This is a genomic window from Sphingorhabdus sp. (assembly GCF_044239005.1).
Lineage (GTDB): Bacteria > Pseudomonadota > Alphaproteobacteria > Sphingomonadales > Sphingomonadaceae > Sphingorhabdus_B.
Genome location: NZ_JBIICH010000003.1, coordinates 1 through 41,998, shown reverse-complemented (window position 1 = coordinate 41,998; position 41,998 = coordinate 1). Strand labels below are relative to the sequence as shown.

The 41,998-nt window shown below is 56.4% G+C and carries 43 protein-coding genes, 1 tRNA gene and 1 pseudogene; 25 read left to right on the top strand and 20 right to left on the bottom strand.

The features are described 5' to 3' along the window. Positions 1-68 precede the first annotated feature (68 nt). Both recR and def read left to right on the top strand, forming a co-directional pair. Positions 69-665: a recombination mediator RecR gene (recR, locus tag ACILQA_RS00625; protein ID WP_395627937.1), complete on the top strand. Its 597-nt coding sequence runs from the start codon at positions 69-71 to the stop codon at positions 663-665. Positions 666-696: 31 nt separating this feature from the next. After that, the gene (gene def / locus ACILQA_RS00620; protein WP_395627939.1) at positions 697-1,254 is read left to right on the top strand and encodes a peptide deformylase; all 558 of its coding nucleotides are present in this window, start codon (positions 697-699) and stop codon (positions 1,252-1,254) included. 40 nt (positions 1,255-1,294) lie between these two features. Here def and ACILQA_RS00615 read toward each other — a convergent pair whose 3' ends face one another. Next, the gene (locus ACILQA_RS00615; RefSeq protein ID WP_395627936.1) at positions 1,295-2,464 is read right to left on the bottom strand and encodes a penicillin-binding protein activator; all 1,170 of its coding nucleotides are present in this window, start codon (positions 2,462-2,464) and stop codon (positions 1,295-1,297) included. Positions 2,465-2,497: 33 nt separating this feature from the next. Between ACILQA_RS00615 and rsmI the strand changes: the two genes are divergently transcribed. From rsmI to ACILQA_RS00595, 4 genes are read left to right on the top strand one after another with little or no spacing between them, the layout of a single operon-like run. Then, positions 2,498-3,328 (top strand): 16S rRNA (cytidine(1402)-2'-O)-methyltransferase, encoded by an 831-nt coding sequence (gene rsmI, locus ACILQA_RS00610; RefSeq protein WP_395627935.1) that lies wholly within the window; start codon positions 2,498-2,500, stop codon positions 3,326-3,328. Then, positions 3,325-3,675, top strand: coding sequence for a YraN family protein (locus ACILQA_RS00605; protein ID WP_183941646.1), 351 nt, complete (start codon positions 3,325-3,327; stop codon positions 3,673-3,675). The genes rsmI and ACILQA_RS00605 overlap by 4 nt, the downstream gene beginning before the upstream one ends. 10 nt (positions 3,676-3,685) lie before the next feature. Then, complete coding sequence (gene gshB, locus ACILQA_RS00600) at positions 3,686-4,648, top strand: glutathione synthase (RefSeq protein WP_395627934.1); 963 nt, start codon at positions 3,686-3,688, stop codon at positions 4,646-4,648. Further along, positions 4,648-5,298, top strand: a complete 651-nt coding sequence (locus ACILQA_RS00595) for a DedA family protein (protein WP_395627933.1) — start codon at positions 4,648-4,650, stop codon at positions 5,296-5,298. The genes gshB and ACILQA_RS00595 overlap by 1 nt, the downstream gene beginning before the upstream one ends. On the opposite strand, the gene ACILQA_RS00590 is transcribed toward ACILQA_RS00595, so the two are convergent. The 4 genes from ACILQA_RS00590 to rph all read right to left on the bottom strand — a co-directional run bounded on the left by ACILQA_RS00590 (position 5,255) and on the right by rph (position 8,727). Beyond that, positions 5,255-6,139 carry a tyrosine recombinase XerC gene (locus ACILQA_RS00590; protein WP_395627932.1) on the bottom strand — a complete coding sequence of 295 codons (885 nt, stop codon included), beginning with the start codon at positions 6,137-6,139 and terminating at the stop codon, positions 5,255-5,257. The two genes, ACILQA_RS00595 and ACILQA_RS00590, sit on opposite strands and share 44 nt — an antisense overlap. A 15-nt stretch (positions 6,140-6,154) precedes the next feature. After that, entirely contained in the window at positions 6,155-7,315 is a 1,161-nt protein-coding gene (hemW, locus tag ACILQA_RS00585) for a radical SAM family heme chaperone HemW (RefSeq protein ID WP_395627931.1), read from the bottom strand. Beyond that, complete coding sequence (gene rdgB, locus ACILQA_RS00580) at positions 7,312-7,938, bottom strand: RdgB/HAM1 family non-canonical purine NTP pyrophosphatase (protein ID WP_395627930.1); 627 nt, start codon at positions 7,936-7,938, stop codon at positions 7,312-7,314. Before rdgB ends, hemW begins: the two co-directional genes overlap by 4 nt. 75 nt (positions 7,939-8,013) lie before the next feature. Further along, entirely contained in the window at positions 8,014-8,727 is a 714-nt protein-coding gene (gene rph / locus ACILQA_RS00575; protein WP_324479447.1) for a ribonuclease PH, read from the bottom strand. Positions 8,728-8,808: 81 nt separating this feature from the next. Here rph and hrcA point away from each other — a divergent pair, with 81 nt between their 5' ends. The 3 genes from hrcA to ACILQA_RS00560 all read left to right on the top strand — a co-directional run bounded on the left by hrcA (position 8,809) and on the right by ACILQA_RS00560 (position 11,981). Next, complete coding sequence (gene hrcA, locus ACILQA_RS00570; protein WP_395627929.1) at positions 8,809-9,852, top strand: heat-inducible transcriptional repressor HrcA; 1,044 nt, start codon at positions 8,809-8,811, stop codon at positions 9,850-9,852. An 88-nt stretch (positions 9,853-9,940) separates the two neighbouring features. Next, positions 9,941-10,513, top strand: a complete 573-nt coding sequence (gene grpE, locus ACILQA_RS00565; RefSeq protein ID WP_395627928.1) for a nucleotide exchange factor GrpE — start codon at positions 9,941-9,943, stop codon at positions 10,511-10,513. A gap of 70 nt (positions 10,514-10,583) precedes the next feature. Next, positions 10,584-11,981, top strand: coding sequence for an MATE family efflux transporter (locus tag ACILQA_RS00560; RefSeq protein ID WP_395627927.1), 1,398 nt, complete (start codon positions 10,584-10,586; stop codon positions 11,979-11,981). 63 nt (positions 11,982-12,044) lie between these two features. Here ACILQA_RS00560 and ACILQA_RS00555 read toward each other — a convergent pair whose 3' ends face one another. Further along, positions 12,045-12,518: a copper chaperone PCu(A)C gene (locus tag ACILQA_RS00555; RefSeq protein ID WP_395627926.1), complete on the bottom strand. Its 474-nt coding sequence runs from the start codon at positions 12,516-12,518 to the stop codon at positions 12,045-12,047. 211 nt (positions 12,519-12,729) lie between these two features. On the opposite strand from ACILQA_RS00555, the gene dnaK reads away from it, so the two are divergent. Together dnaK and dnaJ are read left to right on the top strand one after the other, a co-directional pair. Continuing rightward, positions 12,730-14,634 (top strand): molecular chaperone DnaK, encoded by a 1,905-nt coding sequence (gene dnaK, locus ACILQA_RS00550; RefSeq protein WP_395627925.1) that lies wholly within the window; start codon positions 12,730-12,732, stop codon positions 14,632-14,634. A 67-nt stretch (positions 14,635-14,701) separates the two neighbouring features. Then, positions 14,702-15,826, top strand: a complete 1,125-nt coding sequence (gene dnaJ / locus ACILQA_RS00545; protein WP_395627924.1) for a molecular chaperone DnaJ — start codon at positions 14,702-14,704, stop codon at positions 15,824-15,826. Positions 15,827-15,849: 23 nt separating this feature from the next. On the opposite strand, the gene ACILQA_RS00540 is transcribed toward dnaJ, so the two are convergent. After that, entirely contained in the window at positions 15,850-18,189 is a 2,340-nt protein-coding gene (locus ACILQA_RS00540; RefSeq protein WP_395627923.1) for a patatin-like protein, read from the bottom strand. Between the two features lie 93 nt (positions 18,190-18,282). Here ACILQA_RS00540 and radA point away from each other — a divergent pair, with 93 nt between their 5' ends. The 4 genes from radA (at position 18,283) to ACILQA_RS00520 (ending at position 22,507) form a co-directional block, all read left to right on the top strand. Then, positions 18,283-19,647: a DNA repair protein RadA gene (radA, locus tag ACILQA_RS00535; RefSeq protein WP_395627922.1), complete on the top strand. Its 1,365-nt coding sequence runs from the start codon at positions 18,283-18,285 to the stop codon at positions 19,645-19,647. A gap of 117 nt (positions 19,648-19,764) precedes the next feature. Next, positions 19,765-20,289: a CvpA family protein gene (locus ACILQA_RS00530; protein ID WP_395627921.1), complete on the top strand. Its 525-nt coding sequence runs from the start codon at positions 19,765-19,767 to the stop codon at positions 20,287-20,289. After that, complete coding sequence (locus ACILQA_RS00525) at positions 20,286-20,720, top strand: iron-sulfur cluster assembly scaffold protein (protein WP_395627920.1); 435 nt, start codon at positions 20,286-20,288, stop codon at positions 20,718-20,720. Before ACILQA_RS00530 ends, ACILQA_RS00525 begins: the two co-directional genes overlap by 4 nt. Continuing rightward, positions 20,720-22,507: a monovalent cation:proton antiporter-2 (CPA2) family protein gene (locus tag ACILQA_RS00520; protein WP_395627919.1), complete on the top strand. Its 1,788-nt coding sequence runs from the start codon at positions 20,720-20,722 to the stop codon at positions 22,505-22,507. The genes ACILQA_RS00525 and ACILQA_RS00520 overlap by 1 nt, the downstream gene beginning before the upstream one ends. Here ACILQA_RS00520 and aroB read toward each other — a convergent pair. Together aroB and ACILQA_RS00510 are read right to left on the bottom strand one after the other, a co-directional pair. After that, positions 22,498-23,604: a 3-dehydroquinate synthase gene (gene aroB / locus ACILQA_RS00515; RefSeq protein WP_395627918.1), complete on the bottom strand. Its 1,107-nt coding sequence runs from the start codon at positions 23,602-23,604 to the stop codon at positions 22,498-22,500. The two genes, ACILQA_RS00520 and aroB, sit on opposite strands and share 10 nt — an antisense overlap. Next, a complete protein-coding gene (locus ACILQA_RS00510; protein WP_395627938.1) occupies positions 23,601-24,080 on the bottom strand; it encodes a shikimate kinase in 480 nt (159 codons plus the stop codon). The genes aroB and ACILQA_RS00510 overlap by 4 nt, the downstream gene beginning before the upstream one ends. 337 nt (positions 24,081-24,417) lie before the next feature. Here ACILQA_RS00510 and ACILQA_RS00505 point away from each other — a divergent pair, with 337 nt between their 5' ends. From ACILQA_RS00505 to ACILQA_RS00490, 4 genes are all read left to right on the top strand, one after another. Then, positions 24,418-26,220 (top strand): hypothetical protein, encoded by a 1,803-nt coding sequence (locus tag ACILQA_RS00505; protein ID WP_395627917.1) that lies wholly within the window; start codon positions 24,418-24,420, stop codon positions 26,218-26,220. 31 nt (positions 26,221-26,251) lie between these two features. Further along, positions 26,252-27,178, top strand: coding sequence for a tyrosine-type recombinase/integrase (locus ACILQA_RS00500; protein ID WP_395627916.1), 927 nt, complete (start codon positions 26,252-26,254; stop codon positions 27,176-27,178). After that, the gene (locus tag ACILQA_RS00495; protein ID WP_395627915.1) at positions 27,175-28,119 is read left to right on the top strand and encodes an acetyl-CoA carboxylase carboxyltransferase subunit alpha; all 945 of its coding nucleotides are present in this window, start codon (positions 27,175-27,177) and stop codon (positions 28,117-28,119) included. Before ACILQA_RS00500 ends, ACILQA_RS00495 begins: the two co-directional genes overlap by 4 nt. Positions 28,120-28,219: 100 nt before the next feature. Next, entirely contained in the window at positions 28,220-29,713 is a 1,494-nt protein-coding gene (locus ACILQA_RS00490) for a M48 family metalloprotease (RefSeq protein ID WP_395627914.1), read from the top strand. 76 nt (positions 29,714-29,789) lie between these two features. Here ACILQA_RS00490 and ACILQA_RS00485 read toward each other — a convergent pair whose 3' ends face one another. Both ACILQA_RS00485 and ACILQA_RS00480 read right to left on the bottom strand, forming a co-directional pair. Next, positions 29,790-29,957 carry a Flp family type IVb pilin gene (locus ACILQA_RS00485; protein WP_324479464.1) on the bottom strand — a complete coding sequence of 56 codons (168 nt, stop codon included), beginning with the start codon at positions 29,955-29,957 and terminating at the stop codon, positions 29,790-29,792. 110 nt (positions 29,958-30,067) lie between these two features. Then, positions 30,068-30,238: a Flp family type IVb pilin gene (locus ACILQA_RS00480; RefSeq protein WP_324482280.1), complete on the bottom strand. Its 171-nt coding sequence runs from the start codon at positions 30,236-30,238 to the stop codon at positions 30,068-30,070. A gap of 86 nt (positions 30,239-30,324) precedes the next feature. Here ACILQA_RS00480 and ACILQA_RS00475 point away from each other — a divergent pair, with 86 nt between their 5' ends. Continuing rightward, positions 30,325-30,732, top strand: coding sequence for a (deoxy)nucleoside triphosphate pyrophosphohydrolase (locus ACILQA_RS00475; protein ID WP_395627913.1), 408 nt, complete (start codon positions 30,325-30,327; stop codon positions 30,730-30,732). Positions 30,733-30,745: 13 nt separating this feature from the next. Here ACILQA_RS00475 and ACILQA_RS00470 read toward each other — a convergent pair whose 3' ends face one another. Then, on the bottom strand, positions 30,746-31,606 hold the full coding sequence (locus ACILQA_RS00470; protein WP_395627912.1) for a methyltransferase domain-containing protein: 861 nt from the start codon (positions 31,604-31,606) through the stop codon (positions 30,746-30,748). Between the two features lie 41 nt (positions 31,607-31,647). Here ACILQA_RS00470 and ACILQA_RS00465 point away from each other — a divergent pair, with 41 nt between their 5' ends. From ACILQA_RS00465 to ACILQA_RS00445, 5 genes are all read left to right on the top strand, one after another. After that, positions 31,648-32,394, top strand: a complete 747-nt coding sequence (locus tag ACILQA_RS00465) for a ComF family protein (RefSeq protein ID WP_395627911.1) — start codon at positions 31,648-31,650, stop codon at positions 32,392-32,394. A 48-nt stretch (positions 32,395-32,442) separates the two neighbouring features. Beyond that, complete coding sequence (gene grxC, locus ACILQA_RS00460) at positions 32,443-32,712, top strand: glutaredoxin 3 (protein WP_395627910.1); 270 nt, start codon at positions 32,443-32,445, stop codon at positions 32,710-32,712. Beyond that, positions 32,712-33,200, top strand: a complete 489-nt coding sequence (locus ACILQA_RS00455; RefSeq protein WP_395627909.1) for a DUF1178 family protein — start codon at positions 32,712-32,714, stop codon at positions 33,198-33,200. Before grxC ends, ACILQA_RS00455 begins: the two co-directional genes overlap by 1 nt. Positions 33,201-33,235: 35 nt before the next feature. Continuing rightward, positions 33,236-33,312 (top strand) — tRNA-Arg (locus ACILQA_RS00450). A gap of 174 nt (positions 33,313-33,486) precedes the next feature. Then, entirely contained in the window at positions 33,487-33,675 is a 189-nt protein-coding gene (locus tag ACILQA_RS00445) for a hypothetical protein (RefSeq protein ID WP_395627908.1), read from the top strand. 147 nt (positions 33,676-33,822) lie between these two features. Here ACILQA_RS00445 and ACILQA_RS00440 read toward each other — a convergent pair. The 8 genes and pseudogenes from ACILQA_RS00440 to ACILQA_RS00405 all read right to left on the bottom strand — a co-directional run. Next, positions 33,823-34,929, bottom strand: a pseudogene (locus tag ACILQA_RS00440) (recombinase family protein); the annotation flags it as partial. 308 nt (positions 34,930-35,237) lie between these two features. Then, positions 35,238-36,044, bottom strand: a complete 807-nt coding sequence (locus ACILQA_RS00435) for a hypothetical protein (RefSeq protein WP_395627907.1) — start codon at positions 36,042-36,044, stop codon at positions 35,238-35,240. Next, positions 36,041-37,123, bottom strand: a complete 1,083-nt coding sequence (locus tag ACILQA_RS00430) for a tyrosine-type recombinase/integrase (protein ID WP_395627906.1) — start codon at positions 37,121-37,123, stop codon at positions 36,041-36,043. The genes ACILQA_RS00435 and ACILQA_RS00430 overlap by 4 nt, the downstream gene beginning before the upstream one ends. After that, positions 37,120-38,694, bottom strand: a complete 1,575-nt coding sequence (locus ACILQA_RS00425) for a tyrosine-type recombinase/integrase (protein WP_395627905.1) — start codon at positions 38,692-38,694, stop codon at positions 37,120-37,122. Before ACILQA_RS00425 ends, ACILQA_RS00430 begins: the two co-directional genes overlap by 4 nt. Positions 38,695-38,883: 189 nt before the next feature. Beyond that, entirely contained in the window at positions 38,884-39,222 is a 339-nt protein-coding gene (locus tag ACILQA_RS00420; protein WP_395627904.1) for a helix-turn-helix domain-containing protein, read from the bottom strand. A 287-nt stretch (positions 39,223-39,509) separates the two neighbouring features. Then, positions 39,510-40,541 carry an adenosine deaminase gene (locus tag ACILQA_RS00415; RefSeq protein WP_395627903.1) on the bottom strand — a complete coding sequence of 344 codons (1,032 nt, stop codon included), beginning with the start codon at positions 40,539-40,541 and terminating at the stop codon, positions 39,510-39,512. 80 nt (positions 40,542-40,621) lie between these two features. After that, positions 40,622-41,188, bottom strand: coding sequence for a phosphoribosyltransferase (locus ACILQA_RS00410; RefSeq protein ID WP_395627902.1), 567 nt, complete (start codon positions 41,186-41,188; stop codon positions 40,622-40,624). Further along, the coding region (locus ACILQA_RS00405) for a carbohydrate kinase family protein (RefSeq protein ID WP_395627901.1) at positions 41,185-41,998 on the bottom strand (814 nt) is incomplete at its 5' end. The genes ACILQA_RS00405 and ACILQA_RS00410, both read right to left, overlap by 4 nt.

The following is a 41,998-nucleotide window of genomic DNA, read 5'->3' as shown; positions in this document are numbered from 1 at the left end:
GGTGTTCCCATGAAGGCAAGACGCATCGTCACTTTTCCTTTGTTCGAAAGCCCCCTAAGACCCGCAGCATGGCATCGCAAGAAATAGACGCATTGGCACAGGCATTGTCGAAATTGCCCGGACTTGGCCCCCGCTCGGCACGGCGGGTTGTGCTGCACCTCATGAAAAAGCGTGAAAGCGTTTTGATGCCACTTTTGCGTGCGTTGGAGCAGGTCGAACAACGGCTGGTCGTCTGCAGCACGTGCGGAAATATCGATACCGGTAACCCCTGCGGCATTTGCGTCGATCCGCGCCGCGACATCCGTTCCATCTGTGTTGTTGAGGACGTATCCGATCTGTGGGCGCTGGATCGCTCGCGGTTGTTTCCGGGAAAATATCATGTGCTGGGTGGCCGGTTATCCGCACTGGATGGCGTCCGGCCGGAGGATTTGAACATCGAGGGCTTGGTTGTCCGCGTTGCCGCGGGCGGTGTCGATGAAGTCGTCTTGGCCATGAATGCCACGCTGGAGGGGCAGACGACCGCGCATTATCTCGCGGAACGGCTTGAACAATTTCCGATACGCTTGACCCAATTGGCGCATGGCGTGCCCGTTGGTGGTGAGCTGGATTATCTGGACGATGGCACTTTGGCGCAAGCATTGCGCGCCAGACGTCCAGTCGGTTGATTTATCGTACGACCGTCCCTATTTGCGACCCATGGCCATATTACCTATTCTTGAAGTGCCCGATCCGCGGCTGAAAACCATTTCGACGCCTGTCGAGACATTTGATGCGGATTTGAAAACGCTCGTCGATGACATGACCGAAACGATGTATGCCGCGCCCGGTATTGGGCTGGCCGCTATTCAGGTCGGGGTGCCCAAGCGCCTGTTGGTTATCGATTTGCAGGAAGAGGAAGGCGAGGGTGATGAACCCGTTCGTAATCCGCGCGTGTTTGTGAATCCGGAAATATTGGACCCGTCGAACGAACACAGCCTGTATAATGAAGGTTGCCTGTCCGTCCCTGACCAATATGCAGAGGTCGAACGCCCCGCGCAAATCCGTGCACGTTGGCAGGGCCTTGATGGCAAGTTTCATGAAGAGACAATGACCGGCCTAATGGCGACCTGTCTTCAGCACGAGATGGACCATCTCGAGGGCATCTTGTTCATTGATCACCTGTCGCGGCTAAAGCGTCAGATGGTGCTCAAGAAAATCGAGAAAGCCCGCAAAATGGGCGGCGGCCATGTCCATAATGAGCATTGCCGCCACTAAATTGCGTTCGCCGGACAAGTTCCCGGCTTGATCCGCCGCGTTACTTTGCGAATTGAGTCGGTGCTGGGCTGATTGTCACGAACTTGCCCGACTGAATTTCCTGCACCTCAAGCATACGCTCGGTGAGGCCATTGGGCATGAAGCGGAATGCGCCATCAACGCCGATGAAGCCTTGCGGATCGGTAAGTTGCACAACGGGGAATTTCGTCCCCGGACGCCAGTCACGCGCCACCCGCGCGATCAAAAGCACTGAATCATAGCCAAGGCTGGAAAGCCGCAGTGGCGCCTTGCCGAACCGTGCCCGATATTTGGCAGCATATTGGGTATAGAGCGTGTCGGAGACGCTCGCAAACCAACCGCCATACATGGCCGGGTTGCCCGCCAAAGACCCATCGATATTCCACAAATCGGTGCCGAGAATTTTTGCATTGCGCATCCCGTTCCGCCGAAGTGCGGGCACCAATACGACGCCTGCACGGCCACTGTCGGCAATCAGGACAGCATCAATTTGCCCTAGCTGCGCCAACCGGCGCGCCGCTGCATCGGCAGACGCTGTTGTTCCATTAGATTCTTCGATGGCAACAAGCGTTCCGCCCGCGCTGCGCACTGCAGACGTCAGATTCGATTGCGCACGCTGGCCATATACATTTGTCGAAACAACGCCTGCAAAGCGGTTATAGCCTTGCGAACGGGCGTAGCGGACAACGCGATCAATGGATTGATTGGGCAAATGTCCAAGCAAGAATACATTTTGCCCGGCAACACCGACATCGTTGGAAAAGCTGATGATGGGCACAGCTGCGGTGCGCGCGACTGCGGCGGCCTCAACAACATCGTCGCCACGCAACGGGCCCAATATGACCTTGTTTCCATCGGCAATCGCGCGCTTTGCCGCTGCTGCAACGCCGGTGCCGGTGTCGTAGGTGATCATGCGGATGTTGGTCGCTTTGGTGTCGGCCAGTGCAAGCGCGGTCGCGTTGGCGATGGATTGGCCAACGTCGCCGTCTGGACCAGTCACTGGCAACAGCAACGCCACGCGGTGCATGCCGTCCAACGGGTCCTCGGACACCACAGGGGCTGGCCCTTTGCTCCCACGCGGGGCGGTGGCGCAGGCCGCGAGCAAAACGACCGAAGCCAAAACCAGCAGCTTTTTGATCTGTCCTGCTAAAGCTTGCGGCGTTGCGCCGCTTGCTGCATTGGATGCGCTCATGAATTTTCCCTTGGGTAGAAGCATATAAATCAGATGATGTTCGAATCGGGCTTATATGTCGTTGCGACACCAATCGGCAACCTTGCAGATATGTCACAACGGGCGATTGATCTGCTGGAAGCCGCAGAAATTGTGGCTGTAGAAGACAGCCGGGTAACCGGTAAATTGTTGCATCATCTTGGCCTGAAGAAAAAGATGCGGCGATATAACGACCATAGTGGCGAGGCAGAGCGCGAGTCACTGGTCGCCGCTGCGCGCGGCGCGGTTGTTGCGCTGGTATCGGATGCAGGCACGCCGCTGATTTCAGACCCCGGTTACAAACTCGTGCGCAGCGCACGCGAGGCAGGCGTGCCGGTGTTCACAATCCCCGGTGCAAGCGCGGTTACGGCGGCGCTATCGATTTGCGGCTTGCCGACAGACCGCTTTTTGTTCGCCGGTTTCCTTCCCAATAAAGCCAAGGCACGTGTCGAAACGTTGACGGAGCTGGGTCAGGTAAAGGCCACGTTGGTTTTTTACGAGGCCGGGCCGCGTCTTGCCGCGTCGCTTTCCGCCATCGCGGAGACCTATGGCGACCGTGAAGTCGCCGTCGCGCGGGAACTGACCAAGAAATTTGAAGAGGTTGTAACGGGCACCGCATCTGAACTTGCCGCGCGTTATGCTGCGCAGGAACCAAAGGGTGAAATCGTCCTGATCATCGGTCCGCCGGCGGATGACGTTGCCTATGACACCGGCGATGTGGACGCGGCATTGCGCGAAGCACTGGATACGATGTCCGCCGCTAAGGCCGCTGGCGTCATTGCCAAGCGTTTCGGGCTGGAGCGCAGCGACGTCTATACGCGCGCTACGCAACTGAAGTCGAAGTGAACCGGTTGGCCGCAGAAAAATTGGGGCGGCGCGGCGAAAATATTGCTGCCTGGTTTTTGCGGTTAAAAGGGTGGCGGGTCGTTGCCATGCGGGTGAAAACGCCGCGCGGCGAAGTCGACTTGATCGCACGGCGCGGCAAAACCATTGCTTTCGTTGAGGTAAAAGCGCGCGCAAATGTGCGTGATCTCGCCACCGCGATTGACGCTTACAGATTACGCCGCGTTGCAGCTGCGGCCGAAATTCTGCTCCCGAAATATGGAAAAGAATGCGAAAATATGCAGATAGACGTGATTATGGTTGCGCCATGGCGTTGGCCGAACCATCTGCCAAACGTCTGGCACGGATAAGGACAAGCAAATGGCAATACAAATGGCGGTCCAGATGGACCCGATGGACGGCATCAATATTCATGGCGACTCCAGCTTTGCGCTGATGCTGGCTGGCCAATCGCGCGGCTATGATATTTGGCATTATGATGTGATGTCATTGACGCTCGACGCCAACGACCGGCTCACCGCGCTCGCACATCCCGTGCATGACCTCCAACGCGTGGAGGGCGCACATTATCGGTTCGGCGCGCCACAGCGCATCGATCTGGGCTCTGACATCGACGTCGTGCTGATGCGGCAGGACCCGCCATTTCATGTGGGCTATATCACCGCGACCCATTTGCTCGAACGCATCGAGCATGAGACGTTGGTGGTCAACAACCCTGCCAGTGTGCGCAATGCGCCGGAAAAAGTCATGGTACTCGACTATCGCAAGTTCATGCCACCCACGCTGATTACGCGCTCACTTGATGAAGTGCGCGCGTTTCAAAAGGAACATGGCGCGATTGTCGTAAAGCCGCTGCATGGCAATGGCGGCAAGGCCATTTTCCGGATTGAAGCCGATGGCAGCAATGTCGGCGCGCTGTTTGAGGTGTTCAATTCGACATGGCCCGAACCGCATATGGTGCAGCCATTCCTGCCCGACGTTGCGAAGGGCGACAAGCGGATCGTTCTGATCGACGGCGAAGTCACAGGGGCCATCAACCGCCGTCCGGGTGAAGGCGAATTCCGGTCGAACCTTGCCGTGGGCGGCAGTGCCGAAGCAACGTTGTTGACCCCGGAGGAGCAAGAAATTTGCGCGGCGATGGGGCCGCGTTTGAAGGAACTTGGGCTGATATTCGTCGGCATTGATGTCATTGGCGGAAAATGGCTGACGGAAATCAACGTAACCTCGCCAACGGGTATCGTCGCGATTGACCGGTTCAATGGCACAGATACCGCCGCGAAGATACTTGATGCCATTGAACGCAGGCTTGCCGGCAGGGGTTAATGGAAGACTGGATTATCAGGCTCGTCGAATGGGGGCATTATTGGGGCGTCGCCCTGCTGATGCTGCTGGAGACGGTTTTCCCGCCCGTCCCGTCGGAGGTTATTATGACCGTGGCGGGTGTGTCGGCGGCGCGGGGCAATATGAGCCTTTGGGGCACGATCGCGGCCGGAACCGCAGGCGCGATGCTTGGCAACTGGCTGTGGTATTGGCTGGCCATAAAGTTTGGCGAAGCGCGGATGCATGTGTTTATCGACCGCTATAGCCGTTGGCTCACGCTTGACTGGGCAGAGATTGAACGCGGGCATGGGCTGTTTCGCAAGCATGGGCCAATCATCGTGCTTGTGGCGCGCATGTTGCCGACGCTGCGTTCATTGATTTCGATTCCCGCTGGTCTGTTCGGGATGTCGCTGCGCCGTTTTCTGGTTTTCTCCACGATTGGAACGGCGGGGTGGAGCGCGGCTCTCGCCTGCGCGGGCTATTTCTTGGGCTCACAATTTGACGATATCGAAAAGTGGCTTGGGCCTTTGTCGACCGTCATCATCATCGGCATATTGGGGTCTTATGTGTGGCGTCTGGCGCGCTGGAAGCCCAGCCCTAAGCCCGTGCCTAAGCCCGTGGATGCGCGTTCTGATATTCATCCAGAAGCATAGCCGTATCGACGGCGGTATAAATTTGCGTTGATGATAGGCTGCTGTGGCCCAGTAGTTCCTGAAGACTGCGCAAATCTGCACCCCCGGCGAGCAAATGCGTTGCAAAGCTGTGGCGCAAGGCATGCGGCGTGGTGCGTTCCGATAGGCCAAGCCGCATGCGCGCACCTTGCACCGCGCGGCGCACAAGTGCGGGCGCCAATGGCCCACCGCGCGCGCCACGAAACAACGGCTGGTCTGCAGCCATCGGATAAGGGCACAGCGCAATATATTCCTGAATAGCGGTGCGGACTTGATCGAGCAGCGGCACAATGCGCGTCTTGTTTCGCTTGCCGGTGACGCGCAGTGTCGTGCCAAGCGGCAAGATATCGCCGAGCAGCCCCGTCGCTTCGCTAACCCGCAGTCCGCTGCCGTACAGCAGAAGAAGCAAGGCCCAGTCACGTGCGCCAACCCAGCCATCGTTCGCGCTTTCTGCGACGTCATCCGCGAGTGCGAGAACATCGTCGGGGTTTACGGGGCGCGGCAGGCTGCGTTGCACGCGCGGGCCCTTCATTGGCGGCAGGGTTGCGTTTTCGCCCAGTGCAAAGCGCAAAAAATGACGGGCGGCGGACAATTCACGCGCGGTGGACCGGTTGGTCAGTCCATCGCCACGCCGGTCCGCCAAAAAGGCGCGCATGTCAGCGGCGGAAATTTTCATCAGCGTTGCGCGGTCGACTGCCGCCCCCCAGTGCAATTGCAGAAAACCGGTAAGCCGGTCTGCCGTGGCGTGATAGGCGCGGACACTATGCGGCGACATCCGGCGATTGTCGGTCAGGAACGTCAGATATTCGGCGAGCAGTGACATTATGCCGACATGCTATCAGGCGGCCGCATCCGCCTCAACCGCTACTATTTGCGGAAGGATCGCATCCAGCAACGGCATGCCTTGCGGCGTTACGGTAACGCGGTCGTCGGTGCGGGTGATGAGACCAAGGCGCGCGATTTTGTCGACAGCCGTGAAATCCAGCATCTTGTCTGGCGCAATACCCGTGCGCGATGACAGGCGGTCAAGGCTGATGCCTTCGCTCAACCGCAGTCCCATGAGCAAGCTTTCGGTTGCACGGCTTGCGGGGTCGAGATGATCTTCGGCGCTGATGCCATGCGCGTTGCGGTCGACTGCATACAAAAAATTCTCTGGTTTTTTATGACGTTGTGTCGCATAGTTCAGACGTCGTCCATGTGCGCCGGGGCCAATGCCGATGTAATCATCATAGCGCCAGTAACTCAAATTATGCCGGCTTTCATGACCCACGCGCGCATGGTTGCTAATCTCATAGGCTGCCATGCCCGCCGCGCGCGTCATGTCCTGCGTCATGTCATAGAGCGTCGCCGCATCGTCATCGTCGGCGGGGGTGAAGTGCCCCGTGCGCACGAGCGTTTCGAAACGTGTGCCTGCCTCAATCGTCAACTGATATAGCGACATATGATCGGTGCCGAAGGACAATGCGCGCCGAAGCTCCGCGTCCCATTGTTTGGCTGTTTGTTCGGGCCGCGCATAAATCAGGTCAATATTGACGCGGCCGAAATGCTGCTGCGCAACCGTGAGCGCATCAAGGCTCTCCGCAACCGAATGCGCACGCCCCAAAAAGGCCAAGGCGGCGTCATCGAGCGATTGCAGGCCAAGCGACACGCGGTTGACGCCAGCTTTGGCCAAATCGGCAAAGCGCGATGCCTCAACCGAGGACGGGTTTGCCTCAAGTGTAATCTCGATATTGTCCGCAAAGCCCCAATGTTGCGCAGCGGCGTCAATCAACGCGGCGACTGTTGAAGGCGGCATGAGCGATGGCGTGCCACCGCCGAAGAAAATGGAACTGAGCTTGCGGTCAGGTGTCAACGCTGCTTCGTAGGCCATATCCGCGAGTAAGGCTTTGCACCACGCGTCTTGGTCTACGCTTTCGCGCACATGGCTGTTGAAATCACAATAAGGGCATTTGGAAACGCAAAAGGGCCAGTGGATATAAAGGGCGAGCGGCGTGCTCAAAAAACGGCCTCAACCAATTTGCGGAACGCATCTGCCCGATGGCTCATGGCATGTTTCTCCGCCGGGTCCAGTTCCGCAAAAGTTTCCGTGCGGTCGGTTGGCACGAACACCGGATCATAGCCAAAGCCCAATGTGCCGCGCGGAGGCCATGTCAGGCTGCCCTGTACGCGGCCTTCGAATATTTCTTCATGACCATCGGGCCATGCAAGCGCGAGGGTGCAGATAAAATATGCGCTTCGGTCGGTATCTGGACCAAGCTCGGCCAATTTGCCTTCGACTTTACCCATGGCCATATACCAGTCACGTCCTGGGCCCCCTTCGAACCGCTGCTTTTCCGCCCAGTCCGCTGTGTACACTCCGGGCGCGCCGCCAAGCGTCGCCACGCACAGGCCGCTGTCATCTGCCAAGGCAGGCAGGCCTGATCCTTGCGCAGAGGCATGTGCTTTCAGCAGCGCATTTTCGGCAAAGGTCGTCCCTGTCTCTTCGGGCTCAGGCAAGCCAAGCTCACCCGCCGAAACCGGTTCGATACCGAAGGGCGCCAGTAAGGCGCGGATTTCACGCACCTTGCCCGCATTGTGGCTGGCAATGACAAGCTTGCCGGGCTGCAATTTGCGATGGGTCATATATTCTTGCCTTGAACCATATTGTCATCCCCGCTTTCGCGGGAATGACATGGACTTTTAACTCGCCAAAAGCGGTTACTTTACAGCTTCAGCTTGCACCGCGAATATCCGGTCGGTGCCCATGCGTGCGAGACGGAGCAAGCGCAGCAGGCTTTCCTCATCATAGGTCGCACCTTCGGCGGTCGCTTGTACTTCGGCGATTTGTCCGCCTTCGATCAGGACAAAGTTCGCATCGGCGTCAGCGCTCGAATCTTCGATATAGTCGAGGTCAAGGACGGGCGTGCCGTTGACGATGCCGCAGCTGATGGCAGCGACGCGGCCGCTGATCGGATCTTCCTTAATCGCACCCGAAGCAAGCAGGCCATCGACCGCAAGCCGTAAGGCGACCCATGCGCCGGAAATAGCCGCAGTGCGTGTTCCGCCGTCGGCTTGCAACACATCACAATCGATCGTGATCTGATGCTCGCCCAGCTTTTTCATATCTACGACAGCGCGTAAAGAACGGCCAATAAGGCGTTGAATTTCTTGTGTTCTACCGGACTGCTTACCCTTCGCCGCTTCACGCTGGCTGCGGGTGTGCGTGGCGCGTGGAAGCATCGAATATTCCGCCGTCACCCAACCTTCACCCTTGCCACGCAACCATGGTGGAAGGCGATCTTCGACGCTTGCGGTGACAAGCACGCGGGTGTCGCCAAAGCAGATGAGGCAGCTGCCCTCTGCATGCTTGGTGAAATGGGTTTCAATCGAAATGGCGCGCATTTCGTCTGGCGCACGGCCTGATGGTCGCATGATAGACTCCTGATAATGGGTTGAAGGATGCAATAGCTTGCCCCGCTTGCTTTGCAAGCGCGCTGCGCTAAACCGGCAACCGTGAGCCAAATTCCAATCAATGAACTGAACGATCGCACGCGCGTCATCTTCCGGATGGTGGTCGAAAGCTATTTGGACAATGGCGCGCCCGTGGGGTCGCGAACGCTTTCCAAATTTGCGGGCCTGAATTTGTCGCCCGCCTCCATTCGCAATGTGATGCAGGATTTGGAAGAAGCAGGATTTCTTGCCTCGCCGCACACCAGCGCCGGCCGTGTGCCCACCGAAAGCGGGCTTCGTCTTTTTGTCGACGGCATGATGCAGTCGGCTGAACCATCCATGGAAGAACGCCGTGCGATTGAATCGCAAATCATGGGCGATGGACCAATTGAGGAAGCGTTGGCGGCGGCAACGTCGGTGTTGTCGGGGCTATCGGCCTGTGCCGGAATCGTGCTTGTCCCCAAACGCGATGCGGTGTTGAAGGCATTCAACTTTGCGCGCCTGTCGCCGACCCAAGTTTTGGCCATCATGGTAGGTTCGGACAACAGCGTCGAAAACCGGTTGGTGGCGATTGACCCGGCTGTTTCCGATTCGGCGTTGGTTGAGGCGTCCAACTATATCTCCGCCCGATTGTCGGGTTTGACCTTGTCAGAGGCGCTGGAGCATCTTGATCGCGAAATTCGGGCGGAGCAGGCGGAGCTTGATGCGGCAAGCCAGAAGCTCGTGCGCGATGGTCTGGCGATCTGGTCGCTCGATGCCAATGACCGGCCAGTGCTTATTGTGCGCGGTCAATCGAACCTGATTGATGACGCCGCAGCCGCCGACCTTGACCGGGTGCGCCAGTTGCTCGACGAATTGGAAAGCAAGGAAGAAATTGCGCGGTTGGTCGACAGTGCACGCGATGCGCAATCGACGCGAATCTTCATTGGTTCAGAGAATAATCTGTTCTCGCTGTCTGGCTCCTCGGTCATCGCTGCGCCTTATCGCGAAGCCGGTGGTAAGGTGGTCGGTGTCGTGGGCGTCATTGGCCCGACACGGCTCAATTATGCCCGCATCGTCCCGATGGTCGATTTCACGGCACAGGCGCTCAGCCGGCTAATAAAGTGACGCACGGCTTGATGAAACCGAATTGGTTTCTATATGCGCAAAGCAACAGGCGGCGTCGGTGCCGCAACAATCATGGGTTAATTAGGTTATGACGGACAAGAAAACAGAATCTGCAGATGCAGCAGAAAAGGAATTGGAAGGCGTGCCCGAGCATATGAAGGATGACGCCTCAGAAGCGACCGACTCGGTCGACGCCAAAATTGCCGCGCTCGAAGACGCGCTCGCCACGGCACAGCAAGAAGTCCTGTATGCGCAGGCCGAAACCCAAAATGTGCGCCGCCGCATGGAAAAGGAAGCGCAAGATGCGCGCGCGTATGCCGCAACTGGCTTTGCCCGCGACGTCCTGTCCGTGTCCGACAATTTGGCCCGTGCATTGGAAGCTATCCCCGCCGAAATGCGCGAGAGTGAATCAATGAAGCCGCTCGTCATTGGCCTTGAAGCCACTGGCCGCGAACTCGACAGCGTCTTTGCCAAAAACGGCATCACCCGCATCGCCGCAATGGGCATGCCACTTGACCCGAACCAGCATCAGGCGATGGTTGAAATCCCAAGCGCAGATGCTGAACCGGGCACCATCGTGGCCGAGATGCAGGCGGGTTATATGATCAAGGATCGCTTGCTGCGCCCTGCATTGGTTGGGGTGGCTAAAGCGGCGGAGTGACGCCTGTCCTATCATGACCATCACACCGGGGGTGGTCTAACCTAACGCGCTCCGCTATCCAGCGCGTCCTATGACCACAGCGGCATTCCCTTTGGACCGTCAGTCCCCTTGGCGCGATGAATTTCGCGCGACATTGTCGCTTGCCTGGCCGTTGATCTTAACCAACTTGTCGATGTCGTTGATTGGCGCAACCGATGTGGTGATGGTGGGGTGGCTGGGGCCAACCGAGTTGGCAGCGGCATCGCTGGGGTTCAACCTGTGTATGACGGCGGCCATTTTCTGCATGGGTCTCGTTACCGCGACAGCGCCGATGATGGCGAGCGAGCGCGGCGCAAAGGCCCATTCGGTGCGCGATATCCGCCGCACATTCCGGCAAGGATTGTGGGTCGCGGTTGCGATCATGATTCCGATCTGGTTGGTCCTGTGGCAGGCGGAGACGGTGTTGCTGACGCTTGGCCAGCAAGCCGAGCTTGCGTCTAAAGCCCAAAGCTATGTGCGGGCCTATATGTGGTCGATCCTGCCATTTTTGTGGTTGATTATCGCACGTAATTTCCTGTCGGCATTAGAGCAGCCAATGTGGTCGCTCGTGATGGGAATCATGGGCGTTTTTGCGAACGCGGCATTCAACTATGTCCTGATTTTTGGGAAGCTTGGCCTGCCGCCTTTGGGACTGGTCGGCGCGGGCATCGGCAGTATTCTTGCCAATATGTTCATGTTTTTGGGTATGGTTGCGGTGATCACCTATCATCCCAAATTCCGGCGATATCATCTTTTTGGACGTTGGTGGCGCAGCGATTGGCCGCGTTTTCGCGCGCTTTGGAAACTGGGCCTGCCGATTGGCGTGACGATGGGTTTGGAAGGTGGCGTGTTTGGCGTTGCCGTCATGCTCATGGGGTTAATCGACACTGCCTCGGTCGCAGCGCATGCCATTGCGCTTCAGGTTGCAAGCGTGACGTTCATGGTGCCGATGGGGCTTGCGCAGGCCGCGACAGTGCGTGTGGGCATTGGTTATGGCAGGCGCGATCCTTCGCTGATCCGGCGTGCGGGTTGGACCAGCTTCGTCATGGGAACCGGGTTCATGGCGTCTATGGCCGTGTTGATGTGGCTGTCGCCCGAATTACTGATTGCGCTATTCATTGATCGCGACGCCGCGGTCAATGCAGAGGTTGTGCGGCTCGCCGTCAGCTTCCTTGCCATCGCCGCTTTGTTCCAGATTGTTGATGGCGCGCAAGTCGTCGGCGCGGGCATGCTACGGGGATTACATGACACCAGCGTGCCCATGTTGTTCGCGGCCTTTGGCTATTGGGTGGTCGGCATTGGCGTTGGTGCGTGGTTGGCATTTTCGCAAGGGTGGAACGGCGTTGGCATCTGGGTCGGCTTGGCGAGCGGGCTGGGCATTGTTGCCATACTCATGCTCGTCCGCTGGTCGCTGCGCGCGCGGCTCGGACTGCTGCCTTCAGAAGCGTAACATGCCGTCATATTGCGGGCGCGCCTGTAACCTTGGCACCTAAACATTGGAAAAGGGTATGCCCTAGCCGTCGATTGCCTTTTTCTCGTCCGGGTCAGTGCCGTCGACTTCCTGCACGCGGGCTTTCACCAATATGCGGGCATTGTTGGAGAACAGAAATTCCGCTTCGATCACGCCAAGCCGGCGGGGGATAAGGTTGACGCCCCACATCATCACATGCTTGCCGCCCTTTTTGAAAGCGACGGTTTCGTCTGCGGGAATGCGGACGCGTTGCAGGGGCACCATCGACACGGCCCCCGTTTTCGGATCCACCGTCACATCGTGCATTTCAACGCGGATGGCGGACGGCGAACTGACGCGCAGCAAATAGACATCTTCGGGGCCGCCATAGACGTTGAAATGAAATGCCGACGGATTGCTGTCGACCGGCGATAGCGTGAGCACCGCCTCTTTAACCTTTAGCTGTGGTGTCGGGCCGCATGAGCCCAGCAATAGTGCACTTGCTGCGGCTGCAACTGTGAATATCCGTCGGTTCATATAATCCTCGTTTCGGCATTGGCTTTGCTGTTCAAAGCCGGGACTGTGACTACTTTTTCCCTATCTAGGGTTGCCGAAGTCTTGTGCCAAGAGATTTGGCACCTATATCGCCGCTACAAGGTTGCATTACGGGAAAACACCGGTGCCTGATAGGGCCGGACCGTAAGTGGCCAGTAAGCGTTCAATTTTAAAATTTCGGGGTAAAGTTTTTATGGCTAAAGTTATTGGTATCGACTTGGGCACGACAAACAGCTGCGTTGCGGTAATGGACGGCGGCAAGCCCAAGGTCATCGAAAATGCGGAAGGCGCACGTACGACGCCATCAATCGTGGCCTTTGCTAAGGACGGTGAGCGCCTGATTGGTCAACCGGCAAAGCGTCAGGCCGTCACCAATCCGGAAAGCACGATTTTCGCAGTGAAGCGCCTTATCGGCCGCCGCTTCGATGATCCAATTACCAAGAAGGACACAGAGCTTGTTCCTTACAATATCGTCAAGGGCAAGAATGGCGACGCTTGGGTAAAGGCTGGCGGCGAAGATTATTCGCCATCGCAGATTTCGGCGTTCATTCTTCAGAAAATGAAGGAAACGGCAGAGGCGTATCTTGGCGAAACCGTCACGCAAGCCGTTATCACGGTTCCTGCGTACTTCAACGACGCACAGCGTCAGGCGACGAAGGATGCGGGCCAGATTGCGGGTCTTGAAGTTCTGCGTATCATCAACGAGCCAACCGCCGCTGCGCTTGCGTACGGCATGGACAAGGATGAGAACAAAACCATCGCGGTCTATGACCTTGGCGGCGGTACGTTCGATATCTCGATCCTCGAAGTCGGCGACGGCGTTTTCGAAGTGAAATCGACCAATGGCGACACGTTCTTGGGCGGTGAAGACTTTGACAGCAAGATTGTGGAATTTTTGGCAGCAGACTTCCAAAAAGCCGAAGGCATTGACCTGACCAAGGACAAGCTCGCGCTTCAGCGTTTGAAGGAAGCGGCTGAAAAGGCGAAGATTGAACTGTCATCGACACAAACGACTGAAGTCAACTTGCCGTTCATCACCGCTGACCAAAATGGTCCAAAGCACCTCGTGAAGACAATCACCCGTGCCGACCTTGAAAAGCTGGTCGATGACCTCATCAAGCGCACGTTGGAGCCTTGCAAAAAGGCTTTGGCTGACGCTGGTCTGAAGGCTGATGCCATTGACGAAGTTGTCATGGTTGGCGGTATGACCCGCATGCCAAAGGTACGTGACGTTGTTAAGGCGTTCTTCGGCAAGGAACCGCACACGGGCGTAAACCCTGACGAAGTTGTTGCCATGGGCGCAGCCATTCAGGCAGGCGTGTTGCAGGGCGACGTTAAGGACGTGTTGTTGCTTGACGTAACGCCGCTGTCGCTTGGTATCGAAACATTGGGCGGTGTGTTCACCCGCATGATCGACCGGAACACGACGATCCCAACGAAGAAGAGCCAAGTTTACTCGACTGCGGAAGATAACCAGAATGCGGTTACCATCCGCGTGTTCCAGGGCGAGCGTGAAATGGCGGCGGATAATAAGCTGCTCGGCAATTTCGACCTTGTTGGAATTCCACCCGCACCGCGCGGCGTGCCACAGGTTGAAGTGACATTCGACATTGATGCCAACGGCCTCGTCAGCGTAACTGCAAAGGACAAGGGTACGGGCAAGGAACAGCAGATCAAGATCCAAGCCTCGGGCGGTTTGTCCGACGCCGACATTGATCAGATGGTTCGTGATGCCGAAGCCTTCGCTGAAGAAGACAAGAAACGTCGTGAAGCGGCAGAAGCCAAGAACAATGCCGAAAGCCTTGTGCACACGACCGAAAAGCAGTTGTCTGAGCATGGCGACAAGATTGACGCTGCGCTGAAGGGCGAAATCGAAGCGGCTGTTGCGGAAACCAAGACGGCCATCGAAGGTGGTGATGCAGAAGCGATGAAGGAAAAGGCAACGGCCTTGGCGCAAATCGCGATGAAGCTTGGTGAAGCCATCTACAAGGAAGAGCAAGCTGCGGCATCGCCCGGCGCTGCGACCGAAGAAGCCCCTGCCGACGACAATGTTGTCGATGCAGAATTCTCCGAAGTCGAAGACGACAAGAAAGACTGATGTTGAAAATTCCCGACCGTCGCCAGCAAAACACAGCGACGGTCGGGAAGCCGGGGGGTAGTCAGTCATGAATCTTGACATCGATTATTACGAATTGTTGGAAGTCGAGCGGACAGCGGACGAAAAGACGCTGAAGTCCGCCTATCGCCGGATCGCGATGGAATGCCATCCCGACCGCAATCCCGGCTGCGATAAATCCGAAGCCAGATTTAAAGCGGTCAGCCAGGCCTATGATGTCCTGAAAGATCCGCAAAAACGCGCGGCCTATGACCGTCTTGGCAAAGCTGCGTTTGAAAATGGCGGCATGGGCGGCGGCGGCCAAGGTGGCGCAGGCTTTGGTGACTTTTCCGACATATTCGAAAGCTTTTTCGGCGATGCCTTTGGCGGACGTCAGCGTGGCCCCGCACGCGGTGCAGACTTACGCTATGACCTCGAAATTTCCCTCGACGAAGCCTTCCACGGCAAGGATGCGGAGATCACCATCGACGTGGCGACAGCTTGCGGCACCTGTGAAGGGACAGGCGCAACGCCGGGTTCAGGCAAGCGCCGTTGCAACCTGTGTGCGGGTCACGGCAAGGTGCGCGCGCAGCAAGGTTTCTTCGTGGTCGAACGGACTTGCCCGACCTGTCATGGCCGGGGTGAGGTTATCGAAGATCCATGCCGTGTCTGTGCCGGCGAAGGCCGGAAGGACGAACGCAAGACCATATCCGTAAATATTCCGCCGGGCGTGGATGAAGGCACCCGCATTCGGGTTGCGGGCAAGGGCGAAGCTGGGCCTTATGGCGCGGCCGCCGGTGACCTCTACATCTTCATCCATTTGTCGCGGCACAAGGTGTTCGAGCGTGACGGCACGACATTGTTCTGCCGTGTGCCCGTAAGCTTTACCACAGCCGCGCTGGGCGGCGAAATCCGTATTCCGGGTCTGGATGGTGCTGAACATATCATCATCGTTCCAGAAGGCATCCAGTCGGGCAAACAGCTGCGCCAGCGCGGGGCAGGGATGCCTGTCCTGCAAGGACGTGGACGCGGCGATATGGTCATTCAAATCGATGTTGAAACGCCGTCCAAGCTGTCAGCGCGCCAGAAAGAGATCTTGCGCGAGTTCCGCGAAACCGAAACCGGTGAGGAATGCCCGCAGTCGACTGGCTTCTTTGATAAGCTCAAAGGGATTTGGGACGGCATCGCGCCTTGATTGCGATGTGGTGAAATGATCGGTCAGGTTTCGATCTGATCAATCTCGTTCCGCAATGATGCGATCAGGGGCTGGACATATTTCAGCCGATCCTGCTCCTCATCCAATATCGCATGGAAGGCGAGCCTTTTGTAAGCTCGCACCCTGCTTTCGGCGAAGTCATGACCGGCGGGAAGGGACGACACCAAAATGTCGATGAGCCGTTCCGCGCCGTGCAACCGTCCCCACAGATAATCATTCTCGCGATAGGACCGGCTGAAAAACGCGCCGAAATTGTTGAATTCTATGCCCTTCAACGTGGCTGCGGCGCCACCTTGGCGGATGGAGTTGCAGTCTTCGGGTGAAATGCGGTCCACTTTGACGGGGTCAAATTCGTCGAACCCTTCGTCCTGCAATAATGGCAAGGTCGCGATGTCGTACAGCGCATAACCCAGATAACCGAGAAGCATGGCCCGCCGCGCCTCCACCGGCAGGGCGAGGAGCGCGGCGCACAATATCGCATCCACACGCAGGTCGGTTTGGACGAGGTCGCGCTGTGCCGCCAAATGGTCCATGAGTCCGGCCGGGTTGGTGACGCCCGCCTTTGCCGCCATGGCGAAATCGACGCCGAGGAATTCCGCCGTTTCCAGATCCAGATACATCGCCAGACAGCGATAAATAGCATCACGGATCTGCGTGATGTCGCTTTCGGGTACATCGATGACATTTTCGACCTCTTCCGTCAGATGCCGCGCAAGGAAGCGGAGGCGGCGAATTCTGAACCGTAAATCATGCGTGCCAAAAAAGGCGATGGACTGTTTGGTCGCTTGCTTGCCGCTGTCATGTGGCATGCTGTCCAACCCCCGTGTCCTGATTTCGGTCCACAAAGCCGCTCTCAAGTCGCGGAAAAACCCGTTATTGGCATCGGGCAGGCTGCGCCGCGCGGTCGCCACAATATCGTCGACGACGCCCGCAAGCTTGAGATGGCCATAGGCCCGATAGCTGAAGCCAGCGGCCAGTATCGCCTTTTCCTGGGCAGATTGGCGCCATTTCTGCATACGGACGGCGGTCGGCTGGCTCAGGAACCAGGTCTTACCCAGCAACGCCTCGACGGTGGTTTCGACTTCGTCCCGTAGGCTGTCGATCACCTGTCGCATCCGTTCGATCCGTTCCGACCGGCCCGTGATTTTTTCCAAGCTATCGCGGATCGGTTGCTCCCGCGGGATGTTCGATGTCGCGCCAAATATTGTTGCGAAAAAGCCGGGCGGTTTGCGCGGGGTGTCGGCGCTGCCATCGGCATTCCGCCGACCGAAGCGGAAACTTGGCCGGCCGGGCTTTGGGTCAATATAGACAAAGCGGCGGTCGACTTCGCGGCGCGCGGGTCGGTTGCGCAGAGCAGCTATCGCCTGATTAAACGGCGCGTTGGCGAGGACGGAACCGTCAATTAGCATGGTGTCTTCCGCTGCATTGGCGGCAAATTGCTGCGGCAATATACGTTTCAGAAATGCGCTCCGCCCCAGCCATGGCACATTCTCACGCGCCAGCAATCGGTCAAGTTCCCGCACCGAAAAGGGCGGGAAGGCTCCGGGGAAGCTCGCGGTTGCGCGTGCCGCAAAGATGAGTTCGGCCATATCGGCAAGGCCCGTCCGCCCGCGTGTCGAAAAGTCGACGGTGATCCGATGCTCCGACTCCGTTACCTCGGGCGGGCTGTTGAGGCGCAAGACTTGATCATGCCCGTTAAAATCGGTGACCGTCACAAACAGGTCGAGCGGTTGGTTGATAGGCAAAAGCGGCGATCCGGCTTTGCTCGCCGCCATGGCCTTCAACGCATCCAACAACAGCTTGGAAAAGACATTGCCACCAAAGGGTGGCGCGAACCAGCGGGCACGAACGAAGCGCGATAGCTTGGTTGCCACCTCGTCCTGTGCTTCCTTCGCGACCGTCTGTTCAACCGCGCCACCGCGCCGCCGCAATATCATCCACGCAATCGGTGTTGCCCAAAATTTGGAGAAGCGCGACAGCGGGCGGGCATCGGGGTCCAGCAGGACGTCCACATCCGCCATTTCAAGCCACATGTCGGTCAGCGGCTCCAGCGACTGCCCTGTGACAATGGCTTGGGACAGAAATATCCCGTTAATGCCGCCTGCGCTTGAACCGGCGATAATATCGGTCAGCACGCGCAGCTTCGTCCCGCTGACCTGCGACATTTCGGCGAGTAAGTCGTGATAGACGGACTTGCTGCCCCGGGCGGCAGGCGCTGCATCATGGAATGCGCGGCTGGCGCGGACCATATGCCAAATCTCGCGCGTGACCCCATGCATGTAGATGGCAAGGCTTACCCCGCCATAACAAATGAGCGCCAGCCGAAGTTCTTTTTCACGCATGCCGATGGTGTGACACCGCCAAAGGGCGTGCGCAAGCACCGATGCGTGCTTTTTACGACTTGAGTTCTTGATATGTTCTGATAGTTTCCGCTTATGGCAAAGGCAAAGCGCAAATATGTATGTCAGGCATGCGGTTCGGAAGCGAACCGTTGGCAGGGGCAATGTGACGACTGCAGCGAATGGAATACGCTGGCGGAAGAAGCGAGCGCGACGGTCTTTGAGCTGAAGCATCATTTGCATTCGGGCGGACGTTCGGTGGAACTGTCGGGGCTGAACACCGACATCAAGCTACCCGATCGCGCCTCGACCGGCATCGCTGAGTTCGACCGTGCGTTGGGTGGCGGCCTTGTGCCGGGTTCAGCGACTTTGCTGGGCGGTGATCCGGGCATTGGTAAGTCTACGTTGCTGTTGCAGGCGGCGGCCAATCTGGCGCGGCGTGGGCTGAGCGTTGCGTATATTTCGGGCGAAGAGGCTGTCGACCAAGTGCGTTTGCGCGCACGGCGGCTTGGGCTCGGCGATGCGCCGGTGCAATTGGCGGCGGCAACCTCGGTCCGCGACATATTGACTACCATGGGGAAGGGCGCGCCGCCCGCCTTGCTGGTGATTGACTCGATCCAGACGATGCACAGCGATTTGATTGAAGGCGCCCCGGGCACCGTCAGCCAAGTGCGGGCGTCGGCGCAAGAGCTGATCCGTTTTGCCAAAGAGCGTGGCTCTGCATTGATGCTCGTCGGCCATGTCACCAAAGACGGAACGATTGCCGGACCACGCGTGCTTGAACATATGGTCGATACGGTGCTGGCGTTTGAAGGTGAGCGAAGCCATCAATATCGTATATTGCGCGCATCGAAGAACCGCTTTGGCGGTACCGATGAGATTGGCGTTTTCGCCATGGCGGAAGAGGGCCTGACCGAGGTTGGCAACCCAAGCGCGTTGTTCCTGACTGACCGCGCCGAACAAGTGACTGGCGCAACGGTGTTTCCGGCGTTGGAAGGGACGCGGCCAGTGCTCGTTGAAATTCAGGCGCTTACCGTGCGTCTATCCAGCGGTGCTACGCCCCGGCGCGCGGTGGTCGGATGGGACAGCGGACGGCTCGCGATGATATTGGCGGTGTTGGAGGCACGCTGTGGCCTTAGCTTTTCGACTGCTGAAGTATATCTGAACATCGCGGGTGGCTATCGCATTTCGGACCCGGCGGCGGACCTTGCGGTCGCGGCGGCGTTGGTATCTGCCCTTGCCGAGCGGCCCTTGCCGTCGGATGCTGTCCTGTTTGGGGAAGTCGCTTTGTCTGGCGAGATTCGCCCCGTCGCGCATGGCGCATTGCGTTTGAAGGAATCGGCCAAGCTTGGCTTTAGCCGGGCACTTGTTCCGCCGTCGGTGAAGGGACAGTCGGGAATTTCCACGCAAGAGTTCCGCACGCTGGCCAATCTCGTTGACCATATGCTGGGACGTCACTAAATCCGTTCTTAGGCCATGTCATATGCGACAGAAATCAAGCGCTTTGGCGGCTTGAATGGCGATATTAGCGCACTGCGGACGAGGTGCGACGGATTATAGATTGGGCAGCAGCTTCACATGACCGCATTTGATATCATTGTATTTTTCCTAATCGGCAGCGGCGCCGTTTTCGGCTTATTGCGCGGTTTTGTGCAAGAGACGCTGTCGATGATTGCATGGATATTGGTTATCGCTGCCGTGCGCGTGTTGCACGCCCCTGCCACGTCTGCACTGGCGGAAACCATTGGGTCGGAAACTAGCGCGGCCATTGCGGCATTTCTTGCGATTGTTATCGTCATCTATGCACTCGGTAGATGGATCGCAAAATCGCTTGGCGCGCGATCGCGCAAATCGCTTTTGGGGCCATTTGACCGTGTTTTGGGCTTTGGCTTTGGAATGTTGAAGGGGCTGATGATGGCGACCCTCATATTCCTGTTGCTCGTCATGGGTTACGGCATGTTCTTTGGCGCGGATGAGGCGCGGCCGGAATGGATGACACAATCACGCACCTATCCGCTGCTGAACGCCAGTGGGACAGCCATGTCTGATTTCGTTCGGGAGAACCGCGGGGCCGACGACGAAGCCGCGGGAACAAACGAGTGAGCGATTCCGCTCTCTACAATCGCGATATACTCCGCCTCGCGACCGCGTTGGTCGCAAATGACCGTCTTGACAACCCCGACGGGTCGGCAGAGGTCCGATCCCCTGTCTGCGGAAGCCGGATGCAGGCAGATGTCATGACCGACGCAAGCGGGCATATATGCGGGCTGGCCTTGCGCGCAAATGCCTGCGCCTTGGGTCAGGCCTCCGCCGCCATTTTACGGCAGAACGCCGATGGGTTGAGCCTATCGATGCTTAATGACCTGCGCGATGGCATTGCCCAAGCATTAAAGCGCGAGGGAGCGATGCCCGATATTTGGCCTGAACTCGATCTGCTTTCGGCGGCGAGTGATTATCCGTCACGGCATGCGGCCATCTTGCTGCCTTATGATGCGGTTCTGGCTGCGGCGCAGAACATCAAAGAGAAAAGCTGATGGAGGACGCGCCGCATAATCTTGTTGCGGACGTGATGCTCGGCGGGGTTGTGCTGCTGGGTGCAGCGTTGATTGCCGTGCTTATTTTCCGCCGCCTCGGCCTTGGCGCGGTGCTCGGATATCTGGTTGCCGGTATCGCCATCGGTCCGGACGGACTTGGCCTGATTGGCGCGCCAGAGACGATATTGGCCTATTCGGAAATCGGCATCATATTGCTGCTTTTCCTCGTCGGGTTGGAACTATCGCCCAGCCGATTGTGGCTGTTGCGCAGGGATATTTTGTTATTTGGTCCGCTGCAGGTGACCCTGTGCGGCCTTGGCATGTTTGCGATTATTCGCTTCGCCATGCCGACCTTCAGCTGGGAAGCGGCGTTGGTGCTTGGGCTGCCGCTTGCTTTATCATCCACCGCGCAGGTGCTGCCTTTGCTGCAATCGCGTGGCCGCATGAAAACCGACTATGGCGAAAAAAGCTTCTCCATCCTGTTGTTTCAGGACATTTCGATTGTCCCATTGCTGACGATTGTAGCGGCATTGTCGCGTGCGCCGGCAGATGAAGGCGCCATCACGGGCTGGCGGCTGGTTCTATATGCTATCCTCGCCATATTGGGCTTGGTGCTCGCCGGGCGCTATTTGCTGTCGCCATTGTTGCGGCTTGTCGGCAAGATTTCCGAACGCGAACTCTTCATCGTCACAGGGCTGTTCACCGTTTGCGTGAGCGCGGCTGTCATGCAGTCGATTGGCGTATCGCCTGCGTTGGGGGCGTTTGTTGCAGGCGTCATGCTCGCAGAATCGCCGTACCGGCATGAGCTTGAGGCAGATATTGATCCGTTTCGATCAATCCTGCTGGGTCTGTTTTTCCTTGCGGTCGGCATGTTGCTGGATGTCGACGTCATTATCGCCCAGCCGCTGTTCGTTGCGGGGCTTGCGCTGGCGTTGGTCGCCGTCAAAATTGCCATCATCTTTGCGCTTGGCCGGTTCTTTGGATTGAAGAGCAAACCGTCCATCATCATGGCCATGCTGTTGAGCCAGGGCGGCGAATTCGCATTTGTTTTGTTCACGGCGGCGCAGCAAGCGTTGTTGATTGAGCCGGAGGCTGCGAGCCTGTTTGGCGCGGTTGTCACGCTGTCGATGGCCTCGACGCCCTTCCTGATGATTATTGCTGGCAAGCTTGCGGCACATAAGCCCAAAGGTGCAGCCCAGCTTGATGACCCCGCGTTGGCCGCGCAAGCCAATGTCATCATCGTTGGCCATGGCCGGTTCGGGCAACAAGTGTCGCAGATTATGCGTGCCGCGTGCCGGTCGGTCACGCTCATCGATATTAACCCACGGACAATCGACACAAGCGGCGAATTTGGTGTCAAAGTCTTCTACGGCGATGGGACGCGCGTTGATTTGTTGCAGCGGGCAGGTGGCGAGGACGCGCAGGCTATATTCTTCTGCATCGACGACCGGCACATGACCGCAGAGTCATTGATGCCCGTTCGTGAGACATTCCCACGTACCAAGCTGTTTGTGCGCGCTTATGACCGGCAGCAGGCGCTGGCTTTGATGGAAGATGATGGCATCAGTATCATCCGCGAACTATTTGAATCGTCGATCCGCATGTCGGTCGATGGGCTTAAATTCTTCGGAACCGACCGCGAAGCCATTCATGAAATCATCGCCGAATTCCGCCGGCGCGACCGAAGCCGGCTAAAAGCGCAATTTACCAGTGGTGATTTGCACGCCGGTAAACAGCATAGCTTTGGCGGTGATGATTCGGATGATTTCCTGATCGCTCAGGATTGAGCTTCGTCGTCGAGAAACGCCGCGACGTCATCCAGTACAACGTCCTTCGACAGGAAGGTTTGCCCTATGCCTCGCGCGAGCAAGAAGGGCAAAGTGCCGCCGCTCATCTTTTTGTCATGCCGCATATAATCCACCAGCAACGCGCCATTCGCGGTAACGCCAGCATCTGAAAGCGTGGTGGGTAAGCCCGCGGCTTTCAACAGCTGCGACACGCGCCCGGCATCCTCTGCGGCGCATAGGCCAAGCCGGACGGAATAGCGAAACGCCAACGCCATGCCTGCTGCGACGGCTTCGCCATGGAACAGTCTATCGGAAAAGCCTGTGTCGGCTTCCAACGCATGGCCAAAGGTATGGCCCAGGTTCAACAACGCCCGCGTGCCCGTGCGTTCGGTCTCGTCAGCGGCGACGATGCGCGCTTTGGATTGCACCGATGTTATGATGGCCTGCGCGCGAATGGCGGGGTCACCGGCAAAGAAACTGTCCAGATTGTCTTCGCAATATAGGAAGAAATCGGGATCATCGATCAGACCATATTTGACCACTTCGGCAAAACCCGCCGCCAATTGGCGTGGTGGAAGGGTCGACAACAATTCAGGGTCGATAAGCACCAATGCAGGTTGATGAAATGCACCGACGAGGTTTTTGCCTGCCGCGCTGTTGATTGCGGTCTTGCCGCCGACGCTGCTGTCCACTTGCGCCAACAAGGTCGTCGGGATTTGCACGAACGAACAGCCGCGCTTCACGATATGCGTTGCAAAACCCGTGATGTCGCCGACAACGCCGCCGCCCAGCGCGATGACATGATCGCTACGTTCCACATGCTGTGCGAGCATCCAGTCAGTCAGCTTTTCCAGCTCGCCCCAGCTTTTGCCAGCCTCACCCGCGGGCAAAACATATACTGCGGTTTTCACGCCAGCGGCGGAGAGCGCGCCTTCAAGCGCTGGCCAGACAGCGCGGGCAACATTTTCGTCTGTGACCACCAACAACCGGTTATCGCGCGCATAGGGCAGCAGATATTCCGGCGCCTGTGCCATTAAGCCCGCAAGGACATGAATGTCATAAGGTGCGTTTGTCAGGTCGACGGAAATGACGGTCATTGGGCAAGGGCCTTCACGATATTTTCAACGGTCCGCATATGCGGCGATGTATCGCTGCGAATATGGATATTGGCCGTCGCATATAGCGGGTTTCGAATCTTGCCAAGTTCCGTCAGGACTTCAACAGGGTCCTTATCCTTTAGCAAAGGCCGGTGGCTGCGCCGACCAACGCGATCGGCCAGTACCTTTACGTCTGCGTCCAGCCAAATCGATATCGCGCGCTCCAATATCAATGCGCGGGTGTCCGCATTGACGAACGCGCCGCCGCCTGTAGCGATGATCTTTGGCGCACCCTCGACAAGCCGCGCAATAACCCGTCGCTCGCCATCGCGAAAATAGCCTTCGCCGAACTTTTCGAATATTTCGGAAATGGAAAGTCCCGCGGCACGTTCAATTTCATCGTCAGCATCAGCAAAAGGCACATTTAACCGCGCAGCGAGGCGCTTTCCAATGCTGCTTTTGCCCACACCCATCATCCCGACAAGAACGACCGGCCGGTCTATTACCGGGTCAGTTACTGTTCGGTCGTTGCCGATTTTCTGTTCATCGTTTCCGGGCATTGCGACACTGCCTATATATCGGCTATCCCCAACCCGAAAGTAATTTGCCACTTGTCCGGAAAATTATGGAAAAGCAGTGTATTACGCGACCGCCCAGGAGCAGCGGACGTAAAAACCGGTTTTTGCGCTTTCTAATTGTTGCGGCAGTGGCATTTGGCTTGCTACTCTGCTGTGCATATTTAGGCGGTGGACAACTTATGCAGATAAGAGAAATTGCAGTGCAGCCCCAAAGATTTGAAACAGGTTCGCGTCATTGACTGATAAAATAACAAAAGGCGGCCTTTTGGCGGCAGCCGCTGTCGTCCTCGCATTTGCTTTGCCCGCATTGGGGCAGCAGGGTCCGGAGTCACTTCTTCCCGAAGGCTTTGGCGACCCCGCGCCATCGGCACCCAATAATCCCGCGCGTCCTTCGTCTTCATCACCGTCAACCACCAAGGCCGGAACATCACCGGCCAATCCGGCATCGGGTGCCGTCAGTGCGGACGCTGCGGCTGACGACGCAGAAGAGGATGAAGAAGACGCACAGGAAATGGTCGTTCGGTATGACGTTCCACCTGCTGCGCGCCGTTCGCTCAATGCGATTGGCATCATCTCCGAAACATCGGGCGGATTTCCAGCGTCTTCGTTTGGCGCGACCAATGGCGCTTTCCTGAAACAGGTTGTCGAACGCACATCGGGGCCAATCGCGTCGCGTTGGGGCACGATCATGGCACGGCGGTTGCTGGCCAGCCGAACCAATACGCCAGTGGGCGTGAACGGCGCGGATTGGACCGCAGAACGGGCTTGGCTGTTGCTGCGCATGGGGGATTCGGTGGTCGCACGTGGGCTTGTTCAGCAAGTCGATGCTGGCAACTATACCAAACGGCTTCATGAGGTCGCGATGCAGACCTATCTCGCCAATGGCGATCTGGCGGGTATCTGTCCTTTGACCGAAGGCGGCGTTCGCCTTGTGAACAGCGGGCGCTGGAAAATGTCGCGCGCTATTTGTGCTTCGCTCGCCGGCGAACAAGGCAGCGCAACGGGGTTCATCAATCAGGGACGCTATCAGGGCTGGGTTCGGGGCGTCGATTATCTGTTAACCGAAAAGGCCGTGGGTGCGGGCATCAATGGCCGCCGGTCGGTTAAAATCGAATGGGATGGCGTTGAGGGGATGAACCCGTGGCGCTTCGGTTTGTCTGCAGCCGTTGGTCTTGAGCCACCGGAGCAGTTGTTCAGCAATAGTGGTCGTCAGATTAACGGATGGCGTGCGCAATTGCCCATGTTTGCACCCGCCATACGCGCCAAATACGCACCCGGTGCCGCGGCGCTTGGCGTATTTTCCAACCGCGATATGGTCGATCTCTATGCGCAGGTTCTGGATGATCCCGATGCACCTGATGCGATGAAAACGCAGGCTGAAAATCTGGGCAACGCATATACTGCATCGGACGATTCCGGAAAAGTTTCGGCAATGGCGTCGATTTGGGGCGCAGAGCGGGCGGATGCGGACTATCTGGCGGCGCTCGTTATGACGGCGCGCGCGGCAGCGCTTATAACCCCAAATTCAGACCATGCCGGGCAGGCCGATGGATTGATTGCATCTATGTTGACGGCGGGGCTTGATCGTTCGGCGGCGCGATGGAGCAATATTGTTTCCGGCGGATCGCTGGGTTGGGCACTTGTCACCTTGGGTGCACCCGGCCGCATCACTCTGGCGGATTATGGTGATCTCGACGAATTTTATAGCAATGACGACAGCGATGATGGTCATAAGTCCGCGCTTTTGCTGGCCGGACTTGCCGGACTGGGCCGCGTTGAATCCGGCGCACGCACTGATTTTGCTGGCGATCTGAAGGTAAATATTGCGCGGCAAACGACTTGGTCAAAAGCGATTACGGCCGCAGCAAGTCGCGGTGAGCAAGGCACGGTCGCGCTGATGGCGGTTGCCGGAATGCAGGCCCCGTCATGGGCTTCGGTGCCGGCGCATCATCTATATTATATCGTGCGTTCGCTGCGTCAGGTGGGGCTTGAGGCGGAAGCGCGGATGATTGCGGCCGAAGCGGTCACCCTTGGGTGATAATCAAGGCAGCGGCGCCTGATCGACGGACATGAGCGCGACAGACCGCGATTTGATAGCCCGCTTCATCGAAATGATGGCGGCTGAGCAGGGCGTTGCTGCCAATACCAGCGCGGCTTATGCGAGCGACTTGCTTGCCGCGTCCAGCCTGACCGGCGGAAAGCTCGCACATGCCGATGCCGATATGTTGGTGACGCTTTCAAGCCATTGGCGCGACCTTGCCAACAGTTCCGTCGCGCGCAAATCATCGGTGCTCCGGCGCTTTTTCGGCTTTTTGCATGAGGAGGGTTTTCGCGATGATAACCCGTCCGCCGCTTTGCCCAAGCCTGCGCAAGCGCGCGCGCTGCCGAAAATCCTTGATACAACAGAGGTCGATCTTTTGTTCGCCGCAATCGAGGCGAAGCTTGCGCAGCCCGCACCTGCATCCACCGACTATCGGCTCTCCGCCTTGATTGAGCTGCTCTACGGCTCCGGCTTGCGTGCGACCGAGCTGGTGGCGCTGCCGCGCAGCGCAATCGTGTCGGACAAGCCGTTCATCATCGTCAAGGGCAAGGGCGCGAAGGAACGGATGGTGCCCATTTCCAATCGTGCGCGGCAGGCGGTTGGGACATGGCTTGCGTTCGTTCCGGAAAAATCGCGCTTTTTGTTTCCGTCGCGCGCCGGGCATATCAGCCGCATTCGGCTGTTCCAGATTATCAAGGCGCTCGCGGCCCAATCTGGTTTAGATCCGGCCAAGGTCAGTCCCCATGTCCTACGCCACGCCTTTGCAACGCATCTTTTGGCGGGCGGTGCGAACCTACGGGCGCTTCAGGCCATGTTGGGCCATGTCGATATCGCCACCACGCAAATTTACACGCATGTGGACAGCAGCCGTCTGGTGGAATTGGTCAACCGCAGGCACCCTCTGGCAATGCGCACGTTGACCCGTGGCGCGACAGGCTCTAACCGACAATCATGATGGTATATCTTGAATTCGAAAAACCTGTCGCCGCTTTGGAAGCACGTATTATTGAACTGCAGGATGCAGCGCGCGAAAGCGACGTCGATGTCAGCGCCGAAATTGGCAAGCTGCGCGCCAAAGCGGACAAGCAGCTTAAGGACACATACGCGAACCTGACCGCGTGGCAGAAAACACAGGTCGCGCGCCATCCTGAACGGCCGCATTTCAAACATTTCATCGAGGCTATGTTTGAAGATTTCATGCCCTTGGCCGGCGACCGCGCATTTGGCGATGATCAGGCCATTATCGGCGGCCTCGCCCGACTCAACGGCCGGCGCGTCATGGTCATTGGCCATGAAAAGGGTGACGATACGCAAAGCCGTCTTCGCCATAATTTCGGTATGGGCAAGCCAGAAGGCTATCGCAAAGCCATAAGGCTGATGGAACTGGCCGACCGGTTCGGTATTCCGGTGGTTAGCCTCGTCGATACATCGGGTGCGTTCCCCGGTATTCAGGCCGAAGAACGCGGTCAGGCCGAAGCCATCGCCCGCTCCACAGAAAAATGCCTCGCGCTTGGCGTGCCGATGGTTGCCTGCATCGTGGGTGAGGGCGGTTCGGGCGGCGCGGTTGCGCTTGCGGCTGCGGACCGCGTCTTGATGTTTGAATATGCCGTATATTCCGTCATTTCGCCGGAAGGATGCGCGTCGATCCTTTGGCGGACAGGCGACAAGGCGGCGGATGCTGCGCAGGCCATGAAGATGACGGCTGATGATTTGAAAGCGCTTCGGATTATCGACCGAATCGTCAAGGAACCCATAGGCGGTGCGCATCGCGACCATGCGCTTGCGGCTGCATCGCTTGGCAAGGCGATTGATGAGGAGATTGCGGCACTGTCTGCCTTTTCATCGAAAGAGCTTTTGCAGCAACGCCGGGCAAAGTTCTTAGCGATGGGTGCGTAAGCCTATTCCGTCGTTGCACGATTTGCAGCGGCACAAGAGTTTACGTCGGTACGCAAGATAATGTGATAAATTAGGTTTTCCTGATTTTAGGAGGACATGGATGCGCAATTCGAAAATTATCATGGCTACTGGCGCGGCAATCCTTGGATTGACGGTAATATTTGGCAGTCTTCCGGCAGATGCAAAAACGAAGCAGCCCGCCGCGCCGCGCGCATTCACAGCCCAGGAAAAGGCAGAGGGCGCGAAATATCACACCGAAATTCTGAAAGAATTTGGCGGTCCGATGCAGAGCCCGCAGACGGACTATGTTGTGCGCGTTGGCAAAAACATTGCGGCGCAATCGGGCCTTGGCAATTCGCAGGATGATTTTAACGTCACCTTGCTGAATTCGTCCGTGAACAACGCTTTCGCGCTTCCGGGCGGCTATGTTTACATCACGCGCCAACTGGTTGCCCTGTGTAATAGCGAGGCAGAGATGGCCGGCGTATTGGGCCATGAAGTCGGACACACCGCCGCGCGCCACAGCGAAAAGCGCCAGAGTAACGCTACATTTGCGAACATATTGGGCATAGGCGGCACGATTTTGGGTTCAGTGCTTGGCGATTCCGCTGGATGGCTTGGCGCTGTCGGCGCTGGGCTTAAGCAATATGCGGGTCCGCTGGCACAAGTTTTCAGTCTGAAATATTCGCGGACACAGGAAGAGGAGGCTGATGACTTCGGCATCCGCTATTTGAGTAAGGCGGGCTATGACCCAAGCGCATTATCATCGATGCTGAATGCGCTGGCATTGCAGACGAGCCTTGATGCGCGGGTCGCTGGCCTTGGTGACAATGCGGTGCCCGAATGGGCCAGTACGCACCCCGATCCCGCGCGGCGTGTTGCACGTGCCGTGACGCGTTCAAAATCCTATCCGGCCAGCAATGTGCGCAATGCCGATGCCCACTTCGCCGCCATTGACGGCATGCTCTATGGTGACGATCCGGACCAAGGCGTCATTGAGGGGCAGGCATTCATCCATCCGCAATTAAAAATGCGGTTCACCGCGCCAACCGGTTTTGGCATTCAAAACGGAAATGAAGCCGTCTCCATAAACGGCAACACGGGCAAGGCGATGTTCACATCCGCAGCGTTCGACGGCAATCGTGATGCGTATGTCAGCAATGCGTTTAAATCTGTTGCCGGCAAAAACATGGCCATTCCCGTCCGCGATATCCGCAGGACGACGGTGAACGGCATCCCGGCATTTTACGCCCGCAGCGTCGTCAATACGCAGCAGGGGCAGCGCGCCGTGTCTGTCTATGCCTATGAATGGTCGCCCGGAACCGCATTTCATTTTGTGACCATTGCCGCGGCCAATGCGCGCCCGTTTGACGGCATGTTTGAAAGCATGTCGCGGTTGAGCAATGCGCAAGCCGCAGAAGTGAAGCCGCGCACATTACGCGTGGTGACGGTGGGGCGCACAGACACTGTTGCGTCGCTGGCAACGCGCATGGCGTACCCCTCGCTGCAGACCGAACGGTTTCTTGCGCTGAATGGGCTGACCTTCAACGCAGCGTTGCGTCCGGGGCAGAAGGTGAAGATTGTCACATATTAAATAAAAAGGGCGGGAACCGCGAAGTCCCCACCCTTTTTTAGTTGTTCGGGCTCGGCGCCTGAAAGCTAGCTTTAACTTACGTATTCGGCAACTGGGTGGCTACCTTGGTAAATGCGGTGTTGATGTCCTGCCCGATTGTATTGATTGCAGCCATTGAAGCCACGGCAATCAAAGCCGCGATCAAGCCATATTCAATTGCAGTCGCGCCGTTTTCATTCTTGAAGATTTTTTTGATAAATTTCATCTTTATTCTCCTGTTATTCTTTTATTCACCCGGGCGGTTTTATAAATATTAACCGTCATCAGTGTGATAAATCATCAATGTTTACTAATTCGTTAATGTGTACATTAAATCTAAGACGTCGATAATTCGTTGGACACTTTATTCAAAACATCCTGTATTCCGTTTGCAACGTTCCCGAGAGAAGGAATCATTGCGATAATGATCAACGTCACGATCAAACCATATTCCACTGCCGTCGCCCCTTGGTCGCATTTTTGAATGCGTCGAATGAGTTCCAACATTTTATTGGTCCCCCTTCGATCCTTGGTTGCGGGCATCCGGAAAATCCCACACAAGCGTTAATAAATGCTTGCAACATGATGAGACTATGGAAAAAAATCCAAAAACATTGTTCGTAGTTGCGGCGGCATTAACCAACGAGAGTGGTGCAATTCTGCTGCAAAAGCGTCCGGACCATGCCTCTATGGGTGGGTTGTGGGAGTTCCCGGGTGGCAAGGTCGAAGCGGGTGAAACGCCCGAAGCTGCGCTTGCGCGGGAGCTGTTTGAAGAGCTTGGGATCTCCGTAAACCCCCAAGACCTTATACCCGAAACCTTTGCAAGCGAGCCGTTGGGGGAGCGACATTTGTTGCTGTTATTGTACAGGTGCGTGACGTGGGAAGGCACACCCACGCCGCATTTTGCGTCTGAAATTGCATGGGTGCGTCCAAACGACATGGCTGCGTTGCCAATGCCGCCCGCTGATTACCCTCTCGTTGAACGGCTTAAGCGCATTTAATAGGTTCTGACCCCTAGTCTTCGGGATTTTTGGACAGTATGTCGGCAAGCGAAACTTGCGCACTTCCCCTTTTGGCTGGACGGGGTTGGTTTTCAGACGGCGCCCAACCGCTTAGGAACAGATGCGTGAAATATTCCGGCACTTTGCCATGGGCGTCTGCGCGTGCCGCAAAAATCTGGTCCAGCCGATTGATGACGTTCTTGCCGAGATATGCGCGCGGTCCGGCCAAAGCATTGCCGATCCCGGCATCGCGTACATCGGACACTATGCCGCGCCAGTCGCTATACCGGACCTCCGTCATATCTTGATCCGCAACGGGCAGGGCAAACCCGGCGCGTACGATCAAATCGGCCGCGCTGCGCAAATCAATTTGCGGGTGCATATGTGGACGAACCTGATCTGCGTCGGATTCCAGAAACATCGATTTCAATGTGGCCAGCGTCCCTGCGCCAAACATATGGCCCAGAAATAATCCATCCGGTTTGAGTATCCGCCGGATTTGGATAAGCGCGCCGGGCAGATCGTTGACGCTGTCCAACGTGCCAGCCGAGATAACGAGATCGAACGATGCAGGCAGAAAGGGCAGGCGGTCCTCTTCACATCCGTTTTGTGTGTCGTCAGCGCCGCCTAATGATATCAACGGCATATGCGTGCAACGTATGTCCGCAGGCAGAATGTCCTTTTGCCAGTCTGCAATCGGTCCAATAATCAACGCATGTTCGAACGCGCGCGTCACAAAGGTCAGGCGTTCGCTAAGATCCTGCGCAATATGGGTCCACAGAAATTGATCGCCCTGACGCCGTGATGCACGTTCGCGCAGCGCGCGGCGGCGCTGGCGGTCAAATATTTCAGGCGGGTTGGTCTCACTGGTCATTTCGGCCTTGTGCAGACACTGGCTTTATCCGACAAGTCTTCATGGCCATCACCCGCCACATTTTCCATGCAGCGCTCAATTGGGCGCTGCCCGAACGCTGCCCTTGTTGCGGCACGATAACGCCCGCTGGCGGTCCATTTTGCGTCGATTGCTGGCAACAATTGCAGTTTCTTGCCCCGCCATGGTGCCATGGATGCGCAACGCCATTTGAATATGACCGAGGTGCGCACAGCTATTGCGCAGCATGTCTGGCCAAACCGCCCAAGCATGATGGCATTCGCGCCGCTGTGAAATATGACGACCTGTCTGCAAAAGTCGCACTCCGTCTGAAATATAGCGGAAAGATCGGATTGGCCCGCGTGATTGCGCAGCAGCTGGTTCGCCATCTGCCAGAGGATCGAGACAATATCATCATTACACCTGTTCCTTTGCATTGGACACGCATGTGGTCGCGCAGCTTCAATCAATCCGCGTTGATCGGCCGCGCGCTCTCTGCGCAAAGTGGAATCGCTTTTGTCCCTGACATACTCGTCCGCCACAAACGCACGCCGAGCATGCGTGGCCTAAATGCCAAGGGCCGCCGTAAAGCCGTTGGGCAGGCATTTTCCGTGCATCCCAAATGGCAGGGCCGATTAAAAGGCAGCCGCATCATTTTAATCGACGATGTCCTGACCACCGGTGCGACGAGCAATGGCTGCATATCGGTTTTGAAACGAAGCGGTACGTCGTGGATACAGCTGTTCTGCTGGGCACGTGCCCTGCGCGGAGAAAGCGCGGAGCAAAAGTAACTGCGCTCGATGCTTGACTTGATGGCGGCTGGGCACCATTTCACTTTTATGACCGCAAATGTTGAAATCTACACCAAATTCGCATGCCCTTATTGCGTCCGTGCCAAGCAATTGCTCGACAGTAAGGGCGTCCAATATACCGAATATGACATAAGCATGGGTGGCGCAAAGCGTGACGAAATGCTGGCGCGCGTGCCCGGTGCGCGGACCGTGCCGCAGATCCTAATCAATGATACACCAATAGGCGGCTCTGATGATTTGCGCGCATTGGAAAATCAAGGGAAGCTCGACGCATTGTTAGGGCCGCGCGGGGCATAATGATCGCGTTTGACCTGAATTGCAGCAACGGACATCGTTTCGAAGGCTGGTTTGCGTCATCCGAAGATTATTCCAAGCAGCAATCGTCCGGGTTGCTGGCCTGTCCCGTATGTAATGACATGGCGGTGCAAAAGGCGCTGTCCGTGCCGCATGTGCCCAAAAAGGGCAATCAACGCAGCGTGCCTGTTCCTATCGCCGATGTAGCAGCGCCAACCGCCGCGGCTGAGCCTGCGAAAACCGACGCGCTGCCGCCTGCGGTTGTTGAGTTCGTTCAAAAGCTTGCCGTGGCGCAAACCGAGATGCTGAAGCAGTCGCAATGGGTCGGCGGCCAGTTTGCCGAAACCGCCCGCGCGATCCATTATGGCGAGGAAGCAGATCGCATCATCCATGGCGAAACAAGCGCCGATGAAGCCAAGGCACTGATGGAGGAAGGCGTGCAGGTTGCCCCGCTCCTTTTTCCAGTCGTGCCGCCTTCTGCTAAAAATTGACCGCCCGATAGCACACAGCTATGGTTTGCTACGCAGCACCCATAGCTCAGCAGGATAGAGCATCAGATTCCTAATCTGGGGGCCACTGGTTCGAATCCAGTTGGGTGCGCCAATTGCGAACATAACCGCGAACATTTTGCGGGCCGTCTTTTCGGCCTGAAACCGCTGCGGCCAGTACGTTGGTATCTCCAATGATGCGGACCTTTTCTTTGCTCACTTCGATACGCGTGATGATTGATCGCATATAAGCGCGGCGGGCCTGCGCATCACCATTCAGCAGTTTGTCGTGCGCAAGTTTAGCGAACGCCGCGATCCTGTCGGGCGTCAATTCTTGGCTGTTGGTAGCCTGCACGTGAATCCGATCAAGCGAGGTTTGAACGATGTCTCGTTCTTGCTTGATGGTTGCGATTCGCACCTTGAGGTCGTCGTCAAGCTCGACAATGCCGTCTTCGATGGCGCGGTAAAGCCGGGCTAGCTTCTCTTGTTTGTCCTTGCGTTCGGCTTGTAGCCGGTTCCGCCGATCATCTAGAGCAGCATCTTTGGTATTTGTCCGCTTCACGAGCGCCCCAAGGATTGCGCCCATCCGCTCAGGATTAAATAGCTGCCGGGTCACATTGTCCAGTATTAGCCCATCCAGCTTTTCAAGCGGTATGTTGCCGCCCTTGCAAACAGACCGGCCGCCGAGCTTACAGCCAGCGCAGCTATAATAGCTGTAGATTTTACCGCGACGACGCGTACCCGATTTGGTCATACCTGAACCGCATGAAGCACACACAGCAAGGCCAGCCAGCAATGTTGGTCCGTTGACCACACGTGGTGGCGTGACCTTCGGGTTATTGATTGAAAGCCGTCGTTGTACCTGCTCGAACAATTCCATGGGTACAATGGTCGGGATGTTTATCTCGATCACTGAGCTGGGGTCGTGATTTTGTTTGGTTCGGAAGTTTTTCACGCCGTAAGGCCACTTACCTGTTGCGTAGCATTTATTGGTCAGAATGCCGTGAACCGGTCCTATGCCAAACGTAGCACCGACACGGGTTCGGTAGCCGTTGGAGTTCAACCATTCGGTTACCTTTTTCACGCCCATGGGGCCGCTCTGTCCGTCTCCTTCAGCATAAAGCCGGAATATCAGACGGACGGTCTCGGCATCAACAGGGTCAACCTCCAAACCCTTTTTCATTTTAGCTCCGCGCAGCTCTAAGTCGCAGATGCGATATCCAAGCGGCGGCTTAGCGCCATTCCAAAAGCCTTGCTTTGCATTCTCGCGCATCGCACGCGTAACGTTCTTGCCGTTCTCGCGAGATGTGTATTCGTCAAAGATGCCAATGATCTGGCGCATCAGGGTCTGTGAAGGATCATCACCTGTTGGCTGCGTCATGGACACGACCTCAACGCCATATTTGCGCAGATTGCGGATGGTCAGCTCCATCTCGGCGCCATTGCGATAAAAGCGCGAGAAAGAGTGAACGCAAATAACGTCAAACCGTCCTTCCTTTGCCTGTTCAATCATTTTTTGGAGGACTGGGCGACGATCATCCGTCCCAGACGCACCCGGTTCCACAAACTCGTCCACAACCTGCCAGTTATTCGCCTCGCAAAAGCGTTTCGTAAGGTCACGTTGGGACGGAATGGAGACGTCGCCTGTAGCCTGCCTTCCAGTACTCACCCGCAGATATAGAACTGCGCGCTTGCCAGCTGGCAAATCCGCTTGGGGTAAAGAAAATGCCATATCGACCTCTCAGTTACGGCGTCGACCAGCCGTAGTGAGGGCTGGTGGGTTATTGGAATATTTGCTGCAGATCTGGACCCAGAAGCTGCTCAAGCGCATCCAGTTCAGCGTCTGAAACGGGCATCTGTCCATCAAACGCAACGAACTCGACGCGTTGCGAAATACCGCTAACAGCGGCTTCACTTTCGCGTGTCTGATTCGGGCTGGTTCCACTGGACATGTATACCGGATGTCAGATTTGAATGCCCCTGCCATTGGCAGAACCAGATGATTTCCGAACACGGTTGTGCAACTAAAAGCGGAGCGCGTCATTCGTTAGCGTTCCAAAACTTAACCTCGTCGCGGTATTTTTTGAGCATTCGGACAACAGCAGAATGTTGATTTACGGGCTCGTACCCAATCGCGCCAAATACACTTATGCATAGCCTATCAAAAGAGCCCTCGACCGACGACGTCGGGCGCGTTCCGAGAATTGAACGGGCATCGCACGCCAGATCAAATAAGATGGTGTCTCGGACCCAATTGCTTGGTGCGCCGAGCTTTTTCTGACCTCTTTCCGTAAGGTAACTCTCAAATTGCGCGCGCATTTTATCAACAATGAAAATGAGTATGTCGGGCCTATTTTCGAGATCAAACATCTGTTTGTGTTGCGCAAAGTAGCGTTCGACGTCGATTACTCCGTTGGGTAAGTTTAGGCGCGCCTGATCAGCGACAAAATCGCTTACGTCGAGTTCGAACTTGATTTTTGGGTTCAGTTCGTTGAGTGCTTGGAATGATAGCATCGAGCCCAGTAGCCCAAGGTTTTCAGGCGTTTGGATATGTTGCAATGTCTTGCGACCATTAGATATCTGAGTACGAAGTTCGTTTAGAAGACTAAGAATAGTCTGTGCTCGGTCTAGGGCTATATCGATGTCTGGAGCGTCGTATCGTTTTTCCGCGTGGCGCTTCACTTTTTCGACCGCGTTTGTGACGGTTCGAGTAAGCGCCCAAGCCTGTTCATCGTTGAGCTTATGCTGTTTGGCAAGCTCCTTGAACGCATCGTCATCTGGCAAAATAATGTGATCAGCTAACGCCAGAATATCTTCGGCCGTCATTGAGTTTGTTTTAGCCATCATCCTTCTCCTCTCAGTGCGGTAATTGCTTGTGTAAATCTGTCATGCCCCTCTTGGGCCTTGGCTTGACGGTAGTATTTCTCGGTGGTTTGAAAACTGCGGTGGCCGAGCAGCGGCGCTGCCAACCGGACATACTCAGGCGCTTCGGTTGCGAGCGTTGAGGCGGCCGCGTCGCGGAACATATGCGGCGAGCAGTGCTCCCCGAACCGTTCGCCTGTGTGGCGGCAGATGCGGCTGTAGAGACCATCCTGCGTCATGGGCGACCCATGTTTGGAGATCCAAAGGGCATTGCCTGTAGGCTTCTGCCAACGGCCCGTGCAGGCCACCAGCATTGGACGATAGAAGTCGAGGTAGCGCTGCAGATATGGCTCAAGCACTGGTGGTAGTATCGTCTCGAACCACGCATGGGTTTTGGTCTGCTCAGGCGTAAGTTGGATAAACCACTGACCCTGCCGCCGCACGATGCTGCTGCCGATTTCAAGCGCGGTGAAGTTCTTGCGCCGGATGGGGACATAGGCAAGCAAGGCGATCATGAGCCCATCGCGATATTGCACGGCATCCGATATGTTGTCGTTACCTTGCGCGGCGTGCATGAGGTCGTAGCCAAGCTGCGCCAACTCATCGGTCATCAATATCCGGCTTTTCTCGCGGGCCGGCTTGTGTCGCGCGCGAATGCGGCTTGCGAGACGGTTTATAAACGACCAGTCGCGCTCAGGCGCGAACAGAGACGCCATACTACCCAGATCCTGCAGCCGGGCCATGATGGTCTGCGTGCTGTTACCTATGTCAGTGAGGTGGTTGACGTAAGACTTTAACCTCTGCGGACTAATACGTTCGGCGGGTGCCACCTGTAGGCAGTCAGGCTCATGTATTTTGCAGTATGTTAGGAACCGTCCATATCCACGCTCGACTTTGAAGTTGGATGCAACGGACAGATGCGCCAATGCCCCAAGGTGATCATCAAGGATGGTCCCCGGGGTCAGCGCATTTTGCCAGACAGTGCGGTCAGCCTTCGGCCAAAGCGCAAGCGGCATGCACCGCCGCTCCGGCGTCTTGTTCGGACCATAACGACCGCCGCTCATTTATCCGGCCTCCGCTTTGAGGCAATGGGCGCATGCTGAGCTCGCAGCGTATCAACCACATCATTGAACATGGCGCTTGCCCGCTTGGCTTCTGCCCCAGAGTAGAAGCTCGTGGTCGTATCCAACCGTTTGTGTCCGAGGACCTGCCGTACCACCTCATAATTGCCCGGCTGCTGGTCGAGGAACACCTTCCCGGCAAAGTGGCGGAACAGGTGAACGTTGAACGTGTGGCCGGTAAACTCAAAGACGGTCTTTTTAATTTGCAGACCAAGCGTATGGGCCGTCTTGTGCTTTCCATTACGCCCCGGGAACAGGGCATCAGTTGATTCATGCATCAGATGGGGCCGATACTCGGCCATGTACCAGCGCAGGATATTCAAGGCATATGGCGGGATGTTAAAATCCACCGGATGCCTGTTTTTGGTTTCGCTTTCGCTAATGACCAGATGGACGCCCTTGCGCTGCGGTTTCAGGTGCCGATGGATGTCGATGGCGCAAAGATTGGCTTTGCGGATAGGTGTTGCCTGCAGCAACGCGATTGCGGCTGCCACCTGCGCTAAGACCGCCTTTTGTGCCGGCGCCCGCTTATCACGATCCACTTGTTGGCGGATGGTGTCTGGGAGGCATAGGAACTGCCTTACAAGCTCTGCATCATCAAAAGGCCGAAGCCGCTCACGGTTCTTGGCCGTAAGCCCGCCTGTCTGCACAGATACCCTTTTGCATAGAGCACTCATCTTACGGTCATGCTCATCATCCACCTTGACGTAGTGGCGGGCAACATTGCGCAGGCACGATGCAATTTGCGCGACCCCTGCAGACGTTTTTCCGCCAGCCCTCTCCATGTGAAAGTGCAAAATCAGCTTGAAGTTATCGACCTCGACCAGACGGGCAATGCTAGTAATGGTCGCAGGGTCAACGCCGGATCGGGCAAGCACGGATGCAGCGGCACGTAACTGGCGGGTTCGAGTTGCAATGGTCGCGGGGCGTGAAGGACGCACAGGCCCATCGTCGTCCAAGTTCACATTACGCATGCGATCAGCGTAGGCGTTCACATCCGTTTCGAACGATGGTGGGAAGTATGCGAACGGATAGACATAGATCTCGCGCTTCTCATCGCGCGGGATTGTGATTTGCGGCCACGTGTCTGGAAATTGCGCAACCGCACGGTTCCACCCCCACAAAAAATGGTCCCATGCCTGCTCGGCATTTGCACGCATGCGATCGTTCAATATGGTATCGCGGTAGCTATGCAGGTCACTCAATGACACGGCATCCACATCCACACCAAGGCCACTGAGATACCGCGCGCCCGCCGAAACTTTCCGTTTCAGCGACGCCGGCAGCATCTTCAAAAGCGCAGCCCATTTAGGCAACAGCGGAGTTGTGTTGCGGCTCGGATAGCTTTTGCCCACAAGGCCGACCGCGCGTGCCACACCGGTTTTGACATTTCCCCAGCGGCCCTTTGAATATCCAAGCGCAATGTACGAGATGCTTTCTAATTTACGCCGGATATACTTATTGCTTGCAGGCACTTCATTGGGCGACAGACCCAGCGCTTTGCAGAAAGTCATCACGGCGCTGCGCGTATCGCGCTTCTGGATGTCGGTCAGCGGCGCTTCCGCCAGCGCAACAAGCGCATCTGCAAGGGTTGGCTTATGTTGGTCGTTATGGGTCATCATATCCTCGTGAAGACTGGAGCGGACAATAGGTAATATTCGTGAGTAAGTATACTATTATTCCAACCCTGTATGGGGCAGAGCCTATTCACGACAGGTACCTAAACCCGCAGAAATACAGGGCTTTCCATCAAGCATATTGAGCAGGTCTGCATGCCGGATACGGACGGCTCGTCCAATGCGTAAAGCGGGCAATTGGCCCTTGCGAATGAGGCGCGACACCGTGCGGTCAGAGACGCGCAGATACCGCGCCACCTCTGCTCTGGTCAGTAGGTCGTCTGTGGTGACCGCCGGCGCTTGCGGCTCTGCTGCGTGAGCCAAAGGCTCAGGCTTTGCGTATACCCACGATGGTAGGTCTTGGCTGCTATCCAATGTTGAAGCGGCAGGCAGACGCACCGGCTTTTTGGTATTTTTGTCAAACATACGCGAACGTCGCACATGCCAAATATCAGGTCATCGGCATAACCTAAGGATTGTTGTGGGGGGTTTTGCGACAAGCCATATATCAAGCTGATATAGCTAATTTCGAAGCCATCGATTACAACCCTGATACGCCTATATAGCCAACCGGACAAGCTTTCTGTGGTGTATAATGGCAGCTTTGCGCCCAATTGTGGTCGCTCAAGTGATCGACGTCATCTTCCAAAAACGGCCATTCGATGAACAGTACGGGCTGCTGAACCGAAACCGCAAACGGCTGGCAGTCTATGTTAACAAAACTCATCCATAACGAGGTCAACTGCAGCGATATGTTGAGCTATGTGCTCGTCACTCAAAAATGAGCCAGTGAAAGAGTTTCGAGCGAGCGTCTTCAGGTTATCGATCGAGAGATTTTGGGCATCGGCGACAGCGGCAAAGTTAGCGTTTATATACCCTCCAAAATAGGACGGGTCGTCCGAGTTGATTGTGACCTTGATACCAGCGTCCAACATCGCCTTAACAGGACTATCAACCAAATTACTAACGACGCAGAGTTTTAAGTTTGACAGTGGACATACGGTCAGGGTCTTTTTTTCTGCAACTATTCGTTGGATGAGTGCTTCGTCCTCCAAAGCCCTGTTCCCATGATCAATCCGGTCGACGTGCAGATGGTCAAGCGCTTCCCACACATATCCCGGGGGGCCTTCTTCGCCAGCGTGGGCGACCAATTTGAGTCCCTTTTGTCGTGCCAATGCGAAAACCCGAGCGAACTTGCTCGGGGGGTGACCCAGCTCCGAGGAATCAAGGCCAACACCAGCAATTTTATCTAACCATGGCTCGGCCTGAGACAGCGTTTCGAACGCTGACGCTTCATCCAAATGCCGCAGAAAGCACATTATGAGCCGATGCGAAATTTTGAACTGTTTCTCACCCTCCTCCAATGCCCGCAATATTCCTCCTATTGCGCTATCAAAGGGCACTCCACGACTGGTGTGTCCTTGAGGGTCGAAAAATATCTCTACGTGGCGAACGCAATCTGACTGTGCGCGCTCAAGATAGGCATATGTGAGATCAAAGAAATCTTGCTCACTACAAAGTACGGCCATGCCTTGGTAATAAATATCAAGAAAATCCTGCAGGTTCGAAAAAGCATATGCTTTTCGAATCTCTTCGACACTCGTGTAAGGAATTTCCACCATATTCCGCTGCGCTAGCATAAACATCATTTCAGGTTCGAGTGAGCCTTCAATGTGCAAGTGCAGCTCCGCCTTTGGCAGTTGCGCGATAATCGACTGGCGTAGATCAGATAATTCCGGTGTCACTGCATTTCCTTCAAACTTTACTCACTGATGGCATCACTGGAGTTGGAATATGTGACCGCCCTTTAAAAATGATCGGGCAGTCAGCTAGTCGGCGACCGCAAAATTAAACTGGCCTCAGGTTTATGCTTCCGAATTTCATCATCAGTAAGCCCACGCAATTCGTGAGGAAAAACAAGCCACTCGTCGACTTCATGCACGAAATAGTCCGGCGCAAGGTTCGTTTTGTTGCGCGATGGTTTGTAATACACCGTGGCGATGCGGACAGTCTCTGGCATGTTGTGGCGGCACTTCAACGAAAGCTCGTGGATAAACGCCTCGATTGACCGGCCGGAGTCGAATACATCATCTACGATGAGGAGGGAGTCATCAGGGTTGACATTGTTGACCAGGTAACTGAGCGCGAAGACACGTACCGACGGCTCCTGCGTGTCTATATCCGAATATGATGAAGTGCGGATGGCGATATGGTCACTATTAATGCCACGATATTCAAGCAGTTCTTGGACTGCGATCCCAATTGGGGCACCGCCTCGCCATATCCCGACGATATGAGTAGGCCGGAACCCGGAATCGAACACCTGGTTCGCTAAGCGAAATGAGTCTTCAAGCAACTGATTTGCCGAAATATAGGTCTTTTCTATCGTCATGCCAGTCCGATATCCGAATTTGCTGTTCGGCTTGCCAAGAGGTCTGTTGCTGCAGCCATACCTAAACTTACTGCTTCATCGATCGCTACGTGTCCGTACAGATATTTGGCAATGACTTCGCCTGCCAAGGTATCCCCTGCGCCAGTAGTGTCATAAGTTTTGATTGCACTGGCCGAAATGATACGCCGCCCGTCAGGTGCGTCAATCAGCACGCCGGCACCTCCGAGCGTTTCAATAATAATCTGATCAGCAGGTCGAGCTCCCTGGTGGGCAGCTTCAATAAATTCTCGTTCGCTAGCGTTACAAAAGATCAATTGCGCTCTGCAAGCCAGCTTTTTACAAAGCCAGTCGGGAAATGACCGACGGTCAAGCTTGGCTATCCAACTCAATGAGCGATCGAGAGGATAATGTGCGATTATCGCATCTGTTGCCTGAGCTGGCCCGGCTGAAACGCACAGATGGTCTGCCTTACCTATTATCATTTGCTGGGATTCCGTCACCACTTCGTGATCTTCCAAATCGGCGTCAAGCAAACAGCTATGTTCGCCACCGGGATTGTAGATCAGAACGCATCTCGGGGTTTTCGCCGCACGCCTTTGATCGATTGCCTCACAGCAAATTTGCGACCGCTGACAAGCGCGAAGATAATGACCTCCGTCACCATCGTCACCAATCCACGTCAGCGGGAAGGCTTTTAAGCCAGCCGCCGCAATACGTCGTGATGCATAAAGCGCGGCGCCGCCAGCTCTTGGCCATGCACCGGAAACCCCCAAGTTTCCTAAGACAGTTCCCGTTCCATTAAATTCGGTC

Bases quoted from the DNA above. Each gene is read 5' to 3' on its own strand.
- recR (WP_395627937.1), top strand. From the start codon at position 69: ATGGCATCGCAAGAAATAGACGCATTGGCACAGGCATTGTCGAAATTG.
- def (WP_395627939.1), top strand. From the start codon at position 697: ATGGCCATATTACCTATTCTTGAAGTGCCCGATCCGCGGCTGAAAACC.
- ACILQA_RS00615 (WP_395627936.1), bottom strand. From the start codon at position 2,464: ATGAGCGCATCCAATGCAGCAAGCGGCGCAACGCCGCAAGCTTTAGCA.
- rsmI (WP_395627935.1), top strand. From the start codon at position 2,498: ATGATGTTCGAATCGGGCTTATATGTCGTTGCGACACCAATCGGCAAC.
- gshB (WP_395627934.1), top strand. From the start codon at position 3,686: ATGGCAATACAAATGGCGGTCCAGATGGACCCGATGGACGGCATCAAT.
- ACILQA_RS00595 (WP_395627933.1), top strand. From the start codon at position 4,648: ATGGAAGACTGGATTATCAGGCTCGTCGAATGGGGGCATTATTGGGGC.
- ACILQA_RS00590 (WP_395627932.1), bottom strand. From the start codon at position 6,139: ATGTCACTGCTCGCCGAATATCTGACGTTCCTGACCGACAATCGCCGG.
- rdgB (WP_395627930.1), bottom strand. From the start codon at position 7,938: ATGACCCATCGCAAATTGCAGCCCGGCAAGCTTGTCATTGCCAGCCAC.
- rph (WP_324479447.1), bottom strand. From the start codon at position 8,727: ATGCGACCATCAGGCCGTGCGCCAGACGAAATGCGCGCCATTTCGATT.
- grpE (WP_395627928.1), top strand. From the start codon at position 9,941: ATGACGGACAAGAAAACAGAATCTGCAGATGCAGCAGAAAAGGAATTG.
- ACILQA_RS00560 (WP_395627927.1), top strand. From the start codon at position 10,584: ATGACCACAGCGGCATTCCCTTTGGACCGTCAGTCCCCTTGGCGCGAT.
- ACILQA_RS00555 (WP_395627926.1), bottom strand. From the start codon at position 12,518: ATGAACCGACGGATATTCACAGTTGCAGCCGCAGCAAGTGCACTATTG.
- dnaK (WP_395627925.1), top strand. From the start codon at position 12,730: ATGGCTAAAGTTATTGGTATCGACTTGGGCACGACAAACAGCTGCGTT.
- dnaJ (WP_395627924.1), top strand. From the start codon at position 14,702: ATGAATCTTGACATCGATTATTACGAATTGTTGGAAGTCGAGCGGACA.
- ACILQA_RS00540 (WP_395627923.1), bottom strand. From the start codon at position 18,189: ATGCGTGAAAAAGAACTTCGGCTGGCGCTCATTTGTTATGGCGGGGTA.
- radA (WP_395627922.1), top strand. From the start codon at position 18,283: ATGGCAAAGGCAAAGCGCAAATATGTATGTCAGGCATGCGGTTCGGAA.
- ACILQA_RS00530 (WP_395627921.1), top strand. From the start codon at position 19,765: ATGACCGCATTTGATATCATTGTATTTTTCCTAATCGGCAGCGGCGCC.
- ACILQA_RS00520 (WP_395627919.1), top strand. From the start codon at position 20,720: ATGGAGGACGCGCCGCATAATCTTGTTGCGGACGTGATGCTCGGCGGG.
- aroB (WP_395627918.1), bottom strand. From the start codon at position 23,604: ATGACCGTCATTTCCGTCGACCTGACAAACGCACCTTATGACATTCAT.
- ACILQA_RS00510 (WP_395627938.1), bottom strand. From the start codon at position 24,080: ATGATGGGTGTGGGCAAAAGCAGCATTGGAAAGCGCCTCGCTGCGCGG.
- ACILQA_RS00500 (WP_395627916.1), top strand. From the start codon at position 26,252: ATGAGCGCGACAGACCGCGATTTGATAGCCCGCTTCATCGAAATGATG.
- ACILQA_RS00495 (WP_395627915.1), top strand. From the start codon at position 27,175: ATGATGGTATATCTTGAATTCGAAAAACCTGTCGCCGCTTTGGAAGCA.
- ACILQA_RS00490 (WP_395627914.1), top strand. From the start codon at position 28,220: ATGCGCAATTCGAAAATTATCATGGCTACTGGCGCGGCAATCCTTGGA.
- ACILQA_RS00485 (WP_324479464.1), bottom strand. From the start codon at position 29,957: ATGAAATTTATCAAAAAAATCTTCAAGAATGAAAACGGCGCGACTGCA.
- ACILQA_RS00480 (WP_324482280.1), bottom strand. From the start codon at position 30,238: ATGTTGGAACTCATTCGACGCATTCAAAAATGCGACCAAGGGGCGACG.
- ACILQA_RS00475 (WP_395627913.1), top strand. From the start codon at position 30,325: ATGGAAAAAAATCCAAAAACATTGTTCGTAGTTGCGGCGGCATTAACC.
- ACILQA_RS00470 (WP_395627912.1), bottom strand. From the start codon at position 31,606: ATGACCAGTGAGACCAACCCGCCTGAAATATTTGACCGCCAGCGCCGC.
- ACILQA_RS00465 (WP_395627911.1), top strand. From the start codon at position 31,648: ATGGCCATCACCCGCCACATTTTCCATGCAGCGCTCAATTGGGCGCTG.
- grxC (WP_395627910.1), top strand. From the start codon at position 32,443: ATGACCGCAAATGTTGAAATCTACACCAAATTCGCATGCCCTTATTGC.
- ACILQA_RS00455 (WP_395627909.1), top strand. From the start codon at position 32,712: ATGATCGCGTTTGACCTGAATTGCAGCAACGGACATCGTTTCGAAGGC.
- ACILQA_RS00435 (WP_395627907.1), bottom strand. From the start codon at position 36,044: ATGATGGCTAAAACAAACTCAATGACGGCCGAAGATATTCTGGCGTTA.
- ACILQA_RS00430 (WP_395627906.1), bottom strand. From the start codon at position 37,123: ATGAGCGGCGGTCGTTATGGTCCGAACAAGACGCCGGAGCGGCGGTGC.
- ACILQA_RS00425 (WP_395627905.1), bottom strand. From the start codon at position 38,694: ATGACTTTCTGCAAAGCGCTGGGTCTGTCGCCCAATGAAGTGCCTGCA.
- ACILQA_RS00420 (WP_395627904.1), bottom strand. From the start codon at position 39,222: ATGTTTGACAAAAATACCAAAAAGCCGGTGCGTCTGCCTGCCGCTTCA.
- ACILQA_RS00410 (WP_395627902.1), bottom strand. From the start codon at position 41,188: ATGACGATAGAAAAGACCTATATTTCGGCAAATCAGTTGCTTGAAGAC.